This is a genomic window from Kitasatospora sp. NPDC101176, assembly GCF_044768035.1.
Taxonomy (GTDB): Bacteria; Actinomycetota; Actinomycetes; order Streptomycetales; family Streptomycetaceae; genus Kitasatospora.
Map to the genome: position 1 here is coordinate 21243 of NZ_JBIWPA010000041.1, position 54443 is coordinate 75685.

The 54443-nt window shown below is 75.0% G+C and carries 52 protein-coding genes and 3 pseudogenes; 25 read left to right on the top strand and 30 right to left on the bottom strand.

Annotated features, from left to right (window positions below; genetic code table 11):
- Nucleotides 1-373 (top strand): tachylectin-related carbohydrate-binding protein (locus ACIRS1_RS35045; protein ID WP_402846397.1); only part of this gene is annotated, 373 nt, incomplete at its 5' end.
- 258 nt (nt 374-631) lie between these two features.
- Here the strand turns inward: ACIRS1_RS35045 and ACIRS1_RS35050 are convergent.
- Nucleotides 632-1018: pseudogene (locus ACIRS1_RS35050) on the bottom strand (TetR/AcrR family transcriptional regulator); the annotation flags it as partial.
- Nucleotides 1019-1348: 330 nt separating this feature from the next.
- Nucleotides 1349-2533, bottom strand: a complete 1185-nt coding sequence (locus tag ACIRS1_RS35055) for an alcohol dehydrogenase catalytic domain-containing protein (protein ID WP_402846399.1) — start codon at nt 2531-2533, stop codon at nt 1349-1351.
- A gap of 747 nt (nt 2534-3280) precedes the next feature.
- Here ACIRS1_RS35055 and ACIRS1_RS35060 point away from each other — a divergent pair.
- The 4 genes from ACIRS1_RS35060 to ACIRS1_RS35075 all read left to right on the top strand — a co-directional run bounded on the left by ACIRS1_RS35060 (nt 3281) and on the right by ACIRS1_RS35075 (nt 6256).
- Nucleotides 3281-4018, top strand: coding sequence for a hypothetical protein (locus ACIRS1_RS35060; protein WP_402846402.1), 738 nt, complete (start codon nt 3281-3283; stop codon nt 4016-4018).
- Nucleotides 4019-4327: 309 nt separating this feature from the next.
- On the top strand, nt 4328-4687 hold the full coding sequence (locus ACIRS1_RS35065; RefSeq protein ID WP_402846405.1) for a hypothetical protein: 360 nt from the start codon (nt 4328-4330) through the stop codon (nt 4685-4687).
- A gap of 555 nt (nt 4688-5242) precedes the next feature.
- The gene (locus tag ACIRS1_RS35070) at nt 5243-5404 is read left to right on the top strand and encodes a hypothetical protein (RefSeq protein ID WP_402846407.1); all 162 of its coding nucleotides are present in this window, start codon (nt 5243-5245) and stop codon (nt 5402-5404) included.
- A 213-nt stretch (nt 5405-5617) separates the two neighbouring features.
- Complete coding sequence (locus ACIRS1_RS35075) at nt 5618-6256, top strand: hypothetical protein (protein ID WP_402846409.1); 639 nt, start codon at nt 5618-5620, stop codon at nt 6254-6256.
- Nucleotides 6257-6357: 101 nt separating this feature from the next.
- On the opposite strand, the gene ACIRS1_RS35080 is transcribed toward ACIRS1_RS35075, so the two are convergent.
- The gene (locus ACIRS1_RS35080; RefSeq protein ID WP_402846412.1) at nt 6358-7575 is read right to left on the bottom strand and encodes a YbdK family carboxylate-amine ligase; all 1218 of its coding nucleotides are present in this window, start codon (nt 7573-7575) and stop codon (nt 6358-6360) included.
- A gap of 150 nt (nt 7576-7725) precedes the next feature.
- On the opposite strand from ACIRS1_RS35080, the gene ACIRS1_RS35085 reads away from it, so the two are divergent.
- Together ACIRS1_RS35085 and ACIRS1_RS35090 are read left to right on the top strand one after the other, a co-directional pair.
- Nucleotides 7726-8070: a hypothetical protein gene (locus tag ACIRS1_RS35085; protein ID WP_402846415.1), complete on the top strand. Its 345-nt coding sequence runs from the start codon at nt 7726-7728 to the stop codon at nt 8068-8070.
- Nucleotides 8071-8149: 79 nt separating this feature from the next.
- Nucleotides 8150-8680 carry a DUF6328 family protein gene (locus ACIRS1_RS35090; protein ID WP_402846418.1) on the top strand — a complete coding sequence of 177 codons (531 nt, stop codon included), beginning with the start codon at nt 8150-8152 and terminating at the stop codon, nt 8678-8680.
- Between the two features lie 41 nt (nt 8681-8721).
- Here the strand turns inward: ACIRS1_RS35090 and ACIRS1_RS35095 are convergent, their stop codons facing one another.
- Nucleotides 8722-9252 carry a MarR family winged helix-turn-helix transcriptional regulator gene (locus tag ACIRS1_RS35095; protein ID WP_402846421.1) on the bottom strand — a complete coding sequence of 177 codons (531 nt, stop codon included), beginning with the start codon at nt 9250-9252 and terminating at the stop codon, nt 8722-8724.
- A 62-nt stretch (nt 9253-9314) separates the two neighbouring features.
- Here ACIRS1_RS35095 and ACIRS1_RS35100 point away from each other — a divergent pair, with 62 nt between their 5' ends.
- Nucleotides 9315-11444 carry an MMPL family transporter gene (locus ACIRS1_RS35100; RefSeq protein ID WP_402846424.1) on the top strand — a complete coding sequence of 710 codons (2130 nt, stop codon included), beginning with the start codon at nt 9315-9317 and terminating at the stop codon, nt 11442-11444.
- Between the two features lie 84 nt (nt 11445-11528).
- Here ACIRS1_RS35100 and ACIRS1_RS35105 read toward each other — a convergent pair whose 3' ends face one another.
- The 6 genes from ACIRS1_RS35105 to ACIRS1_RS35130 form a co-directional block, all read right to left on the bottom strand.
- Nucleotides 11529-11816, bottom strand: a complete 288-nt coding sequence (locus ACIRS1_RS35105) for a hypothetical protein (RefSeq protein ID WP_402846427.1) — start codon at nt 11814-11816, stop codon at nt 11529-11531.
- Entirely contained in the window at nt 11813-12559 is a 747-nt protein-coding gene (locus tag ACIRS1_RS35110) for an SDR family NAD(P)-dependent oxidoreductase (protein WP_402846429.1), read from the bottom strand. The genes ACIRS1_RS35105 and ACIRS1_RS35110 overlap by 4 nt, the downstream gene beginning before the upstream one ends.
- Nucleotides 12560-12670: 111 nt before the next feature.
- Nucleotides 12671-12955, bottom strand: a complete 285-nt coding sequence (locus ACIRS1_RS35115) for a hypothetical protein (protein WP_402846431.1) — start codon at nt 12953-12955, stop codon at nt 12671-12673.
- Between the two features lie 398 nt (nt 12956-13353).
- Nucleotides 13354-13524 carry a hydrophobic protein gene (locus tag ACIRS1_RS35120; protein ID WP_360218739.1) on the bottom strand — a complete coding sequence of 57 codons (171 nt, stop codon included), beginning with the start codon at nt 13522-13524 and terminating at the stop codon, nt 13354-13356.
- Between the two features lie 138 nt (nt 13525-13662).
- A complete protein-coding gene (locus ACIRS1_RS35125; protein WP_402846434.1) occupies nt 13663-14583 on the bottom strand; it encodes an NADP-dependent oxidoreductase in 921 nt (306 codons plus the stop codon).
- A gap of 199 nt (nt 14584-14782) precedes the next feature.
- Complete coding sequence (locus tag ACIRS1_RS35130; RefSeq protein ID WP_402846510.1) at nt 14783-15295, bottom strand: hypothetical protein; 513 nt, start codon at nt 15293-15295, stop codon at nt 14783-14785.
- On the opposite strand from ACIRS1_RS35130, the pseudogene ACIRS1_RS35135 reads away from it, so the two are divergent.
- The 7 genes and pseudogenes from ACIRS1_RS35135 to ACIRS1_RS35165 all read left to right on the top strand — a co-directional run.
- Nucleotides 15179-15610, top strand: a pseudogene (locus ACIRS1_RS35135) ((Fe-S)-binding protein); the annotation flags it as partial. The gene ACIRS1_RS35130 and the pseudogene ACIRS1_RS35135 overlap by 117 nt on opposite strands.
- Nucleotides 15610-15966: pseudogene (locus ACIRS1_RS35140) on the top strand (enolase C-terminal domain-like protein); the annotation flags it as partial. The pseudogenes ACIRS1_RS35135 and ACIRS1_RS35140, both read left to right, overlap by 1 nt.
- 63 nt (nt 15967-16029) lie before the next feature.
- Nucleotides 16030-17799 (top strand): glycoside hydrolase family 15 protein, encoded by a 1770-nt coding sequence (locus ACIRS1_RS35145; RefSeq protein ID WP_402846436.1) that lies wholly within the window; start codon nt 16030-16032, stop codon nt 17797-17799.
- 143 nt (nt 17800-17942) lie between these two features.
- Nucleotides 17943-20123 carry a catalase gene (locus ACIRS1_RS35150; protein ID WP_402846439.1) on the top strand — a complete coding sequence of 727 codons (2181 nt, stop codon included), beginning with the start codon at nt 17943-17945 and terminating at the stop codon, nt 20121-20123.
- A 212-nt stretch (nt 20124-20335) separates the two neighbouring features.
- A complete protein-coding gene (locus ACIRS1_RS35155) occupies nt 20336-20986 on the top strand; it encodes a hypothetical protein (protein WP_402846441.1) in 651 nt (216 codons plus the stop codon).
- Between the two features lie 95 nt (nt 20987-21081).
- A complete protein-coding gene (locus ACIRS1_RS35160) occupies nt 21082-21633 on the top strand; it encodes a YbaK/EbsC family protein (protein WP_402846508.1) in 552 nt (183 codons plus the stop codon).
- A gap of 117 nt (nt 21634-21750) precedes the next feature.
- Nucleotides 21751-25035 carry a hypothetical protein gene (locus ACIRS1_RS35165; protein ID WP_402846443.1) on the top strand — a complete coding sequence of 1095 codons (3285 nt, stop codon included), beginning with the start codon at nt 21751-21753 and terminating at the stop codon, nt 25033-25035.
- A 152-nt stretch (nt 25036-25187) separates the two neighbouring features.
- On the opposite strand, the gene ACIRS1_RS35170 is transcribed toward ACIRS1_RS35165, so the two are convergent.
- Nucleotides 25188-26306 (bottom strand): peptidoglycan recognition protein, encoded by a 1119-nt coding sequence (locus ACIRS1_RS35170; RefSeq protein WP_402846445.1) that lies wholly within the window; start codon nt 26304-26306, stop codon nt 25188-25190.
- Nucleotides 26307-26711: 405 nt separating this feature from the next.
- Here ACIRS1_RS35170 and ACIRS1_RS35175 point away from each other — a divergent pair, with 405 nt between their 5' ends.
- Nucleotides 26712-27977, top strand: a complete 1266-nt coding sequence (locus ACIRS1_RS35175) for an LAETG motif-containing sortase-dependent surface protein (protein WP_402846448.1) — start codon at nt 26712-26714, stop codon at nt 27975-27977.
- Nucleotides 27978-28303: 326 nt separating this feature from the next.
- Here ACIRS1_RS35175 and ACIRS1_RS35180 read toward each other — a convergent pair whose 3' ends face one another.
- Nucleotides 28304-28720, bottom strand: coding sequence for a hypothetical protein (locus ACIRS1_RS35180; RefSeq protein WP_402846451.1), 417 nt, complete (start codon nt 28718-28720; stop codon nt 28304-28306).
- 45 nt (nt 28721-28765) lie between these two features.
- On the bottom strand, nt 28766-30250 hold the full coding sequence (locus ACIRS1_RS35185) for an MFS transporter (protein ID WP_402846453.1): 1485 nt from the start codon (nt 30248-30250) through the stop codon (nt 28766-28768).
- A 294-nt stretch (nt 30251-30544) separates the two neighbouring features.
- Between ACIRS1_RS35185 and ACIRS1_RS35190 the strand changes: the two genes are divergently transcribed.
- Nucleotides 30545-31450, top strand: coding sequence for a MarR family winged helix-turn-helix transcriptional regulator (locus ACIRS1_RS35190; RefSeq protein ID WP_402846455.1), 906 nt, complete (start codon nt 30545-30547; stop codon nt 31448-31450).
- Between the two features lie 137 nt (nt 31451-31587).
- On the opposite strand, the gene ACIRS1_RS35195 is transcribed toward ACIRS1_RS35190, so the two are convergent.
- Nucleotides 31588-31980: an NPCBM/NEW2 domain-containing protein gene (locus ACIRS1_RS35195; protein ID WP_402846457.1), complete on the bottom strand. Its 393-nt coding sequence runs from the start codon at nt 31978-31980 to the stop codon at nt 31588-31590.
- 587 nt (nt 31981-32567) lie between these two features.
- Here ACIRS1_RS35195 and ACIRS1_RS35200 point away from each other — a divergent pair.
- Both ACIRS1_RS35200 and ACIRS1_RS35205 read left to right on the top strand, forming a co-directional pair.
- Nucleotides 32568-33368 carry a ferritin-like domain-containing protein gene (locus ACIRS1_RS35200; protein ID WP_402846459.1) on the top strand — a complete coding sequence of 267 codons (801 nt, stop codon included), beginning with the start codon at nt 32568-32570 and terminating at the stop codon, nt 33366-33368.
- The gene (locus ACIRS1_RS35205; RefSeq protein ID WP_402846462.1) at nt 33365-34171 is read left to right on the top strand and encodes a ferritin-like domain-containing protein; all 807 of its coding nucleotides are present in this window, start codon (nt 33365-33367) and stop codon (nt 34169-34171) included. Before ACIRS1_RS35200 ends, ACIRS1_RS35205 begins: the two co-directional genes overlap by 4 nt.
- Before the next feature lie 178 nt (nt 34172-34349).
- Here the strand turns inward: ACIRS1_RS35205 and ACIRS1_RS35210 are convergent, their stop codons facing one another.
- Together ACIRS1_RS35210 and ACIRS1_RS35215 are read right to left on the bottom strand one after the other, a co-directional pair.
- Nucleotides 34350-35120 carry an ABC transporter permease gene (locus ACIRS1_RS35210; protein WP_402846464.1) on the bottom strand — a complete coding sequence of 257 codons (771 nt, stop codon included), beginning with the start codon at nt 35118-35120 and terminating at the stop codon, nt 34350-34352.
- Nucleotides 35117-35851, bottom strand: a complete 735-nt coding sequence (locus ACIRS1_RS35215) for an ABC transporter ATP-binding protein (RefSeq protein WP_402846466.1) — start codon at nt 35849-35851, stop codon at nt 35117-35119. The genes ACIRS1_RS35210 and ACIRS1_RS35215 overlap by 4 nt, the downstream gene beginning before the upstream one ends.
- A 69-nt stretch (nt 35852-35920) precedes the next feature.
- Between ACIRS1_RS35215 and ACIRS1_RS35220 the strand changes: the two genes are divergently transcribed.
- Nucleotides 35921-36523, top strand: a complete 603-nt coding sequence (locus tag ACIRS1_RS35220) for a TetR family transcriptional regulator (RefSeq protein WP_402846468.1) — start codon at nt 35921-35923, stop codon at nt 36521-36523.
- A gap of 73 nt (nt 36524-36596) precedes the next feature.
- On the opposite strand, the gene ACIRS1_RS35225 is transcribed toward ACIRS1_RS35220, so the two are convergent.
- The 3 genes from ACIRS1_RS35225 to ACIRS1_RS35235 form a co-directional block, all read right to left on the bottom strand.
- Nucleotides 36597-37490, bottom strand: coding sequence for a hypothetical protein (locus tag ACIRS1_RS35225; protein ID WP_402846471.1), 894 nt, complete (start codon nt 37488-37490; stop codon nt 36597-36599).
- 111 nt (nt 37491-37601) lie between these two features.
- Nucleotides 37602-38696, bottom strand: coding sequence for a hypothetical protein (locus ACIRS1_RS35230; protein WP_402846473.1), 1095 nt, complete (start codon nt 38694-38696; stop codon nt 37602-37604).
- A gap of 182 nt (nt 38697-38878) precedes the next feature.
- Nucleotides 38879-40615 (bottom strand): amidase, encoded by a 1737-nt coding sequence (locus tag ACIRS1_RS35235; RefSeq protein WP_402846475.1) that lies wholly within the window; start codon nt 40613-40615, stop codon nt 38879-38881.
- A gap of 152 nt (nt 40616-40767) precedes the next feature.
- Between ACIRS1_RS35235 and ACIRS1_RS35240 the strand changes: the two genes are divergently transcribed.
- Entirely contained in the window at nt 40768-41490 is a 723-nt protein-coding gene (locus ACIRS1_RS35240; RefSeq protein ID WP_402846477.1) for a TetR family transcriptional regulator, read from the top strand.
- A 116-nt stretch (nt 41491-41606) separates the two neighbouring features.
- Here ACIRS1_RS35240 and ACIRS1_RS35245 read toward each other — a convergent pair whose 3' ends face one another.
- Nucleotides 41607-42650, bottom strand: coding sequence for a zinc-dependent alcohol dehydrogenase family protein (locus tag ACIRS1_RS35245; RefSeq protein WP_402846479.1), 1044 nt, complete (start codon nt 42648-42650; stop codon nt 41607-41609).
- A 112-nt stretch (nt 42651-42762) separates the two neighbouring features.
- Between ACIRS1_RS35245 and ACIRS1_RS35250 the strand changes: the two genes are divergently transcribed.
- A complete protein-coding gene (locus ACIRS1_RS35250) occupies nt 42763-43692 on the top strand; it encodes a LysR family transcriptional regulator (protein ID WP_402846481.1) in 930 nt (309 codons plus the stop codon).
- Between the two features lie 56 nt (nt 43693-43748).
- Here ACIRS1_RS35250 and ACIRS1_RS35255 read toward each other — a convergent pair whose 3' ends face one another.
- The 4 genes from ACIRS1_RS35255 to ACIRS1_RS35270 all read right to left on the bottom strand — a co-directional run bounded on the left by ACIRS1_RS35255 (nt 43749) and on the right by ACIRS1_RS35270 (nt 46339).
- Entirely contained in the window at nt 43749-44525 is a 777-nt protein-coding gene (locus ACIRS1_RS35255; protein WP_402846483.1) for an anti-sigma factor domain-containing protein, read from the bottom strand.
- Nucleotides 44522-45106, bottom strand: coding sequence for an ECF RNA polymerase sigma factor SigK (sigK, locus tag ACIRS1_RS35260; RefSeq protein ID WP_402846485.1), 585 nt, complete (start codon nt 45104-45106; stop codon nt 44522-44524). Before sigK ends, ACIRS1_RS35255 begins: the two co-directional genes overlap by 4 nt.
- Nucleotides 45107-45316: 210 nt before the next feature.
- Nucleotides 45317-45817, bottom strand: a complete 501-nt coding sequence (locus ACIRS1_RS35265) for an ATP-binding protein (RefSeq protein ID WP_402846487.1) — start codon at nt 45815-45817, stop codon at nt 45317-45319.
- Between the two features lie 156 nt (nt 45818-45973).
- Nucleotides 45974-46339, bottom strand: a complete 366-nt coding sequence (locus ACIRS1_RS35270) for a hypothetical protein (RefSeq protein WP_387902900.1) — start codon at nt 46337-46339, stop codon at nt 45974-45976.
- Nucleotides 46340-46628: 289 nt separating this feature from the next.
- Between ACIRS1_RS35270 and ACIRS1_RS35275 the strand changes: the two genes are divergently transcribed.
- The gene (locus ACIRS1_RS35275; protein ID WP_402846489.1) at nt 46629-47459 is read left to right on the top strand and encodes a MerR family transcriptional regulator; all 831 of its coding nucleotides are present in this window, start codon (nt 46629-46631) and stop codon (nt 47457-47459) included.
- Nucleotides 47460-47558: 99 nt separating this feature from the next.
- Here the strand turns inward: ACIRS1_RS35275 and dmpI are convergent, their stop codons facing one another.
- The 5 genes from dmpI to ACIRS1_RS35300 all read right to left on the bottom strand — a co-directional run bounded on the left by dmpI (nt 47559) and on the right by ACIRS1_RS35300 (nt 51292).
- Nucleotides 47559-47795 carry a 4-oxalocrotonate tautomerase DmpI gene (dmpI, locus tag ACIRS1_RS35280; protein ID WP_402846491.1) on the bottom strand — a complete coding sequence of 79 codons (237 nt, stop codon included), beginning with the start codon at nt 47793-47795 and terminating at the stop codon, nt 47559-47561.
- 45 nt (nt 47796-47840) lie between these two features.
- Nucleotides 47841-48734: a LysR substrate-binding domain-containing protein gene (locus tag ACIRS1_RS35285; protein ID WP_402846493.1), complete on the bottom strand. Its 894-nt coding sequence runs from the start codon at nt 48732-48734 to the stop codon at nt 47841-47843.
- Between the two features lie 125 nt (nt 48735-48859).
- A complete protein-coding gene (locus ACIRS1_RS35290) occupies nt 48860-48997 on the bottom strand; it encodes a hypothetical protein (protein WP_402846495.1) in 138 nt (45 codons plus the stop codon).
- Between the two features lie 110 nt (nt 48998-49107).
- Entirely contained in the window at nt 49108-50259 is a 1152-nt protein-coding gene (locus ACIRS1_RS35295) for a glutamate--cysteine ligase (RefSeq protein WP_402846497.1), read from the bottom strand.
- Between the two features lie 4 nt (nt 50260-50263).
- The gene (locus tag ACIRS1_RS35300; protein WP_402846499.1) at nt 50264-51292 is read right to left on the bottom strand and encodes an SDR family oxidoreductase; all 1029 of its coding nucleotides are present in this window, start codon (nt 51290-51292) and stop codon (nt 50264-50266) included.
- Nucleotides 51293-51451: 159 nt separating this feature from the next.
- On the opposite strand from ACIRS1_RS35300, the gene ACIRS1_RS35305 reads away from it, so the two are divergent.
- Nucleotides 51452-52126, top strand: coding sequence for an HAD family hydrolase (locus ACIRS1_RS35305; RefSeq protein ID WP_402846501.1), 675 nt, complete (start codon nt 51452-51454; stop codon nt 52124-52126).
- Nucleotides 52127-52385: 259 nt separating this feature from the next.
- Nucleotides 52386-52817 (top strand): ATP-binding protein, encoded by a 432-nt coding sequence (locus tag ACIRS1_RS35310; RefSeq protein ID WP_402846503.1) that lies wholly within the window; start codon nt 52386-52388, stop codon nt 52815-52817.
- Between the two features lie 95 nt (nt 52818-52912).
- On the opposite strand, the gene ACIRS1_RS35315 is transcribed toward ACIRS1_RS35310, so the two are convergent.
- Nucleotides 52913-53866, bottom strand: coding sequence for a TIGR03557 family F420-dependent LLM class oxidoreductase (locus tag ACIRS1_RS35315; protein WP_402846504.1), 954 nt, complete (start codon nt 53864-53866; stop codon nt 52913-52915).
- Between the last annotated feature and the right edge of the window lie 577 nt (nt 53867-54443).

The following is a 54443-nucleotide window of genomic DNA, read 5'->3' on the forward strand; positions in this document are numbered from 1 at the left end:
GGCCGCGAACTCCGGTAGGCAGATCGGACAGCACTGGGAGGGTGCGCGGCTCCTGGTGGGCGGCGGAGACGGAATTCTGTACATGGTGCACCAGGACGGTCGCCTGCTCTACTACCGGGACGAGCGCCAGGACGGCTCCAATGCGCCCGATGGCTCCACGGGGTGGGCCGCGAACTCCGGCAAGCAGATCGGACAGCACTGGGAGCAACTGAATCGAATGATCGGTGGACCCAAGGGGGTCATCTACGGCGTGCAGCAGGACGGGCGTCTGTTCTACTATCAGGATGAGAATCGAGATGGAAGTAACGCGCCCGATGGCTCTACTGGATGGTCCGCCAACTCCCGCAAGCAGATCGGCCAAGGTTGGGCGTGATTCCTGAGAGCCTCTGCCTGGCAGCTCGGATTCTCACCTCACCTCGAACCCTTCACGACGGCCCGTCATTTCGGCGGGCCGTCGGTTTTCTGGCTGGCGGTGAGCCCGCCTACAGCCAGCTGTCGCGTCGGGCGGGCGCCGGGTGGTTCCCTCCTCGGCGCCGATCTCGACCGTTCTCCAGGCGCCGGCGGGATGTCTCGACGGCGGCGACTTCGCGCAGGTTCTCCACTGGCTCGACGGCGAATGGCCGTCCAACCGTCAATCCGAAACGACCAGGCAGTCGGGTTGGGGGTACGCCACGTCCAACAGGCCCTGGACGAACCGGTCCAGATCGTCGAAGCCCGCGCTGGCGAGGGTGGCTGGGCCGGCGTCCAGCAGGTGGGGGATGGCGGCGTGCAGGGCGAGGGTGACGGTGGCGGCCCGATGCGGGGTTACGGGCAGTCCAGCGGCTCGCTGGGCGTGCTGGAGGCCGGCGAAGTCGGCGGCGGCGATCTGGTCGAGGACGGCCGACAGCCAGGGCTGGCGGGCTGCCTCAGCCTGCAGCTCGAGGTAGGCGAGCATTCTGGTCCGGCCTGGTCCGGAGACGTTCTCCAGCAGCACTCGGAGCATGGCTGCCAGGCCCTCGCGGTCGGTTGGGGCGGCCCCGGAGGCTGCCAATCGCGCCGCGACCGCGCAGTACTGTGTCGACAAGCCCGACGGACAGGCTGTCATGCTCGACGCGGGGGCGAGTGGTGCCCGCGGCCGGGCCGGTGACGGTGACCCGGGCGTACCCGGGTGTCGGCTCGGTGCGAGGGAGGGGTCCGTGCGGAGTGGCGAGGGCTCGTCCGGGGGTACGGGGTTCGGGTGCCCCACGGGTCCGCGGTACGGTCCGTTCTGATCTGCACGGTCACCTCCGGGGCTCGCACGGTCGTCCCCGTCCACCGGTCCGGCCGCCGGACGAGTCGGGGAGGTCGGGCGGGTACGACCTCGACGTGGTCAGGGGTGGAAGAGGATCTTGACGGCGCCGTCCTGCTTCTTCTGGAACATCTCGTAGGCCTGGGGTGCCTGGGCTAGCGGGAGGTGGTGGGTGGCGAAGTCGTCGACGCCGAGCGGGTCGCCGTCCAGGAGCAGGGGGAGGATGTCGGGTGCCCAGCGGTGGACGTTGGCCTGGCCCATCCGCAGCTGGATCTGCTTGTCGAACATCGTGAGCAAGGGCAACGGATCCGTCTGTCCGCCGTAGACGCCGGACAGGGAGATCGTGCCACCGCGGCGCACGATGTCGATCGCCAGGTGGAGTGCGTGCAGCCGGTCGATTCCGGCGCGTTCCATGAGCGCGGCGGCGAGCCGGCCGGGCAGGAGGGAGGTCGCCTTCTGGGCGAGTTCGGCGCCACGGGACCCGTGGGCCTCCATGCCGACGGCGTCGATGACCGCGTTCGGGCCCCGGCCCTCCGTGAGGTCGCGGATCGCGGCGGGCAGGTCCTTGTCGTGTTCGGCCAGGTCCAGCACCGTGATGCCGCGGGCCCGGGCGCGGTCCAGGCGTTCGGGGACCAGGTCCACGCCGATCACCTGGCCGTCGTCCAGGTGCCTGGCGATCCGGGTGGCCATGTCGCCGATCGGCCCGAGCCCGAGCACGACCAGGCTGCCGCCCCGGGGGAGGCCGGCGTACTGGACGGCCTGCCAGGCGGTGGGCAGCACGTCGGAGAGGAACACGAAGCGGTCGTCCGGCGGTCCGATGGGCACCGTGATCGGGAGGGTGTTGCCGAACGGGACCCGGAGCAGTTCGGCCTGGCCGCCGGGGACCTGGCCGTAGAGCCTGGTGTAGCCGAAGAGGGCCGCGCCGTTGCCGAACTCGTGGACCTGGGTGGTCTCGCACTGGGAGTGCAGACCTTCGCCGCAGGTGCGGCAGGTTCCACAGGAGACGTTGAAGGGGATCACGACCCGGTCCCCGCTCGCGACCTCGGTGACGTCGCTGCCGACCTCCTGGACCACGCCCATGGGCTCGTGCCCGAGGATGTCGCCCTCCTCCAGGAACGGTCCGAGGACTTCGTACAGGTGCAGGTCGGACCCGCACAGGCCGCTGGAGGTGATCTCGACGATGACGTCGGTCGGATCCGTGATGACCGGGTCGGGTACCGTCTCGACGCGCACGTCCCGCCTGCCGTGCCAGGTCAGGGCCTTCATCCGTGTCACCTCACTCAGTCGTGGCCGAACGGGCGTGCGCCGCCGGCCGGCCCGGCCCTCGGTGGCTGCCTGCGGCCCCCTGGACCCTTTCGTTCTGCGGCTGCCCGACCGCCCACCTCGAAAACCCTCTGCTCCGGGGTCGGACGGCCCGCTCGAAGCAGGGGCGGTCGCGGACGGGCCCGGCGACGAGCACGGTGCGGTTCGCGTTGCGCGCGGAGTGCAGGGCGAGGCGCGGTCCCTTCTCCGGGACGATCCGTCCCGGTCACACCACGGGGTCGCCGCCGGGCCCCGGTGTCCACAGGGCCGTGTCGACGCCGTTGCGCACGACGGTCTCGTGGTCGACGACGTGGGCCCAGGACCGAGCGCTGTGCTCGCTGACGGCGGTGAACGTGACTGGGCAGGCAGCCTGTTGGTGTGCACGAGGTCGAAGCCGTCCGCGCCGGCGGCCAGGCGGAGCATCAGTTGCAGGTAGGCGCGGTGCTCGGTCATCAACTCCGCGGAGGGCATGCACTGGATCCCGTTGTGCGCGTCGCTGTGTCCGCGAGCCTGTCCGGCCCTGGGGCCTTGAAACGACGCGCTGCCCGGGGCCGGACGGGCGGGAGCGGTCCGGGCCTCCTCAGGACGACAGGCGCGTCTTCGATGCCGGGGGTCGGTGCATCTCCCGCAGCGCTGGCCCGCTTGGTGGAGTGGACCCCGTGCGGCGGGGAAGCCGCTGGTGGCAGCCACGTCGCACACGGGAGACGTTTCATGGACTCAGCCAGGAAGACGCCCGACCACCGGGTGAAGGCGCGCGGGCGCTTCCCGCGCCATGAACGCCGCGGCGAGGCCCGGCTTCCCGCCGTGCTCGCCACCCTGGCGGCGATCCTGCTCTACCTCGTCCTGCCGCAGCGGCTGCTGTTCGTCCCGCGCTTCGTCCTGCCCGGCCTGGAACTCCTGTTGCTGGCCTCGCTGATCGCCGTCAACCCGCGTCGCATGACCCGGCAGAACCGCTTCTCCCGGATCGTGTCGCTGACCCTGGTCGCCCTCATCGGCATCAGCAACCTCGTCTCACTCGGCCTGCTGGTGCACGCCATGGTCACCAGCAAGGCCCAGCAGGGCGGACCCCTGCTGCTGGCCGCGCTCCAGGTCTGGACCACCGGCATCATCGTCTTCGGCCTCGCGTTCTGGGAACTCGACCGCGGCGGCCCGGTGGTGCGCACCCAGGCCGAGCGCTCCGAACTTCCGCTCGCGGACTTCCGGTTCTCCCAGGACGAGAACGACGACGCTGTCGAGGAGGTCGCCGACGGCTCGTCCCGCACCAGCGACTGGGTGCCCACCCTGATGGACTACCTGTACGTCTCGGTCACCAACTCCACCGCGTTCAGCCCCACCGACACCATGCCGCTGTCCACCCGGGCCAAGGCCCTGATGTCCATCGAGAGCATCGCCGCGCTCATCACGTCGCTGCTCGTCATCGCCCACGCGGTCGGCGTCCTCGACAAGTAGCACGGCACACCGGTCCAGGCTCAGGAACCGGGCTCCGGCTCGGGCTCGTCGGACGTGTTCGGGCGGACCGTCGGCCGAGGCGCCCCGGCGCCGCAGCGCGGTGCCCGCTGCCGCACCGCTCCCACCTGCGCGTCGATGCCGGTGAGGCCGGTGGTGCGTCCGTGCTCGAGGATCCGCTGTGTCCGGGTGTTCCCGCGGGCCGGAGGGGAAGATGCGTCACGGGGCGGGAGCAGTGGGAGAGGAGCGTGGTGGGCGATGGCCGGCAGGCGGAGAGCACGTGGCCCGCGGCGGCACTCGCGGCCGCCGGGGATGGACGACGCGACGGTGGCGGCCCTGGGGCTGCTGTCCGAGGCACTGGAGACGACGGAGCGGGCACGCGGGCGCCTGTACGACTTCCACCAGCTGACCGGCGGCGCGGACAAGGCGGTCGGAGAGGCGGTCCGGCTCCTGCGGCAGGCCGGCCACGGCACGGAGGCCGACCTGGTCGAACGCGAGGTGCGGGGCGCCGACGTCCTGCCGGGGATGTGGACGTTCGAGATCGTGGAAGCCTACGACGACGGCTACCACCAGCGGTTCCGCGAGGTCGAGCGGCAGGTCCGCGAAGCCCTGGCGGGGGACCGCGACCACATCGCGGAGGCCGAGATGAAGCAGCGCCGCGAGACGACCTGAGGGGCCCGCCGGCTCGGCTCTGCGGTGAGGCATGGAGCTCCGAACGTGGGCGCGCTGAGGCCGAGCGCGTGCGGGAGGACGTCACCTTCGGGCGGTTGCCGTCGGTGTCCGGCGCCGCCCGTGTCCGGCGCCGGCGGTACGGCGTCCTACCGGGCCGCCCGAGAGCCGTCGCCGCAGCCGGCGCAGGGCCCAGGTGGCCGGCACGGCGCTCCACGGGCCCGGTACGAGCCCGAGTGGCCTGAGCGCGATGGTCGCGAGTCTCACGATGCCGGCTCCTTTCCGTCCGAGGCGAGCACGAGTTCACCGGTCGGCGCGTGCCCGGCAGTCGGAGCGGCAAACCGCTGGGGCCCGTTCGTCCTGTGCTGCCGGGGTCACGCCGTCGGTGCCGTACGTGGCGCGGCTGACCGGCCGTACCTCGACCACGGCGTGCGTCGGGTCGCGGAGCACGGGTACACGCCCGGGCCCGGCGGTGCGGTGGCGGCGGACGCAGCCGCTGGTACCGCCGGTAGCCGCGCACCACGGGGCCGGCCGAGTCGAGGGAAGGGAGTCCCCACCATGAGCGTGTTCCTGGCGTTGACCTTGATCGCCGTCGTCCTCGGGCTGGTAGGTGTCGTCGTCCACGGAGCGCTGTACCTGCTGTTCATCGGCATCGCGGTGTTCGTGGCCGGCCTGGTCTACCTCGGGTTCGCGGCCTCGCGCGGGCGCCCTGCCCGGTGACTGTCCGGCCGGCCCCGGCCGGCGGTGGAACGGTGGAGCGGCTGGGGGCTGGGGGCTGGGGGCTGGAGGAGGGCATCATGGCCCCCTGCAGCGGCGTGCCGGCGTTCCGGGGGCGGCCGTGGAGCGCGCAACCGACTGGAGGCACCCTTGCGGGACGGTTTTTCCGACGGATACTTCACGCGGCTGGCGCACGAGACGCATCCGGTGGACCTGATGTGTCTCTACCTGCTGCACGGCTCGGTCGAACGGATCCCCGGCCTGCTGGTGGATCGGGAGGCCCTGTCGTTCGAGCACCTGAGCCGGCGTGTCCGCACCGAGGACCGTTCCGGCTACGGCGACGCGGACACGTTCTCGCTGTTCGTCAGGAGGAAGGTCCGCGGGCGGCTGTACGGCTTGGAGTTCAGGATCCACTTCGTCGCCGGCGAGCCCTATGCCGACGCCGTGATTCCCTTCGGGTCCCCCGTCAGTCTGCCTCGGTTCATGCACCACCTTCGTGGCCACTACGGCTCGCAGGGAGCCCCGGGCGACTGGGACTTCGAGGCGTACACCGACGTACGGGACCTCCGCGAGAGTGTCGTCGCGTTCGGCAACCGGCGCGAGGTCTGGTTCCAGGTCCACCGCGGCCGGTTGGTGGCCGGCCGTCTCCACGGCAACCGGTTCGGGACGAGTGCCCAACTGAACGCGGGCGGAGTGATGTTCCCGGACCGCCTCGCCGCCGTCGACGGCGCCTCGGCCGAGGCGCGGGCGTACCGGCGCTACGTGGCGAGGCTCCGCGATCCCCTCCCCAGGCGTGCGGGACGGCCGGCCCGCCCCGAGTTCGGCACCACGCCGCGGCGGCGTCCGGCGCGCTGATCGATGCCGGGCCACCCGCGGGGGCGGGACGGGCGGCCCGGGCAGCGGGTCGGTCCGCTCTCGTGGAGGCCGCCCGGTGCGACGGCCACCGCCGTCCCCGCTCAGACGATGACCGCCTTGCTGCCGGGGCGGCCGGTACTGGTGGCGACGGCGGGAGCCGCGACGGTGCCCGGATCGGCGGTGCGCTGGGCGAGGTCGTCGACGACGTCGGTCAGCGCGCGGCGGCGGGCGAAGACGGCGCGCTGCCGGTCGGCGCCCGTGCCGGCGGTCAGGCGCGCCTGGACGAGCGGGCGGGCGAGTTCGACATCGCCCGAGCCGGCCAGGGCGGGCGTGGCCAGGTCCAGCAGGTCGCCGACGAGCACGGGCATCGGCAGGCGGCATCCGGTGGACGGGTGCGTGCCGGTGCCGGTGAGCCCGCCGAGCGCGGCCTGCCGGTGGGCCTCGCGCAGGACCGCGCCGGGCATCTGCGGCGGCGGTTCGCCGTGCTGGTGCGCGGACAGGAACGTGCGGGCGAGGGCGCGGAGCAGGACGGCGAGCAGGAGGGGGGTGGTCACGTCCGCGTTCGTGTCGGCGATCCGTACCTCCAGGGTGGGCAGGTGTTCGGAGGGCCGGGCGTACCAGTACAGCATTCTGCGGTCGAGGATGACGTGCCGCGCGAGCAGTCGCTTCACCGTGCGCTCGTATCCGTCCGGGTCGAGGGCGGGCGCGGGTCCGCAGGTCGGCCAGGCCAGGTAGCGGCCGGCGCGGGCGCTCGCGGCGCCGTGGTCCCGGCCTTCGCAGAACGGCGAGTTGACGCTGAGCGCCTGCAGGACGGGCAGCCAGGGTCTCAGGTGCGCGCTGATCGCCAGGGCCTCGGTGCGGTCCAGGTCGCCGAGGTGGACGTGGCAGCCGCAGATCTCGCCGCCCCGTTGGTCCGCGGCCCGGTTCACGTGGATGGCGACGCGCTGGTAGCGGTCGGTGGGAGTGACCGACAGCGGGTGGCGGCTGGGCAGGACGGGGGTGCCGGTGGCCACCAGGCGGCACCCGGCGTACTCGGCCGCCGCCCCCATGGCCCGGCGTGCGGCGACCAGCTCCGCGAGGAGACCGGCGGCGCTGGTGACGGGCCGGGTGCACGCCTCGACCTGCGTGGCCAGGAACTCGTGCTGGGCCCGGGCGCCGAGCGTCCGGGCGGCGTGGGGCACTACGAGGTGCGCGCGGGGTGAGGTGGTCCGGGTGGCCGGGTCGACCAGCAGGAACTCCTCCTCGACGCCGAACGTCAGGACGTGGGCCGCGGCGCCGTCCAACCGGGCCGTGCCGTGGGCGGAGCAGGTGTGCGTCATGAAGCTGCGCTCCCGGGACAGGGGCTGTCGCCCCCGCGTATGTCCTGCGGGGGCGAGCGGAAACCGCCGGAGCCCCGGCCGGGGCGTCGTCGCTGCGCCGTTCGCCCGCGTCCGGCGGCGCGGTCGGGCGCCGCGGCGTAGGTTGCGGGCATGACCAGTGACGAGACGGCGGCCCCGGTCGTCGGGGTCCGCCCGCTGGACGAGGTGTTCGAAGCGATCGAGGCCGCCAACGGCTCACCGCAGCCCTGGTCCGGTTTCGAGCACGGCGTCCTCGGCGCCTACCGCTGGGCCGTGGGGGCCCAGGTCGCGGCGCCGGCCACCGCCGCCACGGCGCTCGGGGCGACCGGGCCGTGCCGGGCGCAGCTGCTGGCCGAGTGCCAGGCCGTCGCCGTCCGTCTGCGGGAAGCCGTGAGGACCGGTGCGGACACCGCATGCACCCTGGGCGCCTACCAGGCGCTGGCCTGGCTGTGCGGCCACCACGAGGAACGCCCCTGATCCCGACCGACCCCAGGGGGTGCCACTCCGTGCCCAGCCCCGGCAGCCGGCCCGCCGCCCGTAACCGGGAGGATCCGTGATGAACGACGACGGTGGCCCCGGCCGGGACGAGACGCCCCAGGAGCGCGCCGACCGCCTGTGGACCGACATGCTCCAGGAAGTGCGCGTGTGCCAGACCGGCGCGCAGATCCTCTTCGGCTTCCTGATCGGCGTCGCCTTCACCCCGCGCTTCGCCGCCCTGCCCGCCTTCGACACGAACCTCTACACCGCCACCGTGGTCCTGGGCGCGGTCGCCACCGGCGCCCTCGTCGCCCCGGTGGCCTTCCACCGCCTCTTCGCCGGCCATGACATGAAACCCGAACTCATCCACGTCGCGGGCCACCTCATCGCCACCGGACTCGTCACCCTGGCTCTGACCATCGCCGCCGCGCTCCTGCTCCTGCTGCGCACCGCGACGGGCAACCCGACCGCTTCGTGGATCATCAGCGCCGCCGTGCTGCTGTGGTTCACCACCACGTGGCTCGTCCTGCCGCAGGCGGTGCTGCGGCGTACGGCCGCCCGCCAGGCGGCCGCGCGCGACCGCGGAGGGGTGGGCGGCGACCCGCGGTGACAGCCTGCCGGACACCGCCGCAGGACGGGTGCCCCGTGCTGCTACCCGGCCTCCTGCGCCAGGTAGCTGCGGTAGGCCGCGGACACGTTGTCGAGGTAGCGCTTGGCGGCCGCGCGCTCGTCCTCGGTGAGGTCCGTGGACGCCTCGTGGAGCAGGCCCAGCAGCGGGGCGAGTTCGCCCATCACGTGGGTGAGGCCGCTGTCGGTGACGTCCAGGACCTGGCGGCGGCGGTCGCTCGGGTGGGGGCCGCGGGTCATGTGCCCCTCGGCGACGAGCCGGTTGACGGACTGCGTCCCGGCGGCGCTGGTGACGCCGAGGCGGCGGGACAGCTCGACCGGGCCGATCGGCTCGCCCGCGCCCCTGGCCATGACCACGTGCTCGACCGCCTCGACGTTGGTGAGCGGCATGCCGAGGCGCTCGGCCAGGACCGCGCGGGCGAGCTGGGTCAGGGTGAGCACGTCGCGCAGCGCCCGGGAGAGGTCGTCGCCGGGCGGGGCAGCGTGCGGGCGTGCGGTTCCGCGCAGGCCGGAATCCGAATCCGGTGCGGCTCCGAAGGGCTGGTGTTGCGCCATGCGCATCAGTCTGACACGGTAAGGATCGCTAAGTTACTTAACGACTTCGAGGGTGCGTTCCCGTGTCCCCTTCCCTGACCCGGCACGCCGGGCCGCCGTCCACCGATCGCCCGGCTCCGACCGGCCGTCCGCTCCGGAGGCCGCGGGCAACCGCCTGGCTGGTCCTCCTCCTCACACTCGTCGGGCTCGGCGCCGCGTTCGCGCTCGGCCCCCGAGACGCCACCACCACCAAGGCGACCGGGACCGGCCTGCCCGCCTCCTCGCAGTCCGCCCGGGTCGCCGAGATCCTCAAGGGCTTCCCGTCCGGTGCCGCCGCCCCGGCGATCGTGGTCTTCAGCACCACCGACGGCAGCCCCCTGACCGACGCCCAGCGAACCGTGATCGACCGACGCGCCACGCCGCTGGGCACCCTGGGCCTCGCCCCGGAGGCCGCGACGCCCCGACTCGTCGACGGCAAGGTCGCCACCGTCGCCGTGCTGCTGCCCACCGCCGCCGGGGACGCCGCCAACACCGCCGCGATCGACCGGATCCGCAGCACCGCCACGCAGGACCTGCCCGCGCCCCTGCGCGCCGAGGTCACCGGAGGACCCGCGTTCCGCGCGGACATCGGCAAGGTCTTCGCCGGCGCCGACACCAACCTCCTGATCGCCACCGCCTCGGTGGTCACCGTGCTCCTCCTGCTCACCTACCGCAGCCCGATCCTGTGGCTCGTGCCGCTCCTCGTGGTCGGTGCCGGTGACCGCGTGGCCGGCATCCTCGTCGGCGTCCTCGCCCCGCACGCCGGCGTCCAGGTCGACGCCTCCGCCGCCGGGATCCTGTCCGTGCTGGTCTTCGGCGCCGGGACCGACTACGCCCTCCTGCTGGTCTCCCGCTACCGCGACGAACTCCACCTCACGGACGACCGGTTCACCGCGATGGCCCGTGCCTGGCGCGGCACCGCCCCGGCCGTGCTGGCCAGCGGAACCACCGTCGTCCTGAGCCTGCTCACGCTGCTCGCCGCCGAGCTCACCGGCAACCGCGGACTCGGCTTCGCCGGCGCCGTCGGCATCCTCACCGCGATGCTCTTCGGCCTGGTCGTCCTGCCCGCGGCCCTCGTCCTGCCCGGACGCCGGATCTTCTGGCCGCTCGTGCCCCAGGTCGGTGACCCGGTCACCGCCGACCGGCGCGGACCGTGGTCGCGCATCGGGCGGACCGTCGCCGGACGCCCCGGCCGGGTCGCCGTCGGCGGCACCGCCGTCCTGCTGCTCCTCGCCTCCGGCGCGCTCGGCATCACCACCGGACTGGCCCAGGCCGACTCCTTCCGCAGGACCCCGGAAGCCGTCCTCGGGCAGCGCACGCTGGCCGCCGTCCAGCCCGCCGGCACCGCCGACCCCCTCACCCTCCTGTCCACCACCACCGCGGCCGACCAGGTCGCCACCGCCGCGCGGCAGGTGCCCGGCGTCGCCGCCGTCACCCCGGCCGGCCGCACCGAGCACTGGGCGCGCGCCGACGTCGTCCTCGACGCCGCCCCCGGCACCGCCGCCTCCGACCACACCGTCGAACAGCTACGCCGCACCGTCGCCGAGGTGCCCGGCGCCGACGCGCTCGTCGGCGGCGCCACCGCCGAGGCCTACGACACCGCCCGGGCCAACGCCCACGACACCCGCGTCGTCGTCCCGTTGGTCCTCGCGATCGTCCTGGTCGTCCTCATCGCCCTGCTCCGCGCGCTGGTGGCCCCGCTGCTGCTGGTCGCCACCGTCGTCGCGTCCTACTTCGCGGCGCTGGGCGCGAGTTGGACGATCTTCCGCACCGTCTACGACTTCCCGGCCCTGGACACCAACGTCCCCCTGCTGTCCTTCCTGTTCCTCGTCGCCCTCGGCGTCGACTACAACATCTTCCTCATCGCCCGCACCCGCGAGGACACCGTCGCGGGCCACGACACCCGTACCGCCGTGCTGCGCGCCCTCGCCTCCACCGGCGGCGTGATCACCAGCGCCGGCATCCTGCTCGCCGCCGTGTTCGCCGTCCTCGGGGTCCTGCCGCTGATCACCCTCACCCAGATCGGCGTCATCGTCGGCATCGGCGTGCTCCTCGACACCCTGCTGGTGCGCACCGTCCTCGTCCCCGCGCTGGTCCTGCTGACCGGCCGCCGCTTCTGGTGGCCCGGCCGGCCCGAAGGAGCAGGGCCCGACGTCCGGAGCCGCTCCGCGTGAACCATGCGCCGGGGCGTGCCCAGACGGCGCGTCCCGGGAGCCGCGCGCGTCCTGACGCGCCGTCGGGGTCGTGGGGTTGGCGCCTCACGGCCGGCGCCCGCGCGAAGGCGCTCCGGGCGGTCGGCCGGGCCACGGCTTCGCGACGCGTGCGGTCCGCGCCCCGACCGCGCGGGCGGCACCCCGCGCCGGGCGGGCCCGCGGGGTGGCCGGGGTCATCGCCTCGGTCAGCCGCTGCAGCATGGCCCCGTCGGCGACCACCTCCAGGACCGTCAGCAGCACCTCGACCAGGGCGCGGTCCCCCGCGGCCACCGCGCGGCAGATCAGCTCCACCAGATCGGCGGGGCCCTGCCGCCGGGCGCGGGCGGAACTCATCGGACGCCCCCGGCGGGGTGCGCGGCCCCCGAGGCTGCCGGCAGGGCCGTGGGGCGGCCGTCGGCGGCGTCGGGCCCGAGGACGCAAGCCCCGTGGAGCAGGGCGTCCAGCAGCGCCGACACCCAGGTGTCCAGGTCCGCACCGGGCGGCAGGGGCGGCGGCACCCCGCTGACGGCGCGTCGCGCGAATCCGGTGTCCAGATGCGGCAGGCGGGCGTCGAGAACGGTGATCCGCTCCCGGCGGCACTCCGCCCGGACCGACTCGAGCCATGCCGACAGCGCGGCTTTGGACGCCCGGTACGCGGAGGTCCGCGGGAAGGGGCGGTCGACGACGGCGCCGGTGACCGCGGCGAGCGCACCGCCCGGTCCGACGACGGGAAGAGCTCCTTCGAGGACGGCCATGGGCGCCAGGGCGTTCACCGTCATCAGGTGCTCCTGGACCGCGAGCGGCACCTGTCCGGTGCGGCCGAACGCGATCGCCCCGAAGGCGAGGAGCACCGCGTCCAGGCCGCCGGATCCTTCGGCCGCCCGTGCCGCGAGCGCCCGGCAGGATTCCAGGTCGTAGGCGTCGAACACCTGCCCCGGCGCGGCGCCCGCGCGGTCGGCTGCGCGGGCCAGGCGCTCACGGTCCCGGCCTGCCACGGCCACCCGGGCCCCACGGGCGGCTGCGGCCGCTGCCACCTCACCGCCGATCACCCCGGTGGCTCCGACCACCAGCAGGCGCAGCCCCTTGATGTCCACCATCGCCTTCTCCCCTGGCAGAGCGCGTCCGGCGGTTCTGCGCAGCAGTGGCGGAGGCAGGGAGCCGGCTCCGCGGGCCGGTTGCAGCGGCCGCCGGGCGCCACGATGATCAGGTCACCCGGCGTTCTCGCCCGGGTGGTCCGGCCAGGCGCCGCGAGGACTCCTCGCCTGGCCCCGGGCTTCTCCCTCGTACCCGGCGAGGGCCAGGCCGAGCCCGAAGAAGGTGGGGGCCCATTCGCCGACGAAGATGCCCCACCGGTCGGCCCGTTCGACGCCGGCCTGTTCGGCCTTCATCGACGCGAGCCAGCTGAGCAAGGACAGGCCGATGGATCCGAAGGCCGCCGTGTAGGCGTGTTCGCTGGTGATTCCGGCTTCGTGGAGCCGACGGACGATGTTCATGGTCTCTCCGGTGGTCCGTGCCGTGATCGTTCCTCCAGCGTGCGAGCGGGACGTGCGAAGCGGGAGTCGCAGCGTTGCCGCATCGGATCGGCGGGTGGGGGGGCTCGTCGCGGGGACCGACTGCACACGACGGACGCTCGCGCGTACCGCGGGCGGGTACCCGCCCGGAATGTGGACCGGGTGGATACCGCAAGCGAGGGGGGCGGGCGCCCCCGCCCCGGGGGGGGCCCCCCCCCCGCGGCGCCTGGGACCACCGGGACCACCGCCCCGGGCTCCCCCGGGGGGGGGGGCGGGGGGCGGGGGGGGGGCCCCCCCCCGGCGGGGGGGGGGGGGCCCCCCCCCCCGGGGGGGGCCCCCCCCCCCCGCCGGGGCCCCCCCCCCCCCTCGTCGCTGAGCTGCTACCAGCGGTACCAGCGTCCGCGGCTCCCGGCGGCGGTGTTGCCGCGGGCGATGAAGCCGAGGAGCCATATCACGAGGACGGCGAGTGCGATCCACCAGAGCACTTTGACGGCGAAGCCGAGTCCGAACAGGAGGACGGCGAGCAGCAGGACCAGGACCAGAGCGAGCACGGTGCGGACTCCTTACGTACGGCGACGGGTACGGGTCTGCTGCTGCCCCGGTTTCGCCGGGTCATGCCAGCCTGTTCTCGTGCCGCCGGGTCCGCCGTGCGGGCGGGCCGCGCGCCTGCGGCCGCGGGGTGCGGAGAGTCAGGGCACGATGACCAGCTTTCCGCGGGTGTGGCCGGTCCGACTGGCGTCGAAGGCCTCGGCCGTACGCTCCAACGGGAAGGTGCCGGCGACCTCGACGGTCAGCGCGCCCCGGTCGGCGGCGGCCGCCAGCTCGGCCAGCTCGGCGCCGTCCGGGCGCACCCAGATCCAGTGGCCGCCGTGCTGCTCCACCCGCGGATCGGCCACGGAGACGTGGCGCCCGCCGTCGGCGAGCACGGCCAGCGTCGTCTCCAGTTGGCCGCCGACGAAGTCCGCGACCGCCGACACCCCGTCGGGCGCGAGCGCGCGCACCCGCTCGACCAGGCCGTCCCCGTAGCTCACCGGTTCGCCGCCCAGTTCGCGGACGAACGCGTGGTTGCGCTCCGAGGCGGTGCCGATCACCCGGGCCCCGCGGTCGCGGCCGAGCTGGACGGCGAGGCTGCCGACGCCGCCCGCGGCGCCGTGCACCAGCAGCAGGTCGCCGGGGCCGACCGCGAGCCGGTTCAGGCTGCGCAGCGCGGTCAGGCCGGCCAGGGGGAGTCCGGCGGCCTGCGCCCAGTCGAGCGAGGCGGGCTTGCGGGCCACGGCGGGGGCGGCGACCGTGACGTACTCGGCGAATGTTCCGGCCTGCACCACGTCCTTGCGGGCGTAGGCCATCACCTCGTCCCCGGGCGTGAACTCGGGCGTGTCGGGGCCGACGGCGGTGACCACGCCGGCCACGTCCCAACCGGGGACGACCGGGAAGACCGTGTCCATCATGCCGTCCAGGCCGCCCGCCATGACCTTCCAGTCCACCGGGTTGACGGCCGCCGCGCGGACCTGGATCAGCACCTGGCCGGGCCCCACCTTCGGGTCGGGCACCTCGCCGTACTGCAGCCGGGAGTTGTCCCCGGCGTACGAGTCGTAGGTCACCGCGCGCATGGACTACCTCCAGGGGGCCGCTGTCGTCGTCGCACGCCCGCCACCGGACGGGCACCGCCGGCCACGCTATGCCGGAGGCGGGCGCTCGGCCCCCGTACCGGCCCGTCGGAGTGACGGCCGTGCGGCCCGCATCCGGCCGGGTCCGCTCCGTGCGGGCGGCCGGAGTACCGGGGTGACCTCCTGCCGGAGTGCCCGGGGCCTACGCGTCGATGCCGGTGAGGGCGGTGAGGTGGGTCCACAGTTCCCGGCGGGTGGCGGGGCTGTCCGCCGCGGCGCCGAGGGCGTGGGTGATGGGCCGGGGCCGGCGGTCGTGCCAGAACAGGCCGGTGCACTGCACGGCCTCGGGGGCCGCGCCGAGCCAGACCACGGTGTCCGCGCCCTGTTCCGGGGTGCGGATGACCGGGCGGGTCAGCGCGCGGAAGACGGGCAGCCACTGCCGCACGCCCTCGGTGTCCGCCCACCCGGGGTGCATCGCGTGGACGTGGACCCCGGTGCCGTCGAGCCGGCGTGCCCACTCCTCGGTGATCACCAGCTCCTGGCGCTTGGTGCGGGCGTAGACCGGGGACGGCCGGCAGCGGCGGGGCCGGAAGGACGTCGATCGCTGTTCGACCCGGGCAACCGGATGAACCCCGGCAAGGTCGTCGACCCCCGCCGGGTGGACGAGGATCTGCGCCTGGGTGCCTCCTGGCGGCCCGAACCGCTGGCGACGCACTTCGCGTATCCCGAGGACGGCGGCGACTTCGGTCAGGCGGTGCTGCGCTGCGTGGGGATCGGCAACTGCCGCACCCGGCAGGGCGGCGTGATGTGCCCCTCCTACCGGGCCACCGGCGAGGAGGAGCACTCCACCCGCGGCCGGGCACGCCTGCTGTTCGAGATGCTCGCCGGCCACGACGACTCACCGGTCACCGGCGGCTGGCGCTCCACCGAGGTCCGCGACGCGCTCGACCTCTGCCTGGCCTGCAAGGGCTGCAAGTCGGACTGCCCGGTCGGCGTCGACATGGCCACCTACAAGGCCGAGTTCCTCGCTACGGCTACGACCTGCCTTACCTCGCCCGGATGGTCCCGGTGGTGGACTGCCTGCAGGCGGACGCGACCCGCTGCGGGGGCATCACCGTCTGGCTGCGCGCCGCCGCCCTCGCCCAGGCCCACGGACTGCAGCTGTCCGGGCACTGCGCCCCGCACGCCCACGCCCACGCCGCCGCCACCGTGCCGAACCTGCGCCACCTGGAGTGGTTCCACGACCACGTCCGCATCGAGGACCTCCTCTTCGACGGCACCCTCGATCCCGCCGGCGGCGCCGTCCGCCCCGGCCGGGGCGGCGAACCCGGCCTCGGCCTGACGATCCGGGCCGACGTGGCGGAGCGGTACCGTGTCCACCCCTGAGACCGCGACGGCACCCGCCGCCGGGGGCGGGTCGCGTGACGCGGGCGGTGGAAGGGCCCGACCGTGACGGCCCCGACCGGAGCCGACGGCGCTCCGCCCCCGCACGCCCTCCGGGACTACGCGCTGCTCGCCGACGGCGAACGGGGCGCGCTGGTCGGGCCGCGCGGCGACATCGTGTGGATGTGCGCACCCACCTGGGGCGACGACGCCGTGTTCGCGGCCCTGGTCGGCGGCCGGGGCTGGTACACCGTCACCCCCGGCGGGCCGTTCGTGTGGGGCGGTTACTACGAGAGCGGCGGCCTGGTCCGGCGCAGCCGCTGGATCACCCCCGACGGCATCACCGAGTGCCGTGAGGCGCTGGCCCACCCCGGCGACCCCCACCTCGCCGTGGTGCTGCGCCGGATCCGCGCCGTCGACGGCGGCGCCCGCGTGGACGTGGAGCTGAACCTGGCGGCGGGCTTCGGCGCCCACCCGCTCCAGGACGTGCGCCGGGACGACCGGGGCCGGTGGACGGGCCGCGCCGGCGCCCTCCACGTCCGGTGGACCGGGGCGCCGCGGGCCCGCCACCACGGCACCGCGCTGCGGACCCGCGTGGACCTGCCGGCCGGCGCGCAGCACGACCTCGTGCTGGAGGTCTCCGACCGGCCGCTGCCCGAACCGGCGCCCGCCGACACGTGGTGGCGGGCCACCGAGGCCGGGTGGGCCGCCGGTGTGCCCGATCTCGCCGGCACCCTGGGCCGGCGCGACGCCCGGCACGCGTACGCGGTCATGACCGGCCTGACCTCCCCGGGTGGGGGCACGGTGGCCGCGGCCACCACCAGCCTGCCGGAGCGGGCCGAGCAGGGCCGCAACTACGACTACCGCTACGTGTGGATCCGCGACCAGGCCTACGTGGGCCAGGCCGCGGCGGCCGCGGGCGGGCACCGGCTGCTGGACGACTCGGTGCGGTTCGTCGCCGCCCGCCTCCTCGAGCACGGGCCGGATCTCGCCCCGGCCTACACCGGCACCGGGCAGGCGGTGCCTTACCAGCGCACCCTGGACCTGCCCGGCTACCCGGGCGGCTCCGACGTCGTCGGCAACCACGTCAACCGCCAGTTCCAGCTCGACGGGTTCGGCGAGAGCCTGCTGCTGCTCGCGGCGGCCGCGCGGCAGGACCGGCTGGACGCCGACGGCTGGCGGGCGGCGCTGGTCGCCGTCGAGGCGATCGCCTCCCGGCACCACGAGCCGGACGCCGGGATCTGGGAGTTGCACGACGACCGCTGGGCGCACAGCCGCCTCACGTGTGCGGCCGGCCTGCGGGCCGTCGCCCGGGCGGCCCCGCGCCGCTGGAGCGGCAAGGCGGGCGGTTGGGAGGCGCTGGCCGACCGCATCGTCGCCGCGACCGCCGCCGACTGCCTGCACCCGTCGGGCCGCTGGCAGCGCTCACCCACCGACACCACCGTGGACGCGGCCCTCCTGATGCCCGCCGTCCGCGGCGCCGTGCCCGCCGACGACCCCCGCACCGTCGCCACCCTGAGGGCCGTGCGCACCGACCTCGCCTCGGACCACCACGTCTACCGGTTCCGCCACGACCGGCGGCCCCTGCAGGACGCCGAGGGCGCCTTCCTGCTGTGCGGCTTCACCATGGCCCTGGCCGAGCACCAGCAGCACGACGACGTGGAGGCCGCGCGCTGGTTCGAACGCAACCGCGCCGCGTGCGGGCCACCGGGCCTGTACGCCGAGGAGTTCGACGTCGCCCAGCGCCAGCTCCGCGGAAACCTCCCCCAGGCGTTCGTCCACGCCGTGATGCTCGAAACCGCCGCCCGGCTCGCGTCCGGCCCCGCGGAACCCTGACGGCGCCGCCGGGACGGGACGCCGTTGGGAGATCTGTACGGCTTCGTCCCGTTTGGGCGCCGCGGGGCCGGGCAGCCGACCGTCGGCGGGCGCCCGCAGACCGGCCTCCGCCCCGTCGACCGTCGCCGGAAGGAGCACACGGCATGACCGCCAACCCCGGCCCGCCCGAAGGCCGCCCCCACACGCTCCCGGTCACCGGCGCCCCGGACCCGGGCGCCAACCCCGGCCCGCCCGCCCACCACGGGCGCGACGCCAAGGACACCGCCCTCGACGCCGCCAGGGCCCCCGATCCGGACGGGCCGCTCACCACCGACCAGGGCGTGCGCGTCGACGACACCGACAACTCCCTGACCGTCGGCGAGCGGGGCCCCACCCTGCTGGAGGACTTCCAGCTGCGCGAGAAGCTCACCCACTTCGACCACGAGCGCATCCCCGAGCGGGTGGTGCACGCCCGGGGCGCCGGCGCCTACGGATTCTTCGAGCCGTACGCGTCACTGGCCGAGTTCACCTGCGCGGACTTCCTCCAGGAGGCCGGCCGGCGCACGCCCGTCTTCGTCCGCTTCTCGACCGTCCAGGGCCCGCGCGGCTCCGCCGACACGGTGCGCGACGTGCGCGGCTTCGCGACCAAGTTCTACACCCGGCACGGCAACTACGACCTGGTCGGCAACAACATGCCGGTGTTCTTCGTCCAGGACGCGATCAAGTTCCCCGACTTCGTGCACGCGGTGAAGATGGAGCCCCACAACGAGATCCCCACCGGAGCTTCCGCGCACGACACCTTCTGGGACTTCTGCTCCCTGCAACCCGAGTCCACCCACATGCTGATGTGGGTGATGTCGGACCGGGCGATCCCGCGCAGCTACCGGATGATGCAGGGATTCGGCGTGCACACCTTCCGCCTGGTGGACGCCGAGGGCCGCGGCACCTTCGTCAAGTTCCACTGGAAGCCGAAGCTCGGCACCTGTTCCCAGGTCTGGGACGAGGCCCAGATCACCGCGGGTCGCGACCCGGACTTCCACCGCCGCGACCTGTGGGAGGCGATCGGGGCCGGTGACTTCCCGGAGTGGGAACTGGGCGTGCAGCTGATCCCCGAGGCCGACGAGTCCTCCTTCCCGTTCGACCTGCTGGACCCGACCAAGCTCGTCCCCGAGGAAGTCGTCCCGGTGCGGCCGGTGGGGCGGATGGTGCTGGACCGCAACCCGGAGAACTTCTTCGCGGAGACCGAGCAGGTCGCCTTCCACACCGCCAACATCGTGCCGGGCATCGACTTCACCAACGACCCGCTCCTGCAGGGCCGCAACTTCTCCTACCTGGACACCCAGCTGATCCGCCTGGGGGGCCCCAACTTCTCCCAGCTGCCCGTCAACCGGCCGCTCGCCGAGGTGCGCACCAACCACCGCGACGGCCACGGCCAGCACACCGTCCACTCCGGTACGAGCTACGCGCCGAACTCGGTGGGCGGCGGCTGCCCGTTCGGCCTGGGCGGTGGCCGCCTGCCGGACGGGGTGTTCGAGCACTACCAGGAGCGCGTCGACGGCGCCGCGATCCGCCGTCGCAGCCCGAGCTTCGCCGACCACTACAGCCAGGCCGCGCTGTTCTGGCGCAGCATGGCCGGCTGGGAACAGGAGCACATCACCGCGGCGTTCGCCTTCGAGCTCGGCAAGGTCGGCGACCGGGCGGTGCGGCGCCGGATGCTGGCGAACCTGACCCGGGCGGACCAGGAGCTGGCCGCCGAGGTCGCCCGGCGCATCGGCGAGCCCGTGCCCGAACCGTCGCCCGTGGACGGCGCGGGCGGCGAGGGCAGCGGCGAAGGCGGGGCCGGGGTGCGGGTCTCGCCCGCGCTGAGCCTGGAGAACCAGCGCGGCGAGTGCGTCGACACCCGCAAGGTCGCCGTCCTGGTGACGGACGGTGTGGACACCGCCCAGGTGCAGGCCGCGCGGGCCCGGCTGCAGGCCGAGGGCGCCACGGCCGAGACCCTCGCCCCGCACGGCGGAACCGTGACCGGCCGCGACACCGTCGACGTCGCGGTCGACCGGGCGATGCCGACCACCGCCTCCGTGCTCTACGACGCCGTGGTCGTGCCCGACGGTACGGACGCGCTCGCCGGCGATCCCGACGCCGTACGGTTCGTCACCGAGGCCCTGCGCCACGGCAAGCCGATGGCCGTCCTCGGGTCCGGCACCGCCCTGGGCGAGGCCGCCGGCAGCGGCCGCCCGGAAGCGGTGGCGGGCGTCGCGGTCCCCGGGAGCGACGGGCAGGCCGACGCCGCGTTCTGGGACGAATTCGTCGCCCTCGTCGGCCGCCACCGCTTCCCGGACCGCTGACCTCGCCGTCCGCTCCGCGCCGGCCCTGCTGCCTCCCGCACGCCGTCCGGTCGTCCGTGCGGTGCGGGGCCGCGCGCAGTGCCTTCCGTGCCGGCGGGCGGTGGTCCGCCGCAGGACCGTCGCTCCGCCGGACTCCTCTGTCGTGCTCCGCCGGGGGCGCGGGTGACCCCGGGGTCCGGAGGATCATGGAGAATGCGGACAGGGGTGGGGGTATGGAACTGTCACCACGGGCGCGGCTGCGCGCCGGGGACGAGCGCGCCCTCGGGGAGCTCTACGACGCCAACGCCCAGGCGGTGTACGGCTACGCGCTGCGGTCCCCGGGGGACTGGGCGGCCGCCGAGGACGTGGTGTCGCTGACCCTGGCCGTGCCGTCGGGCAGGGACGGCGGTGCCGCCCCCGCCGCGCCCATGCAGCAGCTGGTCTCCGCCGACCGCTCCAAGTCGGTCGTGGGGATGCCGGTGACGCCGAAGCTGAGCAGCCAGCTCGCCTTCGGCGACGTCCAGAGGATCTTCATGAACGTCACGGCGCCGCCGGCCGTCGCCGGAGCGCTGATGACGGCGGCCGCGAACCTGCCCGGCACGGCGGTGGTCGCCGACGAGGCGGACGCCGCCGGGCGGCACGGGGTCGCGGTGGTCGGCACGAACGGCACGCAGCGGGTGTCCCTGGTCTTCGACCCGGTGACCGGCGCCTTCCTCGGGGTGCGGGAGGTGCTGCTGACGGACCTCCCCGCCGGCGGCCCGGGCGACCTCCCGCCCACCGGCAACCCCGGACCGGGCGCCGGGAACGGCACGGGGTACACCTTCGCCACCGCCGTCCTGGAGAGCGGCGTCGTCGACCGTGCGGGGGACAGGCCGAAGGGCTGAACCCCCGGGGGACGGCCGGGCCCTGACGCCGGGCCCCGCCGTCCCCCGCCCCGGCGGCGGCGATTCGCTACAGTCGCCCCGTGAGCGACGACGACGTGACCCCGCCCTTTGGGACCTTCCCCCTCGTCCGCCCGGCCCTGGACGTCGGCGAGGAGCTCGCCGCGCCCGTAGCCCGCGCACTGGAGAAGTGGGCCGACACCGAGGCCGCCCGATCCGTCCTGTACGTCGACACGGACCCGGAGAAGGCCGACACCGCGGTCTTCTGCGCGGCCTACGACGTGCCGCCGGAGCTGTCCGCGAACTGCGTCGTGGTCGCCGCCAAGCGCGGCGGTGACGTCACCCTGGCCGCCTGCCTCGTGCTCGCCACCACCCGCCTCGACGTCAACCAGGCCGTCCGCAGGCACCTCGGGGCGCGCAAGGCGTCCTTCGCGCCGATGGACACCGCCGTCGACGCCACGGGCATGGAGTACGGCGGCATCACCCCCGTCGGCCTCCCCGCCGACTGGCCCCTGCTGATCGACGCGGCGGTCGTCACCGCCCCGCACGTCCTCGTCGGCAGCGGACGGCGCCGCGGCAAGCTCATCCTGCCGGGTACCGCCCTGGCCCGGCTCCCGGGCGCCGAGGTCCTCCAGGGCCTGGCCGGCTGAACCGGCCCGGCTTCCGGCCCGGACGGGCCCCGGCCGCGGCGCCCGCGAGCGAGCACCGGCCGGGGCCCGCAGAAAATCGGGTGCGGGGCTGCGGCCCGGGCAGCAGAATCACCCGCGATGCCTCACCTCACTGCCGATCGGCTGCTCGCCGATGTCGAGTCCCTGCCCCACGCCCTGCGACTGCGCGAGGTCGCCCGCGCCGCCCACCGACTGGCCGAGTCGGGCCACCTCGACGACCTCCTGGACGAGTTGGCCACCGGAGGCCCCTACGAGCAGCGGATCGCCGCGGTCGCGGCCCTGACCGGCCGGCGACTCCCGTACCTCGCGAGCCGGTTGACCGACCCCGACCCGGTGGTGCGCCGCTACGCCCACCGGGCCGTGCGGGAGCTCCCGGTGCCGGACGAGACGGTGGAACGGGCGGTGCGCGCCGCCCCGACCGCGATCAGGGACGAGCTGATCCGCACCGTCCTGAAGGCCGGCCGGACGGCGGTGGCCGAGCGGCTGGTGCCCGTCCTCCGGGAGCAGTGGGGAGCCGCCGAGGCGGGACGCCTGCTGCCGGTCTGCTCGCCCGCCTTCGTGGCGCGCGAACTGCCGGGCCTGTCGCACGCCGTCGTCCTCACCCGCTCGCTCGGGGAACGGCACCCGGCGGCGGTGCTGGACGAGGCGGAACGCCTCCTCGACGACCTGCCCCACGGTGAGCGGCCGGGGTTCTGGCGGCGGCACGCCGTCGGGCTGGGCGCAGCCGCCGGCCGGCTGCCCGGGAGGGCGCTGGACCTGCTGGAGCGCCACCCCGCCACGCAGTACCGGCCGACCATCCCCGCGCCGTTGCGCGACAGGTTCGCGGTGCTGGCCGCCCACGCCCCGGAGCGGACGGCCCGGGTGCTGGTGGCCGCGGGCCGGCACCGGCACGATCCCGTGCTGCGGCCCGCGCTCGCCCGCCGGCTGGCGGCGGCTCCGCTGCCGCTCCTCACCGAACTGGCCCACCGCAGCCCCGCCGACCACGCGGCGCTGTCCCGCCGGCTGCCGCCTGCCGTCAGGCTGGAGCTGCACGACGCGGTGGTGGCCGTGTCGCCGGTCTACCCTCGCGGGTACTCCGGCGACGTGCTGGCCACCCTGCCCGCGCCGGAGCGCACCGCCCGGGCCCGGGCCCGGCTGGCCGAGGATCCGGAGGAGCTCGGCCTGCTGGTCTTCCTCCCGACCGCCGAGGCGCAGCCCCGGCTGCTGGCGGAGACCAGGACGGCGGAGTCCTGGGAGCGGGGCTACGCCTGGGGCCAAGTCGTCGCGCAGGCCGGGCAGTCCGGCGAGCCGGGCGCGGTCCGGGACGTCCTGGTCCTGCTCCGGCGCCTGCGGAACGAACAGGACATGGTTCGCGGCGAGGCGCTGGCGGCGGTCGCAGGCCTGCCGCCGCGGCTCTTCGAAACCGGCGCGGCCGGACCCCTGGCCGACCTCGCCGAGGACGCGCTGACCGCGCGGGACTGCTCGCCTTACACGCGGACCCAACTCGCCCGGCTGGCCTGCTCGGTGCTGGCCGAGCACGCGGGAGGCGCCGCCCGGGCCCTGGTCGACTGGGCCGTCCGTACCATCGAGCGGACGGGGCCGGGCGCACCGGCCTTTCCGAGGAGCCGCCAGGCGGCGGTTCTGGCCGAACTGCGCCCGGCGCTGGAGCGATCGACCGCCCTGCTGCTCGCGGTCGTCGGCGGTCTGCGCCCCGCGTCGCGTCGACTCCCCACCGTCATCGCCCTGTTGGAGCGGGTGCCGGTCGACGACCGGGAGTTCGAACGGGCGGTGAACCACCTGCTCGCGGACGCCGCCACCCGCGGGGAACGGGTGACCCGCCTGATCGGGACGGCGCCCTGCACGGCCGCGCTCCCCGCCGTGCAGGAGGTGCTCACCCGGGTCCGCACCGACCTGCTCGGCCCGCTGCTCGCGGCCGGGAGCGCCGGGCCGGACGCGCTGGGCCTTCCACTGGACCTCCGTTCGGCCGACCGCTGGACGGACCGTCAGGTGCGGTCCGCCGCCGCCCAGGTGGCGCGGACGGTGGACGAACCCGCGACGACGGCCCCGCAGCGGACCGCCGCCCTGCGGGCCGCCGCGCACCTGCCCGGCCACGGCCTGGACCTGCTGCTCCGGTACGTCGACTCCACCGACGTGCTCTGCGCAGAGGCCGCCCTCGCCGCGCTGCCGTGGACCACCCGGCCCGCCGAGGTGCTACCCGTCCTGCTCGGGCACGCCGGTGACCAGCGCGCCCGGGTCGCCGTGTACGCGGCCGGCCGCGCCGCCCGGTTCACGCCGGCCGAGGACCTCGGTCCGGCGTTCGCCCGGATCGTGACGGACCCGACGGCCAAGGTCACCAGCCGCAAGCAGGCCGTCCGGCTCGCGGCCGCACACCTGCCGCTGCCCGCGGCGGCCGCGCTGCTGGAGGCGGCCCACCGGGCGCCGGAACAGCACCAGGACGTGCGGAGGGTGGTGGTCGAGCAGATCGTGGCCCGCCCCGCCGACCTCCCGCTCTGGGGCCTGCTGACGGAGATCGCCGAAGGCACCTCCGAGCTGCGGACGGTGCTCGGCGCGGAGCTCGACCCGCACACTCTGCCGGCCGACGACCGACGCCGCTACGCCGAGGTGCTCGGCCGGCTGGCCCTCGCGGGGGACGGCCCGGTCGCGAGCCTGGGCGCGGGAAAGCTCGCGGTCTGGGGGCGCTACGCCCCGGAGGTGGTGGCCGCGATGGTCCCGGTGGTCACCGACCTGGCCGAGCGGGAGCGGTGGCGGGCCGCCGCGCGGGCGGTGAACGGGGTCGCCTGGTCGGGGGCGCCGCACCCGTTCGGTGGGGTGGCTCGCGGGAGCCTGCTGGAACGGACCCTGAGCGGCCTGATCGACGTCGTCCGGGCCGGTGGGCCTGCGCCGGACGAGGGCCGGGACGAGGCGGCCCGCCAGCGCATCGAGGAGTTCAGCAGCCGGCACTCCTACCTCACGGAGATGACGGCCGACGGCCGGGCGAAGGCCCGGGCGGTGGCCGCGGTGCTGATGACCGAGCCGTCCCTGCTCCCGCAGGCCGTCCCCCGGCTCTGCCACGCGATCGACCTGGAGTCCGCGGTCCTCGGTGACGAACTCGTCGAGCTCGCCGAGGTGTTGGCGGGCCGCCCGCTCCTCGCCGGGCAGGCCGCGGAGATGCTGCGTCCGGAGGAGGGCGGGGCGCCGCCGTCGCCGTACGTCCTGGCGGCCGTCCGGCGGTTGACGCAGGACGGCGGCCTGGCCGCCGGGCTGTTCGCCGTCAGGCTGGTGGCCGCGTACGGCCCCGGCCGGCAGTGGTCGGCCGAGTGGCGAGCGGCCCTGCACGCGCTGCGCCGGCACCCGCAGGCCGACGTCCGCGACCGCGCCCTGAACACCTGGACCGTCAAGGAGTGACGTCCGGCGACCGCCGTGGGACCCGGGCCGGAGCGCCTTCGGCGGCGCGGCCGCGTCCCCTGCCCGCACCGGGTCTCCGGGTGCGGGCGGGGGCCGGCAGCGGCGGTTGACGGGCGGTCGGGGGCCGGCCGTCACGTGTGCCCGGTGGGGGCTCAGCCGCCCTGGAGGCTCAGCGCGGTATCGCGGATGTCGGGGAGCTTGGCGTAGAGCGCACCGCCGGGGCACTCGGTGGCGAAGCCGTCGCGGTGGCCGGAGATGGTGTTGAACTCGACGCTCGTGCCACTGGCGTAGAGGCTGGCGGAGGAACCGGAGGTGAGGTGGGTCGCGTCGCCCGCGGTTTGGCCGGTGAGGCCGAGCTTCCAGGCCGAGATCTTCGCCAGGCCGTCCTGCAGGGCCTGCGGCGGCGTGGTCGAGCCGTAGGTGCCGATGGCGGCGATGCCGGAGGAGTTGGTGTTGAAGCCGAGGGTGTGGGCGCCCAGGACGGGCTGGTCGACGCCGCCGGCGCGGCCCTCGTAGATGGTGCCGCAGCGGTCGACCAGGAAGTTGTAGCCAATGTCGCGCCAGCCGTTGCTCTGGACGTGGTAGGCGTAGATCGACCGGATGATCCCGGGGGCGTCGCTGCAGGCGTAGTCGGTCGAGGTCGCCGTGTGGTGGATGAAAGTCACCTTCACGGTGCCGGTGTAGACGAATCCGGACTCGCGGATGGACTCGTCGGCCCCCCAGCCGGCGCGGGTGACGATGCCGGGGCGCGGAGCGGTGCTGGTGGATCCGGCCGGACGCTCGGGCAGGGTCGTGCTCTCCCTGGTGGTCGCCCCCCGCCCGGGGTCGACGAGTTCGACCCGCAGTCCGCGGGGGAGACCGGCGGGGCCTGGGCGAACGTCCACCGCGACGCCGTCGCTGCGGCCGGTCCACAGCGGGGCGGTGGCGCCGCGGGACGCGTCGTCGGGGGCGTCGGTGGCATCGGCCTCCAGCTGCTGCCAGTCGCTCCAGCGGCCGGTGGCGTGGTCACGGGTGCGGACCCGCACGGACCCCTGGGCGAGGGCGTCGGGGGCGCCGTCCCAGACGACGCCGAGGAGTTGGAACGGACGCGTGGCCCGGGGCGCGACGGCACCGCCGGAACCGAGGGCCAGCGAGGTGACGGAACCGCCTCCGGCGGAGGTGCGCACCGAGGCGGAGGGGCTGCTCGAACCGTCCACGGCGGTTGCCACGGGCTGGAAGAGCAGCGCGGTGGTGCAGCCGGCGAGGACGGCTGTCGGGATCGAAAGGCTCATGGAACGGATGGTCACCACGAATCAGCGGCCCCGCATGCCGCCCGGCGGTCGCGCACCGTGACGGATGGCCTCCGGGCTGCGAGGACGAGGCCGAGGAGATCCCCGACCGGATTCACCCGGTCAGGCGGTGGGCGCCCGTTGTCGGCGGGCTCCGGACCGGTCGCGCACCGGCTCCGCGGGGCGGCTCCGTGCGGCGGCGGAGGGTGGTCGGTCCGGGTGACGGCCGGGTCGGGTCGCGGGCCCGCCGCGCGAGCGTGAGCGCCGGATCGGGCCCACCGGGCGGCATGCGCCCGTTAGCCGTACTTCGTTGGGCCGTCGCGGTGACCCTTGCCGCGACGCTCGTCCCCTGCGGGTGGCGGGACCCTGTAGACGGAAGATCCGTTTTGCGGATCATCTGGGAGCACTATGCGTACTCGAATCACCGCCATGGTCCTGTCCGGGCTGACCTCGGCCGCCCTCGTGTGGGGCACGGGCGGCGTCGCCTACGCCTCGCCCGTCGCCGACCAGGGCCCGGCGGCGGCCCAGGGCGAATGGGTCGCCAGCCTGCTGCGCATGGCCGAGGAGGGCGGCACGTCGGCGGGCGGCGCCTGGGGCTTCACCGGCCGCAGCGACCTGAGGGCGGAGCCGGTCGTCCGCACGGCCGACGGGGGCGACGAGGCGGAGGCGGCGACCGCCGACGGGACGGAGACCGAGCGGATGCAGGCGGACGGGGCCGCCGGATTCGGCCAGCAGGCCGAGGAGGGGGAGCGGACCGCGGAGCAGGCGCCGACCACGCTCTCCTCGCAGAAGGGAGCGGGTGAGGGCGAGAACTGCGCCGGCCCCGGCCACGAGGGCCACGGGCACATCGGCGGCCCCGGCCCCGGCGAGTGCCACTGCCTCCCCGACGTCCCGCCCGGACACGGGGACCACGGGGACCACGGCGACCATGGGGAGCACGGCGACCACGGTGACCATGGTGACCACGGGGAGCACGGCGACCACGGTGAGCACGGCGACCACGGGGATCATGGTGACCATGGTGACCATGGTGACCATGGTGACCACGGGGACCACGGGGACCATGGTGACCACGGCGAGCACGGTGACCACGGGGGTCAGGAGCAGGGCCAGGGCCAGAGTGGTCAGCAGAACCAGAACCAGGGGCAGGGCCAGAACCAGAACCAGGGTCAAGGCCAGGACCAGGGCCAGAACTCCAGCCAGAACCAGGGCCAGGACCAGCACGTCGACGTGAACGTCATCGTGCAGAACTTCGTGGCCAACTACCTCAACAACAGTGCCAACAACAGCGCCAACAACAGCGCGAACAACAGCGCCACCAGCAACTCGAACAACTCCGCGCAGAACAGCGCCCAGAACACGGCGCTCAACCACCAGTCCGCCAAGCAGAACAACAACCTCTCCAACCAGCAGAACGCGCTCAACCTGAACAAGATCAAGCTCGTCGCGCAGGAGGAGGGTTCGGGCCGTCCGCCCCACAAGCAGCCCCACGGCGGCGGCCACGAGTCGACGCCCGGCCACCACGGCTCGGGGCACGAGGAGCACGCCGGGCACCACCACGGCGAGCTGGCCGAGACCGGCACCTCGTCGAGGACCCCCGTCCTGCTCGGCCTCTCCGCCGCGTTCCTCGCGGCCGGTGCGGCCGCCGTACGGCTCAGTCGGCGCCGCGCCTGACCGGTGCCGCGCCGCGGTCCGCGTAGCGGGCCGAGGGCGAGCGTGACGACGGGCCCCGCCGGGCAGGTGTCCCGGCGGGGCCCTGTCGTGCGCGGTCGACTCTCCGGCCCGTCGAAGCCGACCTCCTGACGGAACGTCCGTCCCGGCGGTTGACGTGACGGATGGACGACACCGCCCTGGTGGGCCGTGCGCAGGACCTGGGGCGGCTCACGACCTCCTGGCCGAACTCCCTTACGCCGGTGGGGCTCCGGTGCCGTCGGAGACGCCGGGATCCGCGCGCCCGGGCCGGTGGGGCAAGCGGCGTGCGGATCCCGTGGGTGGTGCCCTCAGGAGGCGTCGAGGAGGGCGGTGATCTTGGCGGCCATGGCGGCCTGGGCCGGGTTGGGGCGGGGGCGGGCCTGCCGGGCGGCGTCGATCGCGGTGGTGAGGACGGCGCGGAAGTTGTCGGTCTCGTCGGGAGCCTTGGCGTCCAGCAGGGCGAGGGAGCGGCGGACGGCGTCGAAGACCTGGTCGGCGATGTCGGCGGTCGACCTGCCGTCGAACTTCAGGCCCTTGGGCTTCGCGGCCAGGACGCGTCCGACCAGGCCGGTCGCGGAGGTGATGGCCTTGCCCGCCGCCATGCCGGCCCTGGTGGAGGAGATCGCGCCGGGGTCGGAGACGGCCATCAGGCAGACGACGCCGTGGGCGGCGGTCTGCAGGGTGAGTTCGTCGTCGGCGGTCAGGGTGCCGGGGGTCTTGTCCATGGTGGTCTGCCTTCTGTGGGTGCTGTGCGTGCTGTGGGCGAGTGGTCAGTGAGCGGCGGGCAGGGTGTCGGCCGCTGCCTCGTCCTCGTCGTCGCGGGCGTCGTGGTGGGCCAGTCGGCTCGCGGGCAGGAACAGGCCGGCGAGGGCGGCCAGCAGGTAGCCGGCGGTGCAGACCAGGGCGCCCGCGAGCAGGGCGGTCCGTAGGGCGGTGGGGTCGAAGCCGTCGTGGGTCCGGCCGAAGAACACCACACCGGTGACGGCGACCCCGAGGGCGGCGCCGAACTGCTGGAAGGTGCTGTAGACGCCGGAGGCGGCGCCCGCGTCGGGCCCGGCGACGGTGGCGAGCGCGAGGTCCACGAGCGGGACGACGAGGAAGCCGAGGCCCAGGCCGGCCAGCGCGAGCGGCCCCAGCAGGTCCCAACCCGACAGGCCCGCGCCGTGGGAGTCGATCACTTGGCGTGCCCAGAGGATTCCGCCGGCCTGCATCAGCGCGCCGACGACCACCAGCGGCTTGCCCACCGTCCGGGCCAGCGGCACGGAGGCGCCGGAGCCGAGGAAGGCGCCCGCGGTGAAGGGCAGCAGCGTCAGTCCGGAGGCGATGGCGGAGAAGTGCAGGCCGAGCTGCAGGTACAGGGCGAGGACCAGGAAGAAGCCGGCCATGGCGCCGGAGAAGCACAGTTGGACGATGCTGCCGGCGGTGAAGCCGCGGTCGGCGAACAGGTGCATCGGGGCGAGCGGCGAGCCGTCGCGGCGCATACGGCGCCGCTGGTCGGCCACGAAGACGGCGAGCACCGGCGGGGCGGCCGCGAGCATGGCCGTGATCCACCCGGGCCAGCCGGCCTCCCGGCCTTCGACCAGCGGGAAGACCAGCAGGAAGAGGCCCGAGGACGCCAGCAGCAGCCCGGGGACGTCCAGCCGCAGCGGGTGCGCGGAGCGGGTGTCGGGCACCCAGAGGAGGGCGGCCACCAGCAGGGCGAGGCCGATCGGGACGTTGATCACGAAGATGCCGCGCCACCCGATGCCGAAGGCGTCGGCGGAGACGAGCCAGCCGCCGAGGAGGGGGCCGGCGACGGCGGCCATGCCGGAGACGGCGCCGATGATGCCGAGGACGGCGGCGCGTTCCCGGGGCTTGAAGAGGGCCTGCACCGAGGCCAGGACCTGGGGGACCATGAGCGCGGCGAAGGCGCCCTGGACGACGCGGGCCGCGACGAGGGTGTCGCCGCTGGTGGCGAGGCCGGCCGCCAGCGAGGAGGCGGTGAAACCGGCCACGCCGGCGACGAACACCCTCCTGCGGCCCAGGATGTCGCCCAGGCGCCCGCCGGTGATCAGGACGACGGCGAAAGCGAGGGTGTAGCCGCCGACGACCCATTCGAGCTGGCCGGGCGTCGCGTGGACGTCCTCCTGGATGGCGGGCAGGCCGACGTTGACGATGGTGGCGTCCAGCAGGTCCATGAAGGAGGCGACGATCAGGACGAGCATCGCCAGGGCGCGGCGGCGGTGACCGGGCGGGGTGGGCGCGGGGGTGGTCACGGGCGGGGCGCCAGTGGGTAGGGGGGTGCGGTGTTCGGACACGGTTCTTCCTCGATCCCTGCGGTGAACGGTGACTGGACGCGGCTGGGCGGCGGTCGGTCCGGGTGGTGCCGGACGGGCGCTGGTGTCGCTACGGGCGGGCGGGCCCTCGGTGTGAAGTCGGGCGTCCGGGCGTCTGGTGGTGGAGGGTCCGGCGGCGGGCATGGCGGTGCCGGCGCCGCAAAGTATTTCGTTCGGACGAAAGAAGCATAGCAACTGCTTCGGCGCACCGAAACAGTTTGCTAGTCTGGGATCATGACCTCCACCGACCGGCCCTCGCGCGGCGAGCTGATGGCCCGGCTGCACACGGCCGGCCGGGAACTCAGCACCGCCGCAGTGATGTTCCACACCGCCCTCGCGCAGCTGCACGGGCTGAGCGCCACCGAGGAGAAGGCCATCGACCTGCTCCAGCGCCTCGGCCCGTTGACCGCGCGCCAGCTCGGCGAACAGTCCGGGCTGGCCCCCGCCTCCGTCACCGGACTCGTCGACCGGCTCCAGCGCAAGGGCTTCGCCCGCCGCGTGCCGAACCCCTCCGACGGCCGGAGCGTCCTCATCGAGGCCGCCGAGGGTCCGACGGAGGCCCTGGCCCCCCACTTCGCGGACTGGACGGTCGCCCTCGACGGGCTGTGCGCGCGCTATGACGACACCGAACTGGCCGCCATCGTGGACTTCCTCGGCTCGGCCGCCGCCCTCCAGCGCGAGGCGACCACCCGGATGACCGCCGCGAGCCCGGGGCGGGCCGCACCCGTGGCCGAGACGGTCCTCGGCCGCGGCGAGAAGCTGACGCTGCAGACGGCGGCCCACGGCGTGGTCGCCCTGATGGCCGCCGCCGACCCCGGGGCGTTCTCCTCCGCCCGGGCGGGCATCGCCGGCGGCAAGGCGCTGTCCGCCGCGACCGGGCTGGTCGGCCGCGTTCTCGCCGAGAAGCCCAAGGGCATGAAGCTCGGCGGGAAGTCCACCGCCGACCTGGCCGACCAGGTCTTCCCCGCCCTCGCGGCCTCCGTCGCGCTGCTCCGGGACGTCGACCCCGCGGAGGCCGAGAACTTCCGTGCCGTCATGCGGATCGCCGTCGAGGCCGCGCTGCAGACCCGCGACGGCCGGAGCCCCGCCATGGCGGCCATGGCCGCCAAGATCGCCGCCGCCCTCGACGACGGCGACTGACACCGGCGAGGGGCGGGCGACACCGTCGACCTCCGCACTCCCGGAGCTTCACGACACCGTGGGGCTCCGGGCCGGGAGGCCTGCCGCGGCTGCTCACAGCGGCCGGGTCGGACCCGTCGAGTCGTGCCCGGACGGTGCTAAGGGGCCGAGCCGGCGCGGGTCAGGACCGGATCGCCCACGGCGATGAGGGCCTGCCCGCAGTAGCCGTCGGACGTGTAGGCGATGCGGAGTCTGAGCACGCCCGTCACGTCCACGGAGATCGGCACGCTGTCGCCCAACGTGACGTTCTGGCGGCTGAGTTCGTGGTCGTCGCCGTAGACGGTGACGCTTCCGCTCCGGCCCTTCGAGCTGTCCTCGATTCCGACCGTGGTGGTGAGCTTCGACCACTCCTTGCTGAGGTTGAACTCGATCCCCCCACCGGACTTGCAGTACACGTCCCCGGTGACCAGCGAGTTCTGGTAGGTCTTCCCCGCTATCGCGACCTTCGCCCGGGAGAGGTCGCAGTAGCAGTTGATCGGGGGGAGGACCATGAGGGACTGGTCCGTCGCGGATGGTCGTTGCGGCGCAGGCCCGGTGCCGGACGGAGTGTCCGGCAGCGCGGGGGCCGTCACCGTCCGCGTGACCGTGACCGTCGGGCCCGGCACGGTCTCGGTGGCCACCGCGCTGGATGCGGTGGGGGAGTGCACCACCGCTGGCAGGCCGAGGAACCCGATGGCCAGCCCGGCCACGCCCGTCAGCGCCGTGACGACGGCGGCGAACTCGCTCCACCGCCCGCCGGAGGCCGCCGGGGGCCGAGGCGGATGCGGGGGAGCCGGTGGAACCCTGCCGCTCTCGTGAGCGTCGCCTGACGGAATGCTGCTCATCGGCCCCCCGGTTGAGTCGAAGAGATGATGACACGGCCCGTGGGGCGGGGAAAGGGTGCCGTCGGCCTCCTCCGGGCGCCTGCGGGTCGCGGGGCTTGGGGGGAGCCGGCCGTCAAACCCCCGTCCGATCTCACCCGCACGGGTGAAATGACGGGCCGTTCGGGTCCGGTGACCAAGCCGGTGAGGGGAGGGCGCCGAAGGCCGGACGGAAGTGCCCGGCAACCGGCCGGGCGGACGAGCCGAGACGGGACCTGATGGCCAGCGAGCACATCGACACCCGGCTGCTGGAAGAACTCACCGAGCAGTCACAGGACTTGAACAGCGACGCGATGCGGATCACCCGCGGGTCGCTGACCGACTTCGAACAGGGCGCGCAGCCCGCACGCCGGTGGTGGCAGCGCGGGAGCGCGCTCGCCGGCCTGGCCGGGGCCGCGGGGCTGGTCGGCGTGGCGCGGGCGGTGGCGGCCTCCCCGTCCGCGACGGCGTCGGCGGACGACATCATGGCGCTGCAGACCGCCGCGTCGATCGAGAACCTGGCGGTGAGCGTCTACCAGACCGCCGCCGGACTGCCGTTCATCAAGGACGGCAACAAGACGGTCGCGGCGTTCATCGCCAAGACCACCGAGCAGCACCAGGCCCACGCCAAGGCCTTCAACGCCGCCGCGACCGCCGCCGGCGGCCAGGCCCAGAACAACCCCGACCCGAAGTACAAGGCCGTCGTCGACCAGGCGCTGCCCACCATCAAGACGCCGGCCGACGTGGTGAAGCTCGCCATCACGCTGGAGGACGTCGCCGCCCAGACGTACACCAAGAACGTCGGCCAGGTGAGCAACGCCGACCTGCGCAAGCTCTTCGCCTCCGTCGCCCCGGTCGAGGCCCAGCACCGGGCCGTGCTGCTGGCCGTCCAGGCGCTGCTGGCGGGCAACGCCGCCGACCTGATCACCATCCCCGTCGACCCGGCGAAGCTGCCCGCCGCCGCCGGGAGCGTCGGCTTCCCCGACGCGTTCTACAAGACCGACAACGCCTCCCCGATCACCGAAGGGGCCGTCCAGTGACCGCCGACCGCACCTGGCAGCCCGCCATCGCCGAGGCCGAACTCGCCCGCCTGACACGGGACATGGACGACGCCCACCGCGCAACCCTCCCGCTGATGCACGCGACCGGTGCCGAGCTGACGGAGGAGCTCCGCGCCGCGGGGCAGGCCGACGCGGGGCGGCGCCGCTTCCTCGTCGGCGCGGGCGGGGCCGCCGCCGCCCTCGTCCTGGCGGCCTGCTCCAGCAGTAAGAGCGTCACCAGCCCGGCACCCACCAGCCCCGCCTCCCCGACGCCCGGCTCGCCCTCGGCGTCCGGGCAGTACACCGGGGACCTGAAGGTGGTGGCGCTGGCCACCGCGCTGGAGAACCAGGCCGTCGTCGCCTACCAGGCGGCGCTGGACGCGGCCAAGGCCGGCAAGCTCGGCACGGTCCCCCCGGCGGTGGCGAACTTCATCACCACCGCGCAGTCCCAGCACGCCGACCACGCCAAGGCCTGGAACGCCGTCCTCACCGGTGCCGGACTGCCCGCCATCACCGGCGTCCCGCTGTCCAACCAGCCCGACACCCTCGCCGCGCTCGGCAAGGCCGCCTCCGTCGGCGACGTCGCCAAGCTGGCCCTCCAGCTGGAGAACCAGGCCGCCCAGACTTACCTCTTCGCGACCTACAACGTCACCAGCCCCGCTGGGATCGCCACCGCGGCCAGCATCGCCCCCGTCGAGGCCATGCACGCGGCGATCCTCAACTACGTCCTCGGCCAGTACCCCGTCCCCGACGACTTCCTGCCCACCGACAAGGCCGCCAGCCCCGCCCTCCTCACCGTCTGACCCACCTCCCCCGAGCAGGCGCGCGCCCGGACCCACCGGAACCGACACCCCCCGGCCACCCCGGGCGCGCGCCCCTTCCAGTGGGTGAACCCGACGCCTCCGCCCGCTGGTTCGCCCGCGATGACGGACCTCGGCCCACCCGCCCCGAGCCTTCGGGGCCGGGTGGGCCCGCGCTCGGCTAGGGGGTGCGGCGGCGGAGGGTGGCGGCGCCGAGGGCGAGGGCGAGGAGGGCGGCGCCGGTGACGACGGCGAGGTCGCGGGCGACGGCGGGGTCGGCGGTGGCGGTGGTGGTGAGGCGGGTCATCGCGTCGACGGCGTAGGAGAGCGGCAGGACGTCGGAGATCCAGCGCAGGGCGGTGGCCATGCCGTCGCGCGGGACGAAGAGCCCGCACAGGAGCAGCTGGGGGAGGAGGACCGCGGGCAGGAACTGGACGGCCTGGAACTCCGTCGAGGCGAACGCCGACACCAGCAGGCCCAGGGCCATGCCGAGCAGACCGTCGGCGACGGCGACGGCGAAGACCAGCCAGGTGGGGCCGGCGATGTGCAGGTCGAGCGGGCCGAGGGCGAGCGCGGTGGCGAGCGTCGCCTGGAGCAGGGCGACGAGGCCGAAGGCCACGGCGTACCCGAGCAGGAGGTCGAGCCTGCCCAGCGGCATGGTGAGCAGCCGTTCCAGGGTGCCCGTGGTCCGCTCGCGGAGCATGGCGACGGAGGTGACCAGGAACATCACGAGCAGCGGGAAGACGCCGAGCAGGGCGGGGCCGATCCGGTCGAAGGTGGCCGGCTGGGCGTCGAACATGTACGTGAGCAGGACGAGCAGCAGGCAGGGGACGACCAGGAGCAGGGCGACGGTGCGCGGGTCGTGGCGCAGCTGGGTGAGGACGCGGCGGGCGGTGGCAAGGGTGCGCCGCAGGGCGGGCGCCGCCGGGGGCCGGGGGTGTCGGGTGTTCATCTGGCGGCCTCCACGAGCTCCAGGAACGCGCTGTCGATGTCGGGTGCGCCGGTGGCGCGGAGCAGTTCGTCCGGGGTGTCGTGGGCGATCAGACGGCCCTCGCGCATCAGGAGCAGGCGGTCGCAGCGGGTGGCCTCGTCCATGACGTGGCTGGACACCAGCATGGTGGTGCCGGCGTCGGCGAGGCGGCGGAAGAGCTGCCAGAGGTCCGCGCGGAGCACCGGGTCGAGGCCGACGGTGGGTTCGTCGAGGATCAGCAGCTCGGGGGCGCCGAGGAGGGCGGCGGCGAGCGAGACGCGGGCGCGCTGTCCGCCGGAGAGGCGGTCGGTGACGTGCTGCTCGTGGCCGGTCAGGCCGACCAGGGCGATCACCCGGGCGGGGTCGGTGGCAGGTGCGTCGAGGACGGCGGCGAAGTAGGCGAGGTTCTCGGCGACGGTGAGGTCGCCGTAGACGGAGGGGGCCTGGGTGACGTACCCGACGCGGTGGCGCAGGGCGGGGCTCCCGGCCTCCAGGCCGAGCACCTTGACCCGGCCGGCGGCGGTGCGCTGCACGCCGACGACGGAGCGCAGCAGGGTCGTCTTGCCGCAGCCGCTCGGGCCGAGCAGGCCGGTGATGGTGCCGCGGGCGAGGTCGAGGTCGAGGGCGTGGAGGACGGTCCGGCCGCCTCGTTCGACGGTCAGGCCGGTGATCCGGATGGCGGGGGCGTCCGGCCCCGCCGAGGAATTCATCATGTGATGAGTTTTGCGCCGGGGGAGGGTGCCGGTCAAGTGCCGCGCGCCCGCTCCGGGGACAATGGCCCGGTGAGTGGCGAGGGGAAAGAGCGGAAGCGGGTCGGCCGGCGCCCGGGCGGCGAGGACACCCGGGGCGCGGTGCTGGCGGCCGCGCGGGCGGAGTTCGGGGCGCGTGGGTACCAGAAGGCGAGCATGCGGGCGATCGCCCGGGCGGCCGGGGTGGACGCGGCGCTGCTGCACCACTACTTCGGCACCAAGGACCGCCTGTTCCTGGCGGCGCTGGACTTCCCGGTGGACCCGCGGGTCGTCGTGGAGCAGGTGCTCGCGGGGGAGCGGGACCGCGTCGGCGAGCGGGTGGCCGCCTTCGTCCTGGGGCTCTGGGAACAGCCGGCCGTGCGGGACCGGCTGCTGGCACTGCTGCGCACGGCGGCCGCCAGCGAGGAGGTCGCGGCGCTGGTGCGGGGCTTCATGGTCACCGAGCTGGTGGGCCGCCTGGCCGGTGAACTCGACCTGGAGAATCCGGAGTTGAGGGTGGAGCTGGTGCTGTCGCAGATCGTCGGACTGGCGATGGCGCGCTATGTGATCCAGGTGGAACCGCTCGCCTCCGCGCCCGTGGACCACGTCGCCCCGCTCCTGGCCAGGACCGTCCAGGGATACCTGGCCGTGCCCTGAGGGGCCTCGGCCGGAACCAGCCGCGCCCGCCGCGCCCGCCGCGCCCGCCGCGGACGCGGCGGTCCCGATCCCGTCAACCGGTGCGGGGGTGGCGCGTCGCCGTGAGCAGCCCCTGGCGTTCCCAGCGGAGGACCGCCTCCGAGGACTCGGGCCCGAAGACCGCGTCCACGCTCACGCCGATGCCCAGGTCGGCCGCCCGGCGGGCGAGTTCCGGCCCGTAGGCCAGACCGGGGCCCGCGATCCGGTCGGTGGCGAAGGCGGCGAGGCGGACGGTCGTCCGGCTGCCGGTGTACTGCGCGTGCAGGCGGGCCAGATCGGCGGGCCACTGCCCGTCCCAGGCACCGACGTGCGGGCCCCTCGCGGCGTGCACGCCCCGGATGCCGCTGTCGACCAGGGCACGGACGGCGGCGTCGGAGTGGGCGGCGCTGCGCGAGTTGTGCGAGAAGTCCGGCATCGTGGTGATTCCCGCGTCGACGGCGGCCAGCGCGGCCAGCCTGGTGCCGACGTACATGTCGTGGGGCCGGTAGACCGGGGCGAGCCCGGCGAGCGTGGTGGAGACGTACCCGGCGAGGTCGTTCACGTCGGGCATGGTCCGGCGCAACTGGGCCTGCCAGGCGTGGCGGTGGGTGTCCACGAAGCCGGGCGCGAGGATCGTCCCGGTGGCGTCGACCACGATCGCGTCCGTCGCGGCCCCGCGGGCCCGGAGGTCGGTGCCGACGGCGCTGATGGTGCTGCCAGACACCAGCAGGTCGCCGACGTCGAGGGTGCCCGGCGCCGGGTCCATGGTGAGGACGGTGGCGCCGGTGAAGAGGATGCGGCGCCCCGGGTCGGCGGCGGTCCGGCGGAGCCGCTCCAGGAGGGGGCGGCGGGCGGTGTCGGTGGGGCGGTGGACGGCACGCGCGCCGTCGGCGCCGACCGACGGGCCGGCGTACGGGTCGGCGTGCGGGGGGAACTGATCGCTGCTCATGGCGACTCAACCTGGCAGCCTCCGGGGAGGGCCTCCAGGCTGCGCCGTTCCTGGGTGCGCCGCACCGTGGATCAGGGCTTCGGCCCGGCCGCACGCGGATCCGTGGTTCCCCTAGGGCTGGTCGAGGCCCGCCGGCGCGGTGCGGAAGGCGGGATAGCGGGGGAGCGGAGCCACGGTCCACTCGCGGGCGGCCTTGTCCAGCAGGTTGCGCACGGTCCGGGCGAAGGCCGGGAACCCGTCGACGGTGCTCGCGACCTGCCAGCGGTTCCGGAGGACCTGGCGCCTGGTCGCCACGGGGCGCCGGGTCCTGTGCATGGGACCGTCCTCTACCGTGCGCGGCAGCAGGCGCACGGTCGCGTTCACCGTCCAGAGCACGACGGCCTGCCGCATCCCGGCCCGCCACACCGTGTCCTCGGCCAGCGCCGGGTAGACCGGGACGACTTCCGCCCGGTAGGCCTCCTCGGCCTTCCGGGCGGTCTCCGGCGGCAGGGTGAAGACGCACCAGCAGGTGGAGAACGGCATCCGGCAGTACGCGGCCGTCAGGAACACCGACTGGTAGCAGGCGGCTTCGAAGTCGATCAGCCGCAGCCCCCGCGGCGTCAGCAGGTTGTTGTCGGGGCAGGTGTCGCCCGGGGTGAAGGCCGGGTACTCCTCCCCGCCCGCCGTTCCGATGCGGGCGAGTTCCGCACCGAGCCCCGCGGGCACCTCGACTCCGGCCGCGTCGAGCAGCGCGGGCAGGGCGGCCGCGTCCCGTGCGATCCACGGCTCGTCGTCCCAGGAGGTCGTCCCCGTGCCGTACCGGGCCCACGACTTCCGGAACTCGTCGCGTCGGTGTGCGGACTTCGCGGCCAGCCGCCCGAGCTCGCGGGCCCAGGCCACCAGGCCGTCCTCCGCGGCCTTCCGGTCGCTTCCCAGCAGCACGTCCGCCAGCGTCGGCGCGTCGCCGAGGTCCGCCATGACCAGCAGCGGGGCCTTCGGGTCCGCGCCGAGCAGCTCGGGGCCGGCCAGGCCGAAGGAGAGCCCGGCGGCCTCCGCGGCGAAGCACCGCCGGGCCTCCGGTCCTTCGGTGTAGGCCTTGACGATCACGCTGCCGCCGGAGGCGGTCCGGCAGCGCAGCACGGTGCTGCGCCGGCTTCCGCCGAGGTCGACGGGTGCGGACAGTCCGGTGTCCAGGAGTTCTGCAGCGGCGCGCACGATCGAGTCCACGCGGGCATCCTGCCAGTTCGCCCGCGCGGCTCGCGCCGGTGGGCGGTTCCGCTCCCGGCCTGCTCCGTCCGCCCCCGGGCGCGCGCCATCCCCCGGATCCCCGTTCCGGGGTCGACCGCCGCCGCGGTGACCCCGGAACGGGGGCGTCTGCCGGCCTTTCCGGGCCGGCAGGTCACTGCGCCCTACTCGGCGGCCAGCCGCGGGGTGCGGGTCGGCTCCGTCCGGCGGTCGCCCGTCGCCTCGAAGGCCGCGGCGAGGGTGAGCAGGGCGTTGTCGTCGTAGGCGCGCCCGGCGAAGGTGAGCCCGACGGGCATGCCGGTGTCCGGCATGGTGCCCATGGGCACGGTCACGGTCGGGATGCCGAGGTGACGGGGCACCAGGTTGCCGTTGGCGACCCAGACGCCGTTGCGCCAGCCGAGGTCGGCGGAGGCCTCGGACACGTCCATGTCGGCGGGGCCGACGTCGGCGACCGCGGGGAACACCACGGCGTCCAGGCGCAGGTCGTCCATCCACAGCTCCAGGTCGACCCGGCGGGTCTCCTCGAGGCCCCGCAGCCCCTCCTCGAGGTGCGGCATGTCGGTGAACGAGGCGTACGGGCGCTCGCGCACGAAGCGCGGGTACTCGACGATGGTGTCGTCGAAACCGGCGTAGCGGTCCGGGAGTTCGCCCTGCTGCTTGGGCCAGATCCGGTCGCCGTCGACCTCGGTCAGGGTGGCGAGCGCCGGGTCGCCGTTGGCCCGCAGGAAGTCGTCCCACGCCCAGGCGGAGAGGTCCTCGATCTCGACCTTGAGGAAGTCGGCGCCGACCAGGCCGCGGGTGGAGAGCGAGGGGGCGCCGGGGCGGTCGGACTCGTAGTTGGACACGACGGGGAAGTCGACCTCGACGACCTCGGCGCCGGCCGCCTCCAGGTCGCGGCGCGCGGCCTCCCACCGGTCGATCACCGAGGGGCGGGTGTCGATGCGCTGGCCGGTCTGGCCGCCGATGCCGCCCTCGGGGTTGGTGCCGGCCTCGAGGTCGGCGTTGATGTACATCCGGGGGACGCCGACGCGCTTGCCGGCGAGCGCGGCGCGGGCCGCCTGCGCGTCCGCGGGGGCGAGCGCCGGGTACGAGGTGGGGCGGACCTGCGACGGGGCGGGCAGCTGCACCCACGGCTGGGCGCGCCACAGGTCGCCGCGGGTGTCGTGGTCGTCGGCCACGATGACGTCGAGCAGCTCGAACAGGTCGGCCATCGTGCGGGTGTGCGGGACGACGACGTCCATGGTCGGCACCAGCGGCCAGTTGCCGCGCACCGAGATCACGCCGCGGCTGGGCGTGTAGGCGCACAGCGCGTTGTACGAGGCGGGCGCGCGGCCCGAGGACCAGGTCTCCTCGCCGAGGCCGAAGGCGCCGAAGGACGCCGCGGTCGCGGTACCCGAGCCGTTGGACGAGCCGGAGCCGTAGGCGCTGGTCAGCCAGTCGGCGCTGTACGGGCTCTCCGCGCGGCCGTACACGCCGCGCTGCATGCCGCCGTTCGCCATCGGGGGCATGTTGGTCAGGCCGATCAGGACGGCCCCGCCGGCGCGCAGCCGCTCGATGGCGAAGGCGTCGCGCTGGGCGACGAGGTGCTCGAAGGCGGGCGAACCGGCCGCGGCCGTCAGGCCCTTCGCGAGGTAGCTGTCCTTGGCGGTGTACGGGATGCCGTCCAGCGGGCCGAGCGTCTCGCCGCGCGCGCGGCGGGCGTCGGAGGCCTCGGCCTCGGCGCGGGCCTCGGGGTTCATCACGACCATCGCGTTGAGCGCGGTCGCGGTGCCGGGCCGGTCGTACGCGTCGATCCTGGCGAGGTAGGCGTCGAGGAGCTCGACCGCGGTGGTCTCGCCCTTCTCCAGCGCCGCGCGCAGAGCGGCGATACAGGTCTCCACAACGTCGAATCGGCGCGTCATTCGGGTGCCTCCTGGAGGGTTCGGGTCGTACGGGCGGACCGGGGGACGTCGCTGCGGCCGGCCGCGTATGCGGGGCCGTCGCGCGTCCGGTCGCACTGGCTAGATTTTCAGTCTAGACTAAGAATCTAGATCCCCAGCACCGAGGTGAGGCCATGTCGACGCCAGAGACCGAGCCCGCACCGCCGCAGCGCCCCCTTCCGACGGAGGGCGCGACCAGGCCCGCCACGGGCACGGAACCGGGCGCCGCGCCCCAGCCCGCGCTGGCCTCGGTCGACCGGAAGCGGCAGCCCAGCGGTGACGAGGCGCGGGGACGGGCGATGCGGGCCGCCATCAGCGCCATCGCCGAGAAGGGCCCCGCGGCCGTGCGGATGACGGACATCGCCGCGCGGGCCGGGATGAGCACCGGCCACATCCTGTACCACTTCGGCAAGAAGGACCGCCTGCTGCTGGAGGTCCTGGCCTGGAGCGAGGCGGACCTCGTGGCGCAGTTCCAGCAGGCCGCGGAGCGGGCCGCGTCCCCGGCCGAGAAGCTGGCGCTGTTCGTCCGCTACTACCTGCCCCGTCACCAGGGCGACGAGCGCTACGCCCTGTGGACGCAGGTGCTGGCGCAGCGCCACGACGACGCCGGCCGGCAGCTCCTCACCGCGCTGTCCGAGGCCTGGGAGGAGCAGCTGGAGGCCATCGTCCTGGAGGGGCGGGCCCTCGGGCAGTTCGCCGACGTGGACCCGTCCGAGTTCGTCATCAGGACGGTGGCCATGCTCAACGGGCTCTCCGGCGACGTGATGTTCGGGCGCCCGCGATGGCAGCGGGACTCCGCGCACACCTTCGCCCTGTCCGCCCTCGAACGGGAGTTGCGGCTGCCCGGAAAGGCGTGAGGTGCGCAGCCGGGCGTGAGGCCGCTCGGGAGTGAGGCTGCCCGGGAAGGCGTGAGGCCGCTCGCCCTCCTCGGGAGGGCGAGCGGCCTCGGGTGTCGTCCGGGACGGACGCCGTGTCAGAAGGCGATGCGCACCTTCAGCGCGGTGCGCTCGTCCATCGCGCGGTAGCCCTCCGGCACGCCGTCGAGGCCGACGGTGCGGTCGAAGACCAGGCCGGGATCGATCGCGCCGGACAGCACGTCGGGCAGCAGCTCCGGGATGTAGGCGCGGGCGGGGGCCACGCCGCCGCGCAGCGAGACGTTCCGGTCGAACATCTGGGCGATGTCGACGCCGGCGGGGCCGCCGTGCGGCACGCCGACGTAGCCGACCGCGCCGCCGTCCCGGGCGATGGAGATCGCCGTGCGCATCGACTCCTCGGTGCCGACGGCCTCCAGCACGGCGTGTGCGCCCTGACCGCCGGTGAGTGCCTTGACCGCCTCGACCGCGTCCGCGCCGCGCTCGGCCACCACGTCGGTCGCGCCGAAGGTGCGGGCGATCGCCGTGCGCGCCTCGTGGCGGCCCAGTGCGATGATCCGGCCGGCGCCGAGGCGCTGCGCGGCGAGCACCCCGCAGAGGCCGACCGCGCCGTCGCCGACCACCGCGACGGTGCTGCCCGGCCGGACGCCGGCGGTGACGGCGGCGTGGTGGCCGGTGCTCATCACGTCGGAGAGGGCGAGGAGGGCGGGCAGCAGCTTCTCCTCGCCGGCCGCCTCCTTCGGCAGTCCGACCAGGGTGCCGTCGGCGAACGGGACGCGGACGGCTTCGCCCTGGCCGCCGTCGGAACCGACCTCGCCCCAGAAGCCGCCCTGCGGGCAGGAGGTGTGCAGCCCCTCGCGGCAGTGGTCGCAGGTGCCGTCGGACCAGACGAAGGGGGCGACCACGAAGTCGCCGCGCGCGAAGCCGGTCACCTCGGCGCCGACCTCCTCGACGATGCCGAGGAACTCGTGGCCGATCCGCTGGCCGGGGACCCGGGCCGCGACGCCCCGGTAGGCCCACAGGTCGCTGCCGCAGATGCAGGCGCTGACGACCCGCACCACGGCGTCGGTCGGCCGTTGCACGACCGCGTCCGGCACCTGCTCGATCCGGATGTCGTTGGGGCCGTGGATGACGGTGGCACGCACGAGGCACTCCTGGCACTGTTTGATGGGGGTGGAACCGGCAGCAGCCAGGGTCGCCGGACAGGGTGCACGGCGTCCAGCTACATCTCCTACAGTCGTTCGTTAAGATGGACTGATGCTCGATGTTCGTCGCCTCGTCCTGCTCCGCGACCTGGAGGTGCACGGCACGGTGACCGCCGTGGCCGATCTCCACGGCGTCACCCCCTCCGCCGTCTCCCAGCAGCTGCGGCTGCTGGAGGAGGAGACCCGCACCCGCCTGCTGGAGCGCACCGGCCGCTCCGTCCACCTCACCGCCGCGGGCCGCCGCCTGAACGGCGACACCGAGCACGTGCTCGCCGCCCTCGAACGCGCCCGCAGCCGCCTGCACACGGCCGCCGGTTCACCCGCGGGCCCCCTGCACCTCGCCTGTTTCCCCAGCGCCCTCGCGCCGGTGGCCGCGCCGCTGGCCACGGCCCTGGAGGACACCCACCCGGACGTCCGGCTCCACATCACCGAGGCCGAACCCGAGGCCGCCGTGCGACTGCTGCTGCAGCGCCGCGCCGACGTCGCCCTCGTCTACCGGTACGACAACCTGGCCACGCCGCCGTCCGAGGGCGTGGAATACCGGACGCTGCTCACCGACCCCCTGGTCGCCGTCCTGCCCCGCCACCATCCGGCCGTCCGGCCGGACCGGGCCCCCCTCGACCTGCGGGAGCTCGCCGACACGACATGGATCACCGCCCCGGCGCAGACCGCCTGCGGGGACGCGGTGCTCCAGGCCTGCCGGTCGGCGGGCTTCACCCCCCGGGTGCGGCACGTCTGCACCGACTTCACGGCCATGATCGCCCTCGCCGGGAGTGCGGGCCACGCCGCCCTGATCCCCCTCCTGGCCGCCTCGCACCTGCCGCCCGCACTCACCGCGCTCCGGGTGACCGACACGGCGCTCGCCCGCACGATCGAGGCCGCCGTCCGCCCCGGCACGGGGCACGAGCCCGCGATCGCCGCCACCCTCGCCGCCCTGCGCGCCCTCCGGCCGGAGCCGGTCGGGTGGCCGCCGGCCGCCTAGACGCTCGGTGCGCCGCGCCGGGGTGTCCGGCGCGGCCGGGTGTCCCGGCCGCGCCCTCACGCGCTGCGCGAGGCGCCCAGGGGCAGCACCATGATCGGCGCGGTGGTCGGGTGCGGCGATCCGCCCGCGGGTTCGTCGGTGACGGCGACGGCGCGGGCGCGGTCGAGCGGGGCGGTGAGGACGAGCGAGCCGTCGCCGCCGGGCAGCAGGCCGGCCGGGCTCATGGTCCCGTCGTGGTTCAGCCACAGTTCGTAGACCCGCCCGGGAGCGGGCTGGGGCATCCCGGCGGCGAGGAACCCGGCCTGGTTGTGGCTGGGGGACCAGACCACGGTGCCGGTGCCGGTCCCGGGTGTTCCCGAGGCGGTGGTGGTGACGCGGACGTCCGGGGCGGTGAGGAGCTCCCCGAAGACGGTCTGCTGCTCGCGGAGTTCGGCGGCCTGGCTGCGCGCGGTGTCGGCCCGGTCGTGCTGCTGGTAGGCGAGGACGCCCAGGGAGGTGGCGAGCAGCGTCGACGCGGCGAGCGCGAACCGCGGCCAGCGGGTGCGGCCCGGCCCGCGCCGCGGCGCGGGGAGCGGGGTGGACCGGGTGCGGGGCGGCAGCTGGCGGGTCTGCTCCAGCCGGCCCAGGACCCGGGGTCTCAGCGCGGGAGGGGGCAGGACGGCCTGGGCGGCGCCGAGCCGGGCCAGGGTGGCGGCGAAGCCGTCGACCTCCAGTGCGCAGGCCTCGCAGTCGGCGAGGTGGCGCTCGAACGCCTCGCTCTCGGCGGCGTCCAGGGCGTGGGCGGCGTAGGCGCCGGTGAGCAGGTGGACGTCGGCGTCGTGTGCGATGGTCATGAGTCGGCTCCCAGGCAGTCGCGGAGCCGGATCAGGCCGTCCCGCAGGCGGGTCTTGACGGTGCCGAGCGGTGTGTCGAGGTGGGCGGCGACCTCGCTGTAGGTGAGCCCCCGGTAGTAGGCCAGCAGCACGGACTGACGCTGCAGCAGGGTGAGTCGGCGCAGACAGCGGCGGACCTGCTGGTGCTCGAGGGCCGTCTCGACCTCCTCGGCGACGACGTCGAAGGAGGTCTCCCCGGTGGTGGCGGCGACCTTGCGGTCGCGCTCGGCCGCGGCGCGGCAGTAGCGGACCCGGTCCACGGCCCGCCGGTGCGCGATCGTCATCACCCACGGCACCACGTCACCGCGGTCCGGCTCGTAGCGGGCGGCGCTGCGCCACACGTCGAGCATCACCTCCTGGGTCACCTCCTGGGACTGCGCCTCGTCGCGCAGCACCCGGCGCACCAGGTTGTAGGCGCGGACCGCCAGCGCGTCGTACAGCTGCGTGTAGGCGTCCCGGTCGCCCTTGGCGACGCGGGCGACCAGCGGCTTCAGGTCGGGATCGGGCTCGGGGGCGGCGGACAGGTGGGCGATCGTGTTCATGGCCGGGCCCGTGCCGTCCGTCCGGAGCGGTGTCCTGGCGGCGGTGCGGTGCGGCCGGGTGTGACGGGCATGGGGATCTCCAGGGGAGGGCGGGCGGAGCGGTGGCGGGGGCTGCTCCTACCTGGCATTCGAGGCCGCCGGGGTGGCCGATTGGTCCTCTTCCTCGCCGCGCCCTCGGGCCCGCCGCGGCGGTGCCGGCGGTTCCGCGGCCTACCAGGTCCGCGTGCGCCCCTCCGGCCGGGAGGTGGCCCGGGCCACCGGTGGCCGGTCGGTCAGCGTAGCGCGCAGGGTCTTGCCCGCGCCCGGGTCGAGCGTGACGTCGAGGCGTTCGCAGACCGCGGCGACGAGGACGAGGCCGCGTCCCGAGAGGCCGCCCGGGCTGCTCAGGCGGATGACGGGCAGTCGGCGGCTGCCGTCGCCGACCGTGACCTCGGTGCCGTCCGCCCGTGCGGTCAGGGTCAGCAGACCGGGGCCCTCGGTGTGGCGGACGACGTTGGTGGCCAGCTCGGTGACCACCAGCAGCACGTCCGCGAGGTGAGCGGCCCGCCCCGGGCGGGTGCGCAGGACGAACGTCCGCGCGAAAGACCGTAGTTCGGGGATCCGGCGGACGTCCCGGTCGAACCGGAGCGCGGCGGACGACGGGTCGGCCGGCAGCTGGTCGGCCGGGCGGTCGGTGCGGTCCGGCCGTCGGAGGGGTGCGGTGGTGGTCATGGCTCTCACGGCATTTCCACGGCGGTGCGCCGTCGGCAACGGCGGCGCGGGTGTCCTCGGACCTGCCGGCAGCCGTGCGGCGGCTGCCGGCCTCGCCGGTGCGCGGCCCCACGGGTGGGAGCCGCGCACCGGTGCGTGGACGGGGCCCGGGCAGGGTCACGTCCAGTAACCGGCGTACCAGACCTTCTCCCAGTGGGCGCTCTGCCAGCGGTTCTCCCACCAGCCCGGGTGCCACATCTTGTACCAGTAGCCGTGGTGCCAGTGGTGGTGGCCGTCCCACCAGCCGGGGTGCCACTGGGTCTGCCACCAGCCGGCGTGCCAGACCTTCTCCCAGCTCCCGGAGACGAGCTTGTTCTCCCACCAGCCGGGGTGCCAGGTGTACCGGCCCTGCTGCTGGGACTGGGAAGCGGCCGTGACGGGCGCCGCCGAGGCCGACGCGGCGGTGGTCAGGGCCGTACCGCCGGCCAGTGTCACCGCGACGGCGGCAGCCGCCAGCGAGTTCCTCATCCGGTTCGTGCGCATGGCTGTACACCTCCTCTCACAGACGTGCCGTCAGGGACGGGAAGGCGGCCGGGCGCACCCGGCGGACGAGCGCGGAGACCGCTCCCTCCGTGCGGAATCGGGCTCGGGGCTCCGTCCTGCAGGGGGCGGCTCCGGGGATTCACGCCGGTGGGCGGAGAATCCGTCGCCTTCCTGCCCTTGATTCGCCGCCACCCGCCGCGCCGGATTGCCGGGTTCCGTCTCCGCTCCGGACCGCGGCCGGAGCGGTGGGGCTTGCCCCTTCCCCAGGGGCAGACGGCACAGTGGCGGCGTGCAAGAGGACTTGATCACCATCGGGGAGCTCGCGGCCAGGACCAGGCTCAGCCCCAAGGCCCTACGGCTGTACGGGGACCGCGGGCTGCTGCCGCCCGCCCGGGTCGATCCGCGGACCGGGTTCCGCCACTACGGCCCCGCCCAGGTCGAACGGGCCCGCCGCATCGCCCTGCTGCGCGCCGCCGACGTGCCGCTGGCACGGATCGCGGCGGTGCTCGACGCGGACGGCGAGGAGGCGGCGCGGCTGCTCGACGGCTACTGGCGGGAGCAGGAGTCCGTGCACACGGCCCGCCGGGAGGCGGTGGGCTACGCCCGGGCGGTACTGACCGGAGGGAACCCGACCATGTACGAGATCGCGGAACGCGACGTGCCCGAACAGACGGTGCTGTTCACCCGGCGCCACGTCACCGCCGCCGACCTGCCCGGCTTCCTCGCGGAGGCGAGCGAGCGGCTCTTCACCCGGCTGAGGGAGACCGGGGCGTGCCTCTCCGGCCCCGTCTTCGCCGTCTACCACGGCCTGGTGAGCGAGGACTCCGACGGCCTGGTCGAGGTCTGCGCCCCCACGCGGAACACGGTCGAACCGTCCGGGCCGATCGGGGTGCGGATCGAGCCCGCGCACCGCGAGGCGTACACCGCCCTGACGAAGCGGCAGGACGGCTACCGGGCGATGGCCGCCGCCCACGACGCCGTCGGCGCCTGGCTCGCCGAGCACCGCCGCGTCCGCAGCGCCGCCGACCGGGAGGTGTACTACCCGAACTGGGGCACCGCCGAGCCGGGCGAGCACGTGGCGGACGTCGCTGTGCCCTTCCACCCGCGCTCCGACGGGTAGGCGGCCCTCCGGTCGGCGGGCGGGCGCTTCGGCCGGTGTCGGCGTGCCCTCCGGCCGGGCCGCCGGTCGGGGTCGTGGCCCCGACCGGGCGCCGCCCGGCTACCGGTCGGCGGTGAGCTTGCCGGCCACGCCCCAGTTCTGCGCCGGGTACTCCTGGATCCACACGAACACGCTCTCCGCGGGGACCTCCAGCGCCTCCACGAAGGCCTCGGTGATCTTCTCGACCAGCTCGCGCTTCTGCTCCACGTCGCGCGGGCCCTGCTGAATGGTGACGATCGGCATCCTCGGCTCCTCACCGGACTTCCGGCCGGTCTCTCCGGCCGGGAGACAGTCCATCCGATTCCGCCGCCCGCACCCAGACCCGAATCGCTCCGGCAGCGATCACGAATCGTGATCGTCGCAGCCCGGGGGCGTTCGGCAGGCCTCCAGGAGCAGCCGGGGGAGCGGGGCGGAACGCCGGACGGCGACCGAGGTGGGCAGGGACAGCGGGGTGCGGCAGGGGCGGAAGACGACCCGGCGGGCGTTGGTCATCCGGGCGTTGGCCGCGTACACCACCGTCCACATCGGGGCACCCGTGCCGATGGCGGCCAGGGTGTCCTGAAAGGTGGTGTGGGCGGGGCCGGGCACCGGGCGGAAGCCGGCCCGCGCACAGGCCTCCGTCACCAGGTCCACCAGCGCCGGGTGGTTGCGGCGTTCGGTCATCCGCAGCGGCAGGTCGGCGAGTTCGGCGAGTTCGACCACGGGTTGCCCGGCGAGGGGGTGCCGGGCGGGCAGCGCGATCACCAGTTCGTCCTGCCAGCCGGGCAGGAAGCGCAGGTCCGGGCTGTCGTCGGGGACGGCGCCGCGGACGAAGGCGGCGTCGAGCCGACCGTCCGCCAGTCTTGCCAGCCGGTCGCGGACCGGGGCGGCGTGGAGTTCGACGCGCACCCGGGGGGCACGGAGCTGGTAGGCGTCCAGGATCCGGTCGAGCCGCTCGCCGAGCCCGGTGACGGTGCCGAGCCGCAGCACGGCGGGCGCGGCCAGGTCGGCGGCGAGCGCGCGGGCGGCGCCCTCCGCGGAGAGGACGTCCCGCGCCGCGGGCAGGAAGCGCTCGCCGGCCGGAGTGAGCCGCACGTACCGGGGTGAACGGTCGAACAGCTCGACCTTCAACTCCCGTTCCAGCCGCCGGACCTGTTGGCTCACGGCGGGCTGGCCGAGCAACAGCCGTTCGGCGGCCCGGCCGAAGTGCAGCTCCTCGGCCACGGCGACGAAGCAGCGCAGCTGCCGTAGCTCCATGCGGTCCCCCTGCTCGGTGCGGAAGGGGACATGGTCGCAGGCCGGCGCACGGCCCCGGGACGGCGGGTCGGTGGCCCGGGGCCGCGCGGGCGGGGGTCAGCGGTCAGGGTTTCAGTGGTCAGGTTTCAGCGGGTGGCGCGGGCGAGGCGTTCGGTGAGTGCCTCCCTGACCGCCGGCCAGTCCGGGCGGACGACGCTGAAGTGGCGGTGGTCGAGCGGCTCCAGCCGCACGTGGGTGCCGGCGAGCGGTGTGGCGTCGAGCATCGTGTCGTCCCCCGGGGGTCTCGTGGCCGTGCCGGGCGCACGCTACCGGTGGTCCCGTGCGGGCGGCGACGGGTTTCGAGGGGCGGACGAACCGCGCCGGCGGGCCCTGCTCAGGGCACGGCGGCGGTCAGGTCGGCGAGTTCGTCGACGACGGCCGTCAGCCGGCGGTGGTGGTGGAGGGCGCGCCGCTGGCGGGTGGCGCCGGTGCCGAGCCGGCGCAGGCCGCCGAGCGCGCCCTCCACGAAGGCCAGGTCGCCGGCCGCGTCCAGGCCGGGGGCGGCGCGTTCCAGCAGCCGCTGGACGAGGACGGCCATCGGGGTGCGCCGCCGGGTGCCCGGGTCGACGCCGTCGCCGGCCAGCCCGGTGCGGGCGGCCTGCCAGTGGGCGGCGCCGAGGAGCCCGGCCGGGAAGGCGGGCGCGGGCCTTCCGTCCTCGATCTCGCGGAGCAGGACGGCCGCGAGGCCGCGCAGCAGGGCGGCGAGCAGCAGGACGGTCGTCAGGTCGGCGTTGACGTCGGCGATCCGCACCTCCAGCGTCGGGACGTGCTCGGAGGGCCGGGCGTACCAGTAGATCATCCGGCGGTCGAGCAGGACGCCGCACGCCACCAGGGCGTCCGCCAGCGCCTCGTACTGCTCCTCGTCGAGGACGGGGGCGGGGCCGACGGTCGGCCAGCGGGCCCACTGGACGGTGCGCCAGCTGGCGAAGCCGCTGTCCCGGCCCGCCGTGAAAGGGGAGTTGACGGTGAGTGACTGGAGGACCGGGAGCCAGGGCCGCAGGTGGTTGCCGAGGGCCAGGGCCTGCCCCCGGCCGGCCACGCCGATGTGCACGTGGCAGCCGCAGATCGCGCCGTCGTAGTCGTCGAGCACGCCGGCGTAGTGGGCCGCGATGGTCCGGTAGCGTTCGCTGTCGGTGATGCGGCCGGGCCGGGGCCCGGGTGCGGACAGGATGGGCGTGCCTGAGGCGACCAGCAGGCAGTCGGCGCCGTCCGCGGCCGCGGCGACGACGGCGCGCAGCCGGACGAGGTCGGCGCGCAGGTCGTCGAGCCGCCCGGCGGGGCGGGTGCACACCTCGACCTGCACGGGGAAGAACTCCGCCTGGACCTGGTCGCCCAGCACCGTCGCCGCCTCGGCGATCACCTCGGGGGCGCGTTCGGCCGGAAGCCGGGTGCGGCGGTCGACCAGCAGGAACTCCTCCTCGACCCCGAAGGTCGGTACGGCGGGTCGCCGGTCGGTCGCGGCCGGCTGCCGGTCCGTCGCGGGCATCGCGTCACCGCCCCCGGGCGAGGGCGCCGGCGGCCGCGCCGATCAACAGCACCGCGCCGGCGGCGAGCAGGCCGTGGTGCTGGGAGGCCCACAGCTGGGCGCTGCGCTCGCGCGCCTCGTCGTCGAAGCGGCCGTGCGCGCCGTGGTCGTCGGTGGAGTCGGCCGGCGCCCAGAGGTTGGCCCGCTCCCCGGAGCGGCGCGGCCGGTCGTCCTGCTGGGAGCCGATCCCGGTACGGGCCAGGTAGCGGTCGAGCAGGCCGGGCGCGATCGCGTTGGCGATCAGGGTGGCGGCGGTACTGGCACCCACCCAGTACTCGCGGCGCCCCGGGTGGTCGGCGGCGTAGCGGACGCCGCGGGCCGCCACCTCGGGCTGGTGCACCGGCGGGACGGGCCTGGCCCGGCGGGGCAGCCGGTTGAGGACCCAGTCGAACTGCGGGGTGTTGACCGCGGGCAGCTGCACCATGGTGACCCGCACGCCGGATCTGCTCGCCAGGAGCTCGCAGCGCAGCGCCTCGTGCCAGCCCTGGATGGCGTGCTTGGCGCCGCTGTAGGCGGTCTGCAGCGGGATGCCCCGGTAGGCGATCGCCGAGCCGACCTGCACGATCGTGCCGTGGTCGCGCGGCAGCATGCGGCGCAGCGCGGCCCGGGTGGCGTTGACGTAGCCGAGGTAGGTGACCTCGGTGACGCGGCGGAACTCCTCGGCGGTGATCTCGGTGAAGGGGGCGAAGACGGAGGTGAAGGCGTCGTTGACCCAGACGTCGACCGGCCCGAACTCGGCCTCGGCACGGGCCGCGGCGGCCTCGCAGGCCTCCGGGTCGGCGACGTCGGCCTCGATGGTGCGTACCGGTGAGCCCGCGGCCTCGGCTTCGGCCGCGGCGGCGCGCAGTCCGGCCTCGCCGCGGGCGATCAGCACGAGACGGTCGCCGTCGGTGGCGAAGGCCCGGACGCAGGCGCGGCCCACGCCGGCGGTGGCGCCGGTGATGACCACGGTGCGGGGTTCCTGGCGGGGTTTCGGGTGCGCGCGGGTATTCATGGCAGGCGTCTTGCCGCGCCGGCCCGGCCGAAACACCGACACCCGGCGGGCGTCCGGAACGCGTCGCGGGGTTTCCCGGGCCGTGGAGCGGTCAGCCGCCCTGCGGGGGGCCGTCGGTGTGCGGGGGGAACACCGTGTCCGCGAGCGAAGGGACCACCCATGACACCCACCGCGGCAGCGCTGTTCGACGTGGACGGCACGCTGCTCGACACCACGTACTTCCACGCCCTCGCCTGGTGGGAGGCCCTGCGCCAGTACGACCGCACCGTCCCCGCCGCGCGGGCCCACCGGGCCGTCGGCATGGGTGCGGACCAGCTCCTCGACCACCTGCTCGGCACCGACCGCGACCGCGACGACGACGAGGCCATCACCGCCGCCCACGACGCCCTGTACGGCCGCTTCTGGCCGGCGATCACCCCGCTGCCCGGCGCCGCCGAGCTGCTCCGCGCCTGCGCGGCCCGGGGCTGGCTGGTGGTGCTGGCCAGTTCGGCGGCCGACCGCGAGCTCACGGTGCTGCGCCGCGCCCTCGGCGCGGACGACGTCATCGCGGCGGCCACCACCGCCGACGACGTCGCCGCGACGAAGCCGGCGCCCGACGTCGTCCGGGTGGCACTCGAGCGCGCGGGTGCCGACCCCGGGCACGCCGTGTTCGTCGGCGACACCGTCTGGGACGTCACCGCGGCGGGCCGCGCCGGCGTGCCCTGCATCGCCGTGGAGAGCGGCGGCTTCTCGGCCCGGGAACTGCGCGCGGCCGGAGCCGTCGAGGTCCACTCGGGCCCGGCCGAGCTGCTCGCCGACCTCGACGGCAGCCCGCTGGCCCGCCCGCCGGCCTGACCGGTCCGGGCGACGGATGCGGCGCGCAGCGTTAGCGGCGGGGCTGCCCGGGTAGGCGCGGAGTGAGCGGGCCGACCGAATACGGACGGAAGGAGATCCCCAGGATGCCGCCAGGACTCCTGACGACAGCGACCTCGCGCGCCTCCGGCGCCTTCGAGGGCCGTGGACGACCGGTCCCCCGCGGCGGCGGCGACCACGCGCGGGCCCCCGCCCGCTCGGCGGGCGGGGGCACCCCGACCGGCGAGGGAGGTGGGACGGCATGAACGGCACGCGGCTCTCTCCGACGGGGCTCGCCGAGCCCGCGGCGCGCAGGCTGCCGCTGACGGCCCGGCCCGGCGCGGTCGCCGAGGCGCGCGAGTTCACCGCCGCGTTCCTGGCCGACGTCACCGACCCGATGATGGTGGCCGATGCCGTCCTGCTGGTCTCCGAACTCGTCGGCAACGCCGTGCGGCACACCCGCGGGCCGCGGGCGCTGCTGCTGATCCGGGCCGGCGGACGGCTGCGGATCGAGGTCAGCGACGAGAGTCCGCGCCCGCCGACGCCCCGGCCGCCGCACGGTCCGGACGAGAAGGGCGGCCTCGGCCTCTTCCTGCTGCTCAGCATCGCCCTGCAGTGGGGCTGGCGTCCGATGGGCCCGGGCAAGACGGTCTGGTGTGACCTGCGGCTGCCGGGCGGCCCGCCGCAGGGGTGACGGCCTGCCCGACCGGGCGGCCCGCCACCCGCGGGCGCCCGGCCGGGCCTGCACACCCGCCGCGGTCCTCCAGAGGGCACGCACGCCCACCGGAGTCAGGCGGCCTGCGGCAGGATCCGCTCGCGGTAGAAGTCGAAGAAGCCCTCCTGCTCCGGGCCGATCTGGCCGACGTAGACCTCGTCGAAGCCCGCCCCCACGTACGAGCGCAGCCGGTCGAGGTGCTCCTCCGGGTCGTCCCCGCAGGTGACCGACTGGCCGACCATCTCCTCGGTGACCAGCTCGGTGGCCTGCTCGAAGTGCCGCGGCGTGGGCAGCACCTGGGCGAGCTCGCCGGGGAGCAGCTCGCTGGGCCACAGCCGGTGGGCCGTCTTCACCGCCCGTTCGCGGTCCGCCGACCAGCAGACCTTCAGCCCGCCGATCACCGGCCCGCGGCCGCCGGCCGCCCGGTAGCGGCCGATCAGCTCGGTGTCCGGACCCATGGTGACCAGTCCGTCGGCGTACTCCGCCGCCCTCTCGGCGGCCTTCGGGCCGAACGCCGATACGTAGACGGGCAGTCGGCCGTCCTTCGGGGGCGTGTAGAGCCGGGCGTTCTCGACCGTGTAGTGCGCGCCGCGGTGGGACACGACTTCGCCGGTGAAGAGCTCGCGCAGCACCGCGACGGCCTCCGCCAGCATCTCCGCCCGGACCTCGTACGGCGGCCAGCGGTCGCCCAGCACGTGCTCGTTGAGCGCCTCCCCGGTGCCCACCCCGAGCCGCAGCCCGCCCGCCAGTTGCACGTCCGCCGTCGCGGCCGCCTGGGCGGTGACGGCCGGGTGCAACCGGACGGTCGGGCAGGTCACCAGGGTGGTCACCGGCAGCGGGACCGCCTGGGAGAGCGCCCCGATGACGCCCCACACGAACGGGCTGCTGCCCTGGGCGTCGTTCCACGGGTGGAAGTGGTCGGAGATCGCGAGCCGGGTGAAGCCGGCCCGCTCGGCCAGCCGCGCCTGCTCGACCAGCTCGGCGGGGGTGAACTCCTCGCAGGACAGGAAGTAGCCGAATTCGGTCATGTCAGCCTCACTCGCATGTCAGCCTCGGTCGTCGACGTTCTCGGTTCCGTCGCCGGAGCGGCTAACCGGGGCGCGTGCGCCGAAACCTCGACGGCTCCCGCCACGCCGGCTCCTCGCACCGTGCCGGCGCCCGGTGCCCGGACCACGTCGTCGTTTGTCGGTCGCGCCGCCGGGTAGCCGGTTCGATCCGAGGCGCCCGCCGGGGGCGCCGCACCCGGAGGTGACGGTCCATGGACGCGCGCGAAGGTGACGGTGGCCCGGCCCGGGCCGTCAGCACCCCCGGCCGGCCCGATGCCGGCAGGCCGGCCGACCGGTCCGAGGCCTTGGCGGGCCCGCCCGCCCCCGCCCGTCGGGCGCCTCGACCGACGAGAGCAGGGAGCGCGACGATGCGGAGACCTACGCCGTCCTCGGTGAGGACTGACCGGGCCGCGGGCGCCGTGCACGACACCTGTCCGGGGCCCTTGCACGCCGTCCGGCGGCCGGTCCGCCACCGGCCCGGCCGCCGTTGGCCGGGTGTCGGCCACGGCGCCCGCTACCCGGCCCAGCACGGGCTCCGACGCGAAGGCCGGGGCCGACG

Bases quoted from the DNA above. Each gene is read 5' to 3' on its own strand.
- ACIRS1_RS35055 (WP_402846399.1), bottom strand. From the start codon at position 2,533: ATGAAGGCCCTGACCTGGCACGGCAGGCGGGACGTGCGCGTCGAGACG.
- ACIRS1_RS35060 (WP_402846402.1), top strand. From the start codon at position 3,281: ATGGACTCAGCCAGGAAGACGCCCGACCACCGGGTGAAGGCGCGCGGG.
- ACIRS1_RS35065 (WP_402846405.1), top strand. From the start codon at position 4,328: ATGGACGACGCGACGGTGGCGGCCCTGGGGCTGCTGTCCGAGGCACTG.
- ACIRS1_RS35070 (WP_402846407.1), top strand. From the start codon at position 5,243: ATGAGCGTGTTCCTGGCGTTGACCTTGATCGCCGTCGTCCTCGGGCTG.
- ACIRS1_RS35075 (WP_402846409.1), top strand. From the start codon at position 5,618: ATGTGTCTCTACCTGCTGCACGGCTCGGTCGAACGGATCCCCGGCCTG.
- ACIRS1_RS35080 (WP_402846412.1), bottom strand. From the start codon at position 7,575: ATGACGCACACCTGCTCCGCCCACGGCACGGCCCGGTTGGACGGCGCC.
- ACIRS1_RS35085 (WP_402846415.1), top strand. From the start codon at position 7,726: ATGACCAGTGACGAGACGGCGGCCCCGGTCGTCGGGGTCCGCCCGCTG.
- ACIRS1_RS35090 (WP_402846418.1), top strand. From the start codon at position 8,150: ATGAACGACGACGGTGGCCCCGGCCGGGACGAGACGCCCCAGGAGCGC.
- ACIRS1_RS35095 (WP_402846421.1), bottom strand. From the start codon at position 9,252: ATGGCGCAACACCAGCCCTTCGGAGCCGCACCGGATTCGGATTCCGGC.
- ACIRS1_RS35105 (WP_402846427.1), bottom strand. From the start codon at position 11,816: ATGAGTTCCGCCCGCGCCCGGCGGCAGGGCCCCGCCGATCTGGTGGAG.
- ACIRS1_RS35110 (WP_402846429.1), bottom strand. From the start codon at position 12,559: ATGGTGGACATCAAGGGGCTGCGCCTGCTGGTGGTCGGAGCCACCGGG.
- ACIRS1_RS35115 (WP_402846431.1), bottom strand. From the start codon at position 12,955: ATGAACATCGTCCGTCGGCTCCACGAAGCCGGAATCACCAGCGAACAC.
- ACIRS1_RS35125 (WP_402846434.1), bottom strand. From the start codon at position 14,583: ATGCGCGCGGTGACCTACGACTCGTACGCCGGGGACAACTCCCGGCTG.
- ACIRS1_RS35150 (WP_402846439.1), top strand. From the start codon at position 17,943: ATGACCGCCAACCCCGGCCCGCCCGAAGGCCGCCCCCACACGCTCCCG.
- ACIRS1_RS35155 (WP_402846441.1), top strand. From the start codon at position 20,336: ATGGAACTGTCACCACGGGCGCGGCTGCGCGCCGGGGACGAGCGCGCC.
- ACIRS1_RS35165 (WP_402846443.1), top strand. From the start codon at position 21,751: ATGCCTCACCTCACTGCCGATCGGCTGCTCGCCGATGTCGAGTCCCTG.
- ACIRS1_RS35170 (WP_402846445.1), bottom strand. From the start codon at position 26,306: ATGAGCCTTTCGATCCCGACAGCCGTCCTCGCCGGCTGCACCACCGCG.
- ACIRS1_RS35175 (WP_402846448.1), top strand. From the start codon at position 26,712: ATGCGTACTCGAATCACCGCCATGGTCCTGTCCGGGCTGACCTCGGCC.
- ACIRS1_RS35180 (WP_402846451.1), bottom strand. From the start codon at position 28,720: ATGGACAAGACCCCCGGCACCCTGACCGCCGACGACGAACTCACCCTG.
- ACIRS1_RS35190 (WP_402846455.1), top strand. From the start codon at position 30,545: ATGACCTCCACCGACCGGCCCTCGCGCGGCGAGCTGATGGCCCGGCTG.
- ACIRS1_RS35195 (WP_402846457.1), bottom strand. From the start codon at position 31,980: ATGGTCCTCCCCCCGATCAACTGCTACTGCGACCTCTCCCGGGCGAAG.
- ACIRS1_RS35200 (WP_402846459.1), top strand. From the start codon at position 32,568: ATGGCCAGCGAGCACATCGACACCCGGCTGCTGGAAGAACTCACCGAG.
- ACIRS1_RS35210 (WP_402846464.1), bottom strand. From the start codon at position 35,120: ATGAACACCCGACACCCCCGGCCCCCGGCGGCGCCCGCCCTGCGGCGC.
- ACIRS1_RS35215 (WP_402846466.1), bottom strand. From the start codon at position 35,851: ATGATGAATTCCTCGGCGGGGCCGGACGCCCCCGCCATCCGGATCACC.
- ACIRS1_RS35225 (WP_402846471.1), bottom strand. From the start codon at position 37,490: ATGAGCAGCGATCAGTTCCCCCCGCACGCCGACCCGTACGCCGGCCCG.
- ACIRS1_RS35235 (WP_402846475.1), bottom strand. From the start codon at position 40,615: ATGACGCGCCGATTCGACGTTGTGGAGACCTGTATCGCCGCTCTGCGC.
- ACIRS1_RS35240 (WP_402846477.1), top strand. From the start codon at position 40,768: ATGTCGACGCCAGAGACCGAGCCCGCACCGCCGCAGCGCCCCCTTCCG.
- ACIRS1_RS35250 (WP_402846481.1), top strand. From the start codon at position 42,763: ATGCTCGATGTTCGTCGCCTCGTCCTGCTCCGCGACCTGGAGGTGCAC.
- ACIRS1_RS35255 (WP_402846483.1), bottom strand. From the start codon at position 44,525: ATGACCATCGCACACGACGCCGACGTCCACCTGCTCACCGGCGCCTAC.
- sigK (WP_402846485.1), bottom strand. From the start codon at position 45,106: ATGAACACGATCGCCCACCTGTCCGCCGCCCCCGAGCCCGATCCCGAC.
- ACIRS1_RS35265 (WP_402846487.1), bottom strand. From the start codon at position 45,817: ATGACCACCACCGCACCCCTCCGACGGCCGGACCGCACCGACCGCCCG.
- ACIRS1_RS35270 (WP_387902900.1), bottom strand. From the start codon at position 46,339: ATGCGCACGAACCGGATGAGGAACTCGCTGGCGGCTGCCGCCGTCGCG.
- dmpI (WP_402846491.1), bottom strand. From the start codon at position 47,795: ATGGACTGTCTCCCGGCCGGAGAGACCGGCCGGAAGTCCGGTGAGGAG.
- ACIRS1_RS35285 (WP_402846493.1), bottom strand. From the start codon at position 48,734: ATGGAGCTACGGCAGCTGCGCTGCTTCGTCGCCGTGGCCGAGGAGCTG.
- ACIRS1_RS35290 (WP_402846495.1), bottom strand. From the start codon at position 48,997: ATGCTCGACGCCACACCGCTCGCCGGCACCCACGTGCGGCTGGAGCCG.
- ACIRS1_RS35295 (WP_402846497.1), bottom strand. From the start codon at position 50,259: ATGCCCGCGACGGACCGGCAGCCGGCCGCGACCGACCGGCGACCCGCC.
- ACIRS1_RS35300 (WP_402846499.1), bottom strand. From the start codon at position 51,292: ATGAATACCCGCGCGCACCCGAAACCCCGCCAGGAACCCCGCACCGTG.
- ACIRS1_RS35305 (WP_402846501.1), top strand. From the start codon at position 51,452: ATGACACCCACCGCGGCAGCGCTGTTCGACGTGGACGGCACGCTGCTC.
- ACIRS1_RS35310 (WP_402846503.1), top strand. From the start codon at position 52,386: ATGAACGGCACGCGGCTCTCTCCGACGGGGCTCGCCGAGCCCGCGGCG.
- ACIRS1_RS35315 (WP_402846504.1), bottom strand. From the start codon at position 53,866: ATGACCGAATTCGGCTACTTCCTGTCCTGCGAGGAGTTCACCCCCGCC.